Here is a 56,252-nt window from a genome sequence, read left to right on the forward strand (position 1 = left end):
GAATACAGAGGCATCGCCATGCGCTGCTGCAAGACTGATGAAAGTTTCAGCGCCTTCATTGCTCTCGCCGCAACCGTCATCCGACTCCGGTGAACGTCAGCACACCCTAAATTATGAAGAATTTTAATTTTTTTTCAAGCGCCATTTGGAAGGTTTGTTTGATTGTATAACCATTTGATTATCTTAAAATATTTTATAGCTTTGTGTCTTGGTGTCATTCTGGTATGTGTAATGCGGAGCAATCGTATTGTTCCCTTACTCCAACCACCCCACCACAATCGGCGCAATCACCGCCGTCAGCACCGCGTTCAACCCCATGCCGATGCCCGAGAACGCGCCCGCCGTCTCGTTCACCTGGAACGCCCTCGCGGTCCCGATCCCGTGCGCAGCGACACCAACGGCAAAGCCCCGCGCGCGCCAGTCCTTCACCCGCAGCACGTTCAGCAGCGGCGTCACCACGATCGCCCCGAAGATCCCCGTCAGCAGCACCAAGGCCGCCGTCAGCGTGGGCTGGCCGCCGATCCGTTCGGCGATGCCGATGGCGACCGGGGCTGTGGTGGACTTGGGCGCCAGGGAGGCCAGCACCGGGCCGGAGATCCCGAAGGCGCGAGCGATCAGCAGGGCGGACACCATCGCCACGCCGGACCCGACGCACAGCCCCGCCAGCATCGGCCAGGCGGCGCGTCGGACGCGGGGCAGGTTGTCGTACAAGGGCAGCGCCAGGCAGACCGTCGCGGGGCCGAGCATGAAGTGGACGAACTGCGCGCCCTCGAAATAGGTGGCATAGCCGGTGCCCGTGACCCCCAGCAGCGCCGCCAGCAGGATCACCGCGATCAGCACCGGGTTGGCCCAGCTTTGCCGCCCCGCCGCGCGGAACAGCGCGTCGCCGATCACATAGGCCGCCAACGTCGCGGTCAACCACAAAAGCGGCCCTTCGGCCAGATAGGACCAGATCAGCAGCGGATCAGCCATCGCCGTCCCCCTTCACCGCCGAGGGATCGACAGATCCGGTCCAGCGCGCCACCGCCTGAAAGGTCAGCGCCCCCGCAGCGATGGCCAGCACCGTCGATCCCAGGATCGCCAGCGCCAGCCCGATGCCGTGTTCGCGCAGCACCGGCAGATGCGCCACGACGCCGACGCCCGCCGGAACGAAGAACAGCGACAGATGCGACAGCAGTCCCTGCGCGGTGGGGCGCAGCCGGTCGGCCAGGGACGGGCGCAGCACGCAGGCCGCGACCAGCAGGCACAGGCCCACCACGGGGCCGGGCAGCGGCAGGTCCAGGGCGCGGGACAGGGCCTCTCCGGCAAGCTGGAAGGCCAGAATCAGGGACAGGGCGGCGATCATGCCCCGATCCTAGCGGAAATCGGCCCGCCAGCCATACGCATCTTGTGGAAACTGTATCGCGCCGCGCCAGATATAGTTGACTCGGGCGCCTGCAATAGGACAATCCCCGGTGGAACGAAAGGAACCCGCTTGCGCTTCGACCGGCTGCGACTGAACGGCTTCAAAAGCTTCGTGGACCCGACCGACCTGGTCATCCGCGAGGGGCTGACCGGCGTGGTCGGCCCGAACGGTTGCGGCAAGTCCAACCTGCTGGAGGCGCTTCGCTGGGTCATGGGCGAGAACCGCCCCACCGCCATGCGCGGCGAGGGGATGGAGGACGTGATCTTCGCCGGAACCTCGCGCCGGTCGGCCCGCGCCCATGCCGAGGTGGTGCTGACCGTCGACAACCGCGCCCGGCTGGCGCCCGCCGGGTTCAACGACGAGGACAGCTTCGACATCGTGCGTCGGATCACGCGGGACGCGGGGTCGGCCTACAAGATCGCGGGCAAGGACGTGCGGGCGCGCGACGTGCAGATGCTGTTCGCGGATGCCTCGACAGGGGCGCACAGCCCGGCCTTGGTGCGCCAGGGGCAGATCAGCGAATTGATCAGCGCCAAGCCGCGGTCGCGCCGCCGGATCCTGGAGGAAGCGGCAGGGATCAGCGGGCTTTACCAGCGGCGCCACGAGGCCGAACTGAAGCTGAACGGGGCCGAGGCCAACCTGACGCGGGTGGACGACACGCTGGACCAGTTGTCCACCCAGGCCGCCAGCCTGGCCCGGCAGGCCCGTGCCGCCGCGCGATACCGCGAGATCGGCGCGGCGCTGCGGGCGGCCGAGGGCGCGCTGCTGTACCGCCGCTGGTCCGAGGCCGAGGCCGCGCGGCTGGCCGCCGCCGAGGCGCTGGCAGCGGCGATCCGCGAGGCGGGCGCCGCCGAGGCCGCGTCGCGCGAGGCAGCGGCCCTGCGGGAAGCCACGGATGCCGCGTTGCCCGACCTGCGCGAGGAAGAACAGGTCGCCGCCGCCATCCTGTCGCGCCTCGTCGTCGAACGCGAGGCCCTGGACGAGGCTGACGCTCGTGCCGCCCAGGCCATCGCCGGGCTGCAAGCCCGTACTGCCCAGCTTGCCCGTGACATCGAGCGAGAGGAATCGCTGAATCGCGACGCGGGCGAGGTCGTGGAACGGCTGGCCTGGGAGCGGGCCGAACTGGACAAGGCCGGGCAGGGCCATGACGCGCGCCTGGACGCCGCCGCCCATGCCGCGGACGAGGCCGCCGAGGCGCTGCGAGAGATCGAGGCGCGGCTGGCGGAACTGACGGACGAGGCTGCGCGCCTTGCCGCGCGGCACCAGTCGGCGGAACGGTTGGTTGCGGATTTGCGCGCCATGCTGGACCGATCCGACCGCGCCGCCGCCGAGGCGCAGGCCCTTGCCGACCGCGCCGCCGAGGCCGGGGCGGCCGCCCAACAGGCGCTTGCCGGGGCCGAACAGGCGCAGGACGCCGCCGCCGCCCGCGCCGAGGCCGCCGAGGACGCGCTTGCCGGGGCCGAAGCCTCGCGGGCCGAGGCCGAAGCCGTGGAAGCCGCCGCCCGTATCGCGCGGGCCGAGGCCGAGGGCGAATCCAGCGCCTTGGCCGCCGAGATGGCCGCCTTGCGCAAGCTGGTGGAACGCGGCGGTTCCGGGGGCAGGGCGGTCCTGGATCAGGTGACGGTCGCCAAGGGCCATGAGGTCGCCTTCGGCGCGGCCTTTGGCGACGACCTGCGGGCGGGCCTTGCGGCGGATGGCGAAAGCGGCTGGCACATGCTGGCCGGTTGGGACGATCCGCAGCCCTTGCCGGATGGCGCGGCGCCGCTGTCTCCGCATGTCGCCGGGCCGGCCGCCCTGGCGCGCAGGCTGTCTCAGGTGGGGCTGGTCAGCGACGCAGCGACGGGCGCGGCGATGCAGCCCGGCTTGCGGCCCGGTCAGCGCCTGGTGACGCCTGCGGGCGATCTGTTCCGCTGGGACGGAATGCGGGTGATGGCGGGCGAGGCGTCCTCGGCCGCCGCGCTGCATCTGCAACAGGTGAACCGGCTGGCGGAACTGGCAGATCAGGCCGCGTGCGCCGAGGCTCGGGCCGCCCACGCCGTCGAACGGCACGAGGATGCCCGTGCGGCCCTGGCCGAGGCGACCGTCGTCGAGAAATCCGCCCGCGACGCCCGCCGCGATGCCGAACGGCAGTTGTCCGACGCCGCGCGCGCCCTGACGCGGGCGGAATCCAACCTTTCCATGGCCCGCAGCCGGGCCGAGGCTGCGGCGGCGGAGCTGGCGCGGCACCGCGCCGATGCGGGCGATGCGCGGGGGCGGCTGGCGCAGGCCGAGGCCGCCCTGGCCGACCTGCCCGACCGGGGCGATGCGGCCATGGCCCTGGAGCACGCTCGCACCGGGGTCGAGGCCGCGCGGATCGCCACCATGGCCCGCCGCGCCGCCCTGGACGAATTGAAGCGCGAGGCCAATGCGCGAACCAAGCGCCTGCAAGAGATCGCCAAGGAGGAATCCGGCTGGACCCTGCGGCTGCAACAGGCAGGCACCCGCGCGTCCGAACTGATCGCGCGGCGCGATGCCGCGATGGCCGAACTGGCCGATGCCGAGGCCCAGCCCGCACTGTTGGCCGAACGCCGCGCCAGCCTGCGGAGCCGCGAGGACGATGCGCAGGCCCGCCTGTCCGCCGCCCGCGACGCGTTGTCGGTGGCCGAGGACGCGGCCCGCGCCGCCGCCCATGCCGAGCGCGAGGCCGAGCGGCTGGCCTCCGAGGCGCGTGAGGCCCGCGCCATGCGCGAGGCCCGCACCGAGGCGGCCCGCGACGCCGAGGCCGCCGCCCGGATCCGCATCCTGGAAGAGGCGGAGACCACGCCGCAGATGCTGCTGGCTTCGTTGGGGCAGGCTGCGACCGAAACCCCCGCCGCCGTGCTGGAGGATCAGATCGCTCGGTTGCGCACACAGCGCGACGGTCTTGGCGCCGTCAACCTGCGCGCCGACGACGACAAGCGGGAGCTTGAGGCCGAACGCGACCGCCTGGCGGCCGAGAAGGCCGATCTGGAAGAAGCGATCCGCAAGCTGCGCGCGGGCATCGGCAGCCTGAACCGGGAAGGCCGCGAACGGCTGCTGGCGGCCTTCGACACGGTGAACGCGAATTTCACCACCCTGTTCACCACCCTGTTCGGCGGCGGCGAGGCGCGGCTGGTGCTGGTCGAATCCGACGATCCGCTGGACGCGGGGCTGGAGATCCTGTGCCAGCCGCCGGGCAAGAAGCTGTCCACCCTGTCGCTGCTGTCGGGGGGCGAACAGACCCTGACCGCCATGGCGCTGATCTTCGCCGTCTTCCTGGCCAATCCCGCGCCGATCTGCGTTCTGGACGAGGTTGACGCGCCCCTTGACGACGCCAATGTCAGCCGCTTCTGCGACCTGCTGGACGAGATGACGCGCCGCACCGACACGCGCTTCCTGATCATCACCCACCATGCCGTCACGATGTCGCGGATGGACCGGCTGTTCGGCGTCACCATGGTCGAACAGGGCGTCAGCCAGCTTGTCAGCGTGGATCTGAAACGCGCCGAGGCTCTGGTCGCGTGACCGGGGGCGGGTTAGGGTGCGCCGCGAATCCGCAAGCAACAAGCAAGGAGACCGCGATGAGCATCGAAGCCACCCTGGCCCAGAAGGGCATCACCCTTCCCGCAGCGCCCGCGCCCGCCGCGAACTATGTGCCCTTCGTGCAGTCGGGCAACCTGATCTTCGTCTCGGGCCAGATCAGCCAGGACGACAATGGGCTGATCAAGGGCCGTCTGGGCGACGGCATGTCGGTCGAGGACGGTGCCGCCGCCGCGCGCCGCTGCGGGCTGTCGCTGATCGCGCAGTTGAAGGCCGCCATAGGTGATCTGGACCGGGTGCGCCGGGTGGTGAAGCTGACCGGCTTCGTGAACTCGACCCCCGATTTCACCGACCAGCCCAAGGTCGTCAACGGCTGCTCGGACCTGATGGTCGAGGTGTTCGGCGATGCCGGCCGCCACGCCCGCGCCGCCGTATCCGCCCCCGCGCTGCCCCTGGGCGTCGCGGTCGAGATCGAAGCCATCTTCGAGATCGCCTGATGGCGTTGCCCGCCGCCTTCCTGACCCGGCCGATCGCCCATCGTGGCCTGCACGGCCCCGGCATTCCCGAAAACAGCCTGGCCGCCGCCCAGGCCGCTGTCGACGCGGGCTATGCGATCGAACTGGACATCCAGCCCGCCGGGGCAGAGGCGGTGGTGTTTCACGACTATGACCTGCGCCGCCTGACGGGGCGGGACGGGTTCATCGCGGCGCTCGATTCCGCATCGCTGGCCGGGCTGCGCCTGCTGGGCGGCGACCAGCCGGTCCCGACCCTGCGGCAGTTCCTGGATCTGGTCGCGGGCCGGGTGCCCCTGCTGATCGAGATCAAGGACCAGGACATGCGCCTGGGTCCGCAGATCGGCGACCTGCACCGCCGCGTGGCGCAGGAGGTGCAGGGCTATGACGGTCCCGTCGCGGTCATGTCCTTCAACCCGCATGTGGTCGAGGCCTTCCACCGGATCTCTCCCGACATTCCGGTCGGCCTGACCACCTGCGGCTTCGACCCGGACGACTGGCCGGGCATCGCCCCGGACACCCTGCGCCGCATGGCCGATATCGACGATTTCGACCGCAGCGGCGCCTGCTTCATTTCCCATGACAAGGCCGATCTTGCCAATCCGCGCGTCGATGCGCTGAAGGCGCAGGGCGTGCCGGTCCTGTCCTGGACCATCCGCAGTGCCGAGGAGGAGGCCTTGGCCCGCCAGGTGGCGCAGAATATTACTTTCGAAGGCTATCGCCCGACGGGTTGACCGGGGGACTTCACGTCCCCCGGACCCCCTGTGGGATATTTGGACAAAGGTGAAAAACCTGCGCGATTGTGAGGGGGCGGCGGCTGACAAACCTGACCCAAGCCCCTAGCTTGCGGGCATGAGCGCGCTGACCCTGTCCAACCATTCCTCGATCACCGCGATTCCGGCTGACACCTGGGACGGGCTGGGCGACGGCAACCCCTTCACCACGCATCGCTTCCTGCGGGCGTTGGAAGACTCCGGTTCGGTCGGGCGGGGAACGGGCTGGCAGCCCCTGCATGTGACGCTGGAGGAGGACGGCCAGGTGGTCGCCGCCGCGCCGCTTTACGCCAAGTCGCACAGCCAGGGCGAATACATCTTCGACCACGCCTGGGCCGAGGCCTATACGCGCGCGGGCGGCAGCTATTATCCGAAATTGCAGGCCGCCGTGCCATTTACCCCTGTGACCGGCGCCCGGCTGCTGACGCGCGCCCCCGCCATGCGGCAATCGCTGCTGGCCGGGATGACGCGGCTGGCCGAACGCGGCGGGGCGTCCGGCGTCCATGTCACCTTCTGCACCGAGGCCGAGGCGCAGGCCGGGGGCGAGATCGGCTTTCTGCCCCGTGTGACCCAGCAGTTCCACTGGCTGAACCGGGGCTATGGAAGCTATGACGACTTCCTGAGTGCGCTGTCGTCGCGCAAGCGCAAGGAGCTGCGCAAGGAACGCGCCCGCGCGCAGGCCTTCGGCGGCACCATCCGGCACCTGACCGGGGATGACCTGAAGCCGCATCACTGGGACGCCTTCTGGGCCTTCTATCAGGACACCGGCAGCCGCAAATGGGGACGACCCTATCTGACGCGGGCCTTTTTCGATTGCCTGCACCAGACCATGCGCGACGATATCCTGCTGGTTCTGGCCGAACGCGACGGACAGCCGGTCGCCGGGGCGCTGAACTTCCTGGGGCCGGACGCGATCTATGGCCGCTACTGGGGCTGTGTCGAGGACCACCCCTTCCTGCATTTCGAACTGTGCTATCACCAGGCCATCGACATGGCCATCGCGCGCGGCCTGTCGCGGGTCGAGGCCGGGGCGCAGGGCGAACACAAGCTGGCGCGGGGGTACGAGCCCGTCGCCACCCATTCGCTGCACTGGGTCGCCGACGAAGGGTTCCTACGCGCCTTGGCCGATTACCTGGACCGCGAACGCGGCGCGATGGGCGCCGAGATCGAGGCCCTGGCAGATTTCACGCCGTTCCGGAAGGGCTAACCGGCAGTCGCCCGCCGGTCGCCAGGCTCAGACTTTTTCCAGCAGCGCCTCGCCCGCGCTGACGCTGCACTGGCCGGGGCTGTCCTCGATCTCGATCACCTCGAAGACGCCGTCCTTCAGCAGGGCGGCGAACCGCTTACAGCGGCCGAAAAGCCCGGCCGGAGGCGCGTCGAAGTCCAGGCCCAGGGCCTTGGTCAGGCTGCCGTCGGCATCGGCCAGAACTTCGATCCCCGCCTTGTCCGCGCCGGTGGACTTGGCCCAGGCATCGGCCACGAAGGGGTCGTTCACAGTCAGGCAGACGATCCGGCCGACGCCCTTGTCGCGGAACGCGTCGGCGCTGCGCACGAAGCTGGGCATATGCGCGTTGGTGCAGGTTCCGGTGAAGGCGCCCGGCACGCCGAACAGCGCGACGCGGCCCTGGGACAGATCGGCGGTGTCCACTGCCTCGGGGCCATTGGCGCCGACGCGCAGCAGCTTGCCCGCAGGCAGCTTGTCTCTGACGGTGATGGTCATGTGGTCCTCCTGAATTGCAACGGATTCGCGGCGACTATAGGGTGCGGTCCCAGGACAGGCCAGCAGGCCGCAAGGGGCAGGGACGGCCATGAGGATCGTGATCGTGGGGGCAGGGCAGGCGGCGGCGTCCATGGCGGCGCGGCTGCGGGCCAAGGGGCATGACGGCGAGATCGTGGTGATCGGTGCCGAACCCGCCGCCCCCTATCAGCGCCCGCCGCTGTCCAAGGCCTATCTGCTGGGGCAGATGGGGCTGGATCGGCTGGTGCTTCGGGGGGACGACTGGTGGCGGGATCAGCGCATCGCCCTGCGGCTTGGCGAAACCGCGCGGGCCGTCGACGCCGCGCGGCGGGTGGTGGCGACCGACCGGGGCGAAGCGGCCTATGACGCCTTGGCCCTGACGACAGGCGCCCATGCCCGCCGCCTGCCCGCCGTCATGGGGGGCGATCTGCCCGGCGTCCATGTGATCCGCAGCCTGGCCGATGTGGACGCTCTGGCCCCGCAGATGCGGCCGGGCCGCCGCCTGATCGTCATCGGCGGCGGCTATATCGGGCTGGAGGCAGCGGCCGTCGCCCGCAAGCTGGATCTGTCCATCACGCTGATCGAGGCCGCGCCCCGCATCCTGGGCCGGGTCGCCGCGGCGGAAACGGCGGACATGATCCGCGCCCTGCATCTGGCGCATGGGGTGCGGATCCTGGAGGGCACCGGCATTTCCCGCATCACCGGCAGCGATCGGGCGACCGGCGTCGCGCTGACCGATGGGCGCGAATTGCCCGCCGACCTGATCGTCACCGGCATCGGCGTGCTGCCGGAAACGGATCTGGCGCAGACCGCCGGGCTGGCGTTGGACAACGGCATCGCCACCGATGCGCTTGGCCGAACCTCGGACCCGGCGATCTGGGCGGCGGGCGATTGCGCCAGCTTTCCCTGGCAGGGTGGCCGCCTGCGGCTGGAAAGCGTCGGCAATGCCATCGACATGGCCGAGGCGGTGGCCGACAACATCCTGGGCGCGGACACGCCCTATCAGCCCAAGCCCTGGTTCTGGTCCGACCAGTTCGACGCCAAGTTGCAGATCGCCGGTCTGGGCACCGGCCATGACCGGATCGTCACGCGGCCCGGCGACGGCCGGCATGGCGGTTCCGTCTGGTATTTCCGCGACGGCCGCCTGATCGCCGTCGATGCGCTGAACGACGCGCGCGCCTACATGATCGGCAAGCGCCTGATCGAGTCGGGTCGCAGCCCCGCCCCCGACGCCATCGCCACGGCGACCGACCTCAAGGCCCTGCTCGCATGAGCCATCTTCTGTGCCTAAATATCCTCGGGGGGTCAGGGGGGCGAAGCGCCCCCTGCCATCGCGGGACGCAAGCATGAGGATCGTCGGCGGCAGCCTGCGCGGCCTCAAGCTGGCCGAGATGGGCGCGGGCGACGCCGCCGCCCATCTGCGCCCCACCACCGACCGGGTGCGGGAATCGATCTTCAACCTGCTGGTCAACGGCACCCACGGCAACCCGGTCCCAGGCGCGCGGGCGTTGGATCTGTTCTCGGGTACCGGCGCCCTGGGGCTGGAGGCGCTGTCGCGCGGTGCCGCCCACGCCACCTTCGTCGACGACGGCGCCAAGGCGCAGGCGTTGATCCGCAGCAATGTCGCCAAGGCGCGCATGGAGGGCGCGGCCACGCTGCTGCGCCAGGACGCGGCGCGGCTGGGGGCCAACCGCGATGCCCCCTTCGATCTGGTCTTCCTGGATCCGCCCTATGCGCAGGGGCTTGGCGAACGCGCCATCGCCTCGGCCCTGGCCGGCGGCTGGCTGGCCCCCGGCGCCGTGGTGGTGTGGGAGGAAAGCCGCCCGCCCCTGATCCCTGCGCCGCTGGTTCAGATCGACCAGCGGCGCTATGGCGACACGCTGGTGACGCTGGCCCGCCTGGCAACGGCACAGGCTGGGACATAGGGTCGCGGTGCCGGGGAAGTGAAGGCCGCCCGCTTCCGTCCCGCCGCGATTTGCGCCAGCCTGCGCGGGCACATCGCGAAGGAGGTTTCGATGACCGCATCCATCCGCCGGGGCCTTGGCCTGTCCCCGATCCTGTTCGCTCTGGCCTGGGGCGCCTATGCCCAGGACGACCACGCGGGCCACGCCGCGCAGGACGGCGCCGCGGCCGCTTATCAATCAGCGATGGAAAAGATGCACAGCGACATGCCGATGGATTCGACCGGCGACGCCGATGTCGATTTCGTGCGCGGCATGATCCCGCATCACCAGGGCGCCATCGACATGGCCAAGGTGGTGCTGGAACACGGCGACGACCCCGAAATCCGCAAGCTGGCCGAAGAGGTCATCACCGCGCAGGAAGCCGAAATCCAGATGATGCAGGACTGGCTGAAGGAACACGGGCAGGCGGAATAGGGAACCGCCCCCTTACGCCGGTTCCGCAAGCACCCGCGCGGCGGCGTCGAGGCCGCCCGGACCGTGCGGGATGCCAAGCGCCGCCATGCCCGCCTGCATCGCGCCAAGCGCGGCCAGGATCATCCCGGCATTGGCGTGGCCCATATGCGCCACCCGCAAGGCGTTTTCCGGCTGCTCGGCGCCCAGGCCGATGCCCAGCGTCACCCCGCAATGCGCCGCCGTCCAGGCGCGCAGGGCATCCGCCCCCGGCACGACCATCGCCGTGACAGAGGACGCGCGCGCCATCGGATCCTCGACCGACAGCCGGATGCCCGTGCCGCCCTCGCCCCAGGCGTCCACGGCGGCCCAGACGGCGCGGGCCAGGGCCGCATGGCGCGCCCAGACGGCGAACAGCCCTTCCTCGTCCAGGATCATCCGCAGCGCCTCGTCCAGGGCGAAGATCTGCTGGACCGGGGGCGTTCCGCCCCAGAACCGCCACAGCGCCTCGGCCCCGGCGCGGGCGTGCCAGTCCCAATAGGGGGTCGTCAGGCCGGTGCGACCGCGCGCGGCGGCCTTGTCGGAATACCACACGAAGCAGGTGCCGGGCGGGCACATCAGGCCCTTCTGGCTGGCCGAGATCAGCACGTCCACGCCCCAGTCGTCCATCATCATCGGCGCGCAGCCCAGCGACGCGATGGCGTCCACCACCAGCAGGGCCGGGTGATCGCCCATGGCGTCGCGCAGCGCCGGAATGTCGGCCATCACGCCGGTCGCCGTGTCGATCTGGCAGACCATCACCGCCTTGATGGCGCCCGCCGTGTCCCGCGCCAGCCGGTCCGCCAGCCGGTCGGGATCGGCGGGCAGGCTGCCGAAGTCCAGCCGTTCCACCGCCACGCCCATCTGTTCCATCTGCTGGCCCCAGGACCGCCCGAAATGCCCCGAGCTCAGCACCAGGGCCTGGTCGCCGGGGTTGAACAGGTTGGCGCCCGCGGCCTCCCATGCGGCATGGCCGTTGCCGATATAGGGGGCCAGATGCCCCTGGGTGCCCGCCAGCCGCTTCAGCTGCGTCATCACGGCCAGGTTCAGATCCGCAAGGTCGTCGCCATAGATGTCGGGCGAGGCGCGATGGGCGGCGCGCAGCACCCGGTCCGGCACGGGTGAGGGGCCGGGAATGGCGATCACGGGGCGACCAGCGGCAAGGCTCATGGCGTTCATCTGTCCTTCACATCCTGCAAAATCGCTAGTCCCCGCGCGGGCGAAGGTCAACGCCTCTTGCCGCCTTCGCCTTGCCGCCATGGTCCGGGTCGCGCTAAGGCTGGCACCGTCCCCGGAACGAAAGGCGCCCCCGCCCGTGACAGCATCCCCGACCCCGCATCCCAGCGCCACCCGCCTGCTGCGCCGGTTTTGGGCCGACTACCTGCGCATCCATCGCGGCCCGATGATCGGGGCCTTCCTGCTGATGACGGCAGAGGGGTCTACGCTGGCGCTGATCTCGTGGATGCTGAAGCCGCTGTTCGACCGGGTTTTCGTGGGCCGCGAGGAGGGCGCGATCTGGTGGGTCGGCGGGGCGATCATGGCGATCTTCCTGCTGCGCGCGGTGACGCTGATCGCCAGCCGGTCGCTGCTGTCGCGCATCTCGCTGGGGATTTCGACCACCATGCAGGGCGACCTGCTGGCGCATATCATGACCCTGGACGGGCGGTTCTTCCAGGCCAACCCCCCCGGCGCCATGATCGAGCGGATCCAGGGCGACACCATCGCCGTCCAGGGCGTCTGGGCGACGCTGATCACAAGCGCCACACGGGACGCGATCTCTCTGGTGATGCTGTTCGCGGTGGCGGTCAGCATCGACCCGGCCTGGACGGTGGCCGCGCTGGTCGGGGCGCCGATCCTGATCCTGCCCGCCGCGATGGTGCAGCGCTATATCCGCCGCAAGGTGCGCCAGAACCGCGCCAATGCCAGCGCCCGCGCCACCCGCCTGGACGAGGTGATGCACGGCATCGCATCCATCAAGCTGAACCGGGCCGAGGCCGACCAGACCCGCCGCTTCGCCGAGATCGTGGCCCGCATCCGCCAGGCCGAGGTCAAGGTCGCCGCGATGGGCAGCCTGGTCCCCGCCCTGACCGACATCGTGACCGGCATCGGCTTCGTCGCCGTCCTCGCCCTGGGCGGGCGCGAGGTGATGGAGGGCCAGCGCAGCATCGGCGACTTCATGTCCTTCTTCACCGCGCTTGCCCTGGCTTTCCAGCCGATGCGCAGGCTGGGCGCGCTGGCGGGCACCTGGCAGACCGCCGCCGCCAGCCTGGAACGGATCTATCAGGTGCTGGACACCCGTCCGCGCATCCTGTCGGGACCGCGCGTCCAGCCGCCCGCCGATACCGGGATCCGGTTCCAGGACGTGTGGCTGTCCTATGACGACAAGCCGGTCCTTCGCGGCCTGGACTTCACCGCCGAGGCGGGCCGGACCACCGCGCTTGTCGGGCCGTCGGGGGCGGGCAAGTCCACGGTCTTCAACCTGCTGACCCGGATGGTCGATCCCGACCGGGGCGGCGTGACGCTGGGCGGCGTTCCGGTGCAGGATTTCGACCTGGGGGTGCTGCGCGACCAATTCTCGACCGTGGCGCAGGATTCGGCGCTGTTCGACGAAACGCTGCGCGACAATATCCTGATGGGGCGGCCCGGCGCGGACGATGCGGCGCTGCTGCGCGCAATGGAGGCGGCCCATGTCAGCGATTTCGTCGCCGCCCTGCCGGGCGGGCTGGACAGCCGCGCCGGGCCGCGCGGGTCGGCCTTGTCGGGCGGGCAGCGCCAGCGGATCGCCATAGCCCGCGCCATCCTGCGCGATGCCCCCGTGCTGCTGCTGGACGAGGCGACAAGCGCGCTGGACACCGCCAGCGAACGGCTGGTCCAGGACGCGCTGGAAACCCTGTCGCAGGGTCGGACCACGCTGGTCATCGCGCACCGGCTGTCGACCATCCGCAATGCCGACAAGATCGTCGTGATCGAACAGGGCAGGGTTGTCGAACAGGGCAGCCATGACCAGTTGATCGCCCAGGGCGGCGCCTATGCCCGCCTTGTCGCGCTGCAATTCGGAGAACGCCAATGACCCGCCAGATCATCCGCATCACCGGAGAGGACCGCGTCCCCTTCCTGCAAGGACTGGTCAGCAACGATGTGGCCCGCGCGCCCTGCTGGGCCGCGCTGCTGACGCCGCAGGGCAAGTACCTGGCCGATTTCCTGATCGTGCCGGATGGCGACGCGCTGCTGATCGACGTGGACGCCCGGCTGGCCGACGACCTGATGCGGCGGCTTTCGATGTACAAGCTGCGATCCCGCGTGACGCTGGAGGCGACCGGCATGGCTGTCGCGCGCGGCACCGGCCCGGTCCCGGACGGCGCGATCCCCGATCCCCGGCATCCGGCGCTCGGCTGGCGGCTGTATGGCGGGACGGGCGACGACGGCACCGATTTCGACGCCATCCGGGTCCAGCATGCGATCCCGGAAACCCTGGTCGAACTGATCCCGAACGAGACCTTCATCCTGGAAGCCGGGTTCGAGCGGCTGCACGGCGTCGATTTCCGCAAGGGCTGCTATGTCGGGCAAGAGGTGACGGCCCGCATGAAGCACAAGACCGAGCTGCGCAAGGGCCTGACACGCCTGCGGATCGAGGGTTCGGCGCCGGTCGGCACGCCCATCGCGGCGGACGGGCGCGAGGTGGGCACCCTGTTCACCCAGTCGGGCGGCCACGCCCTGGCGCATGTGCGGTTCGATCGCCTAGGGCCCGGCATGCAGGCGGGCGCGGCGCGGCTGTTCCCGGATTAACGCAGTTTGCGGATCGGGTCGCCCAGGGCGATCTCTCCGTCCCGTTCGATCGAACACAGGATGCCGCGCAGGCGCAGGTCGGGATGGCCGGGGGCCACGATCCAGTCCTTGGCGGGCTTGCCATAGCGGACCTTCCATTTCACGCAGCCGTCGTTGAACACGTCCGACACGCGCAGGACCGCCGTTCCCGCCTGCAACAGGCTGTCCACCGGCAGGTTTTCCAGCGACAGGTCAAGGTCGCAGACGATGGTGTCGCCGGGATGGGGCGTGTTCCGGCGGTCCAGCCAGACCGCGTCCATCACCCGGCGCGGCAGGATCGAGACCTGGATGCGCGGGTCAGGCGATCCGTCCGCCAGCTTCAGCCAGGGCATCGTCAGCCAGCGTTCGCCGGGAACGCCCTGGGCGCGGGTGAGGGTCAGGCGGTCGGGAAAGGTCCGTTGGTTGAAGCCGGGACGGAAGCACAGCCATTCCACCCGCGCGTCGTCCTTGGGAGCGGCCAGGACATGGGGCAGGGCGCGGGCCAGATCCTCGGCCGTGGCGTGGGCGGCAGTCGTCATCGGCGGTTCGTCCCGGACAGGAAAACGCCCCGGACAGGCCGGGGCGCCAAGGGCGGCAGGGCGCGTCAGGCCCGTTCGCTGTATTCGAAGACCTCGGTGTTGACGACGATCTTCTCGCCCTCGCCCACGAAGGGCGGGATCATGATGCGCACGCCGTTGTCCAGGATCGCGGGCTTGTAGCTGTTGGCGGCGGTCTGGCCCTTCACCACAGGCTCGGTTTCCGACACGGTGCAGGTGACCTTCTGCGGGATCGACACCGACAGCGCCTCGTCGCCGTAATATTCGATGGTGGCGGTCATGCCGTCCTGCAGGAAGGGGCGACGATCACCCAGCAGGTCGGCGTCCAGTTCGGTCTGCTCGAAGGTCTCGCTGTCCATGAAGACCAGCTTGCCGTCGGATTCATACAGGAATTGCTGGTCCTTCTGTTCCAGCCGGACCTGTTCCACCTTGTCCTCGGACCGGAAGCGTTCGTTCAGCTTGCGGCCGTCGCGCAGGTTCTTCAGTTCGACCTGGGCGAAGGCGCCGCCCTTGCCGGGCTTGACATGGCTGACCTTCACGGCGGCCCACAGGCCGCCGTCATGCTCCAGCACATTGCCGGGGCGGATTTCGTTGCCGTTGATCTTGGGCATGGAAAACTCTTTGAGGTTCGGGAAATTCCCACCGTTCATCGTTGAACGGCGCTGTGCGGCCCCTATATCGGTACCTTCGGAAGGAGGCAACCAAAAGGGTTTTGCGGTGTTGTCAAGGCACAGACCTGGGCGGAACGGTGCCAATCGCAAGCTGCAAAGCCAGATTTCACCTGATTTTTACACGACATGCATTATGTGCATGGGTGATATGCGGTCAGGGGAATATCGAATCGGCGTCGTTCCGCGCTAAGCAGCGGCACCGTCAGAGAAACGGAAACAAGAATGATGGGTCGGCATGATGCCCCCCACGCAGCTGCTTACTGTTGCAGCCTTGAATATGGACGAATGGTATGCGCGATTTTGTCGACGGATCGGCTTTCAATTTTGAGCAGGGCCAGCGGGCCCGCAAGCTTTTTGCCGCGGTTGTGTTGGCGGCGCTTGATGATGCTATTGCAGACGACAAGAAATATGGCAACGGACCGGAACAGATCGCCCGCTGGGCGCGGTCGCGCGACGGGCGCGAGGTTCTGTCCTGTGCTGGCATCGACCCGAACGAACGCGTCGTGAAGGGGCTGATGGAATTCGTGTCGAAGGGCGTGCGCACCTCGGTCGCGCTGTCGCGCGAGGAAAGCGAACGCCGCATGGCCGCCGAGGCCGAGGAAGCCGAAGCCGCCTGACGGTTCTTCCCATGCCGTGAAAAAGCCGCCCACCGGGCGGCTTTTCCGTTGTCGGAGGGGTCGTTCAGAAGCTTTTGGCCAGCGTCAGCTTGATGTTGCGGCCGGGCGCCTTCCGGGTCGCCAGCCAGGGCCGATAGTCCTTGTCGAACACGTTCTCGATCCCCACGCGCAATTCGGCGCCTTCCAGCACGCCGGTCTGGGGCCGATAGGTGGCGCGCAGGTTGTGGATCGTGTGGCCCGCCGCCTCTTCGGTGGGGGCGTTCACCCGGTCCATCCGGGCCGCGGCAACGGCTTCCCAGCTGAGATCCAGTTCATCGGTCACATGCTGACCCAGAGTCAGGCGCAGCCGGTCGGCGGGCGCATAGTCCCAGTATTCCGAGGCGCCGGCGGTTGCCCTTGCGTCGCCTTCGGTCCAGGTCGCGTTGAGATCGACATACAGGCCGCTGGCCATGCTGTAGGCGGTCTCGACCTCCAGCCCCTTCATTTCGACTTCGCCGATGCCGGAATACGAGGTCACGTCCCAGACATCGGTCTGAAACAGGTTGGCCTTCAGCGCCAGCCGGTCGCCGCCGCCCAGCAGATCCCGGCCGTCATAGGACGCGCCCAGTTCCCAGGTCCGCGCCTTCTGCGGCTGCTTCATGTACGGCGCATTGTTGAAATCGTCCAGGATCGGCAGGTTCTCGGTATAGGCCGCGCTGCCGAACACCGCGAAACCGTCGCCGAAGGCATAGCGCAGCGACAGCCCGCCCATCACCGCCTCGTTGTCGAAGTCGGTCTGGGGGTTGGACGCCGTGTTCGCCCCGCCGTCGCGCGTCAGATCCTGCGATTCATAGCGCAGCGCGGGCGAGACGGTCAGCCCGCCCGCCGTGATGTCGTCGACCGCGAAGACCGCCCAGCGGCGATCCGTGCCGCCGGGGGCCGACGACGCCTCGGCGCGGGTCTTGCGGACCACCTCGAACCCGGCGCGCAGGTCGTGGGAAAAGCCGCCGGTCCGGAAGGCGGCGGTGTTCTTGACGGTCAGCTTGGTCGTCTTGTAGCGGTGATCGGCATTGGCCAGCCCCAGCACGCTGCCCGCGAACATCGGCCAGGCGGGCGTCCCCTCCATCGACGAACTGCCGGGAATGTAGCTGCTGTCGATCTGCTGGTCGGCATGGCTGAGATTCGCCGTCACATGGATCAGCGGGTTGTCGGGATCGTATTCATATTCCAGGATCGCCGTCCGCGTGTCGATGTCGCGGTCCACCCGGCCGAAGGTGCTGTCGGACACCGCGAACTGGTCGTAGGGCACGTCCCGTTCGGCCATCTTCGTGTCGTTCCACGACAGGGTGACAGAATGGTCGCGCGCCGCGCCGAAGCTGTATTTGCCCTTGACCAGAACCGAGGGCAGGTCGAACGGCTCGGCCCCGATGGGATCGCCCGCGCCGTCGTCCTGCGCGTCCTGCTTGCGCCGCACATACTGGGCCAGGAATTCCAGATCCTCGGTCGGCTGCCAGGCCAGGATCGAGGACGAGGTGATGCCGTCGCCGTTCGTGGTGAATTCAAAGGTCTGGCGCCCTGCCCAGCCGATCCGGCGGCCGGTGAAATCGGACGCGTCCTTGGTGCGCAGCCGTACCAGGCCGCCGACCACGCCGGATCCGTATTCGAAGCTGCCGACGGTGCCGCGCTGCACCTCGACCTCTTTATACAGGGCGGGGTCGGTATAAAGCTGGGTGCCGATGCGATACAGTTCCTCGGACCCCTGGGTGGCGCCGTCGACCTGGATCAGCACCATCTGGTCGGTGCCATAGGTGCCGGTCGCGCCGAAGCCGCGGATGTTGATGCCCGACCCGCCGGGCGTGTTGCCGTTCATCAGCGTGACGCCGGGCACCGAATCGATCAGTTCGGCGATGGTTCCGGCCTGGCGGTCGTCGATTTCCCGCTGGTCGATGGCGGTGACGGGCGTGGCGGTGTCGGTCGCCACGTCGCGTTTGCTTTGCAAGGTGATGCTATCCAGCACCACCGGGGCGGCGGCATCCTGCGCCAGAACGGCGGTCGGAAACGCGAAGGCTGCGCCGCACATCAGCGCGGCGATTGGGGAAGGGCGTCGCAAGGCAAGCTCCTGTTCAGAAAGGGGTCAGGGGCTTGCGGAATGCTGGCACGAGCCATGGATCATAGGACCAAAGGCCGGGCTGCGAAAGCGCGGCAGGCCGATCCGGCGCCGCCTGTTGGCCGAAAAGCCACAGACAACCGGGCGTTGTCAAAGCCGCGTGATGATCCGTTCCGCATAGAAACGGTCCACATCGGCGGCGTGGCACAGTTCGGTGGCGGGCGTCATGACCGCCGCCGATGCGGCCGCCGCGCCCAGGGCCAGGGCCTCGGGGACCGGCCAGTCCCGCGCCATGGCCAGCACGAAGCCCGCCACGAAGCTGTCGCCCGCGCCGACCGCGCTGACCACCTTGACCCGCGCCGCCGCCGCGTGCCAGGCACCGTCCGGGCCGGCGATGACCGACCCGTCGGCCCCGCGCGCCACGATCACCGACCGCGCCGCGCCGTCCTTGACCAGCCCGGCCGCGAAGCCCGCGCTGTCCTCGCGCGAGGGGAGGGGGCGGCCCGCCAGATCCTCGGCCTCGTGGCTGTCCATGCGCAGCACGTCCACGGGGGTGGACGACCCCGCCAGCACCCGCAACGCCTCGCCCGAGGTGTCGACCAGCAGTTTCGCGCCGCTGTTCTTCAGCCGGACGGTCAGCATCTGTTCGAACCCCGCGGGCACGCCGGGCGGGTTGGACCCCGACACCACCACCCAGCCGCCCGCGCGCGCGGCCTCGGCGATCGCCTGGGTCATGTCGGCGACATGGGCCTTGTGCCATTCCGGGCCGGGCAGGACGAAGCGGTATTGCCCGCCGGTCGCGCGGTCGGTGACGGCCAGCGATTGCCGCGTCTCGCCCGGCGCGGTCAGGCGGACCAGCGACAGCCCGTCCGCTTTCAGCATGTCGGCGATGCGCGAGCCGGTCGCCCCGCCCAGGGCGACCATCGCCGTGGATTGCCCGCCCATATGCTTGATCGCGCGGCTGACATTGATGCCGCCGCCGCCCGGATCGACCACCGGCTTGTCGCAGCGCAGCTTCAGTTCGGGGCGCACCTCGTCCGCCGCCGTGGACAGATCCAGGGCCGGGTTCAGCGTGACCGTCAGGATCGGTGCCTGCGGCATCATTCCCACCACCGGTCGATGCTGGCGATGTCGTCGTCCGACCAGCCGAAGTGATGCGCCATCTCGTGCGTGACGACATGGCCGACCAGTTCGGCCAGGGTGACATTGCCGCGCGCCGCCCATTCGTCCAGCAGCGGGCGGCGGTACAGCCAGATGATATCGGGCTGGCCTGGCTGGTCGGACACCGACTTTTCCGTCACGGGAACGCCGTCATAGATGCCGGTCAGTTCGAACGGATCGTCGATCTGCAATTCGTCCAGCACATCCTCGGGCGCGAATTCGGCCACGCGGATGGCGATGTCCTGGGCATGGGTCGCGAATTCCGGGGGCAGGGCGGCCATGGCGTCGCGCGCCATCGCCTCGATCCGGGCCGCATCGGGGGCGGTCAGGTTGTTCCAGTCGGTCATCCGCGTCTCCTGCATGGTGGCCCTGATATGGACAAGAATCGCTGCGTGTGAAAGAGCAAGGCGAACAGGAGACCTGCCATGACCACCACCCGCTTCGCCCCGTCGCCCACCGGCCATATCCATGTCGGCAACCTGCGGACCGCGCTGTTCAACTTTCTGATCGCGCGAAAGGCGGGCGGCACCTTCATCCTGCGGCTGGACGATACCGATCAGGAACGGTCCAAGGAAGAATATGCCGACGGCATCAAGCGCGACCTGGAATGGCTGGGCCTGCACTGGGACCGCGTGGAACGCCAGTCGGCGCGCCTGGACCGCTATGCCGAGGCCGCCGGTCAGTTGCGCGCGTCCGGGCGCCTGTACGAAGTGTTCGAGACCCCGACCGAACTGGATCTGAAGCGCAAGAAGCAGCTGAACATGGGGCGCCCGCCGGTCTATGACCGGGCCGGGCTGGCGCTGTCGGATGCCGACCGCGACCGCCTGCGGGCCGAGGGGCGCGAGGGCTATTGGCGCTTCAAGCTGGATCAGGAGCGGATCGAATGGACCGACGGTATTCTGGGCGACATCTCGATCGACGCGGCCAGCGTGTCGGATCCGGTGCTGATCCGCGCGGATGGGCAGGTGCTGTATACCTTCGCATCCTCGGTCGATGACGTGGACATGGCGGTGACGCATATCGTGCGCGGCGCCGACCATGTGACCAATACCGCGACGCAGATCCAGATCATCCGCGCGCTTGGCGGCGTGCCGCCCGCCTTCGCCCATCACAGCCTGCTGACCGGCGCGCAGGGCGAGGAACTGTCCAAGCGCATCGGCGCCCTGTCGATCCGCGACCTGCGCGACGCGGGGGTCGCCCCCGAGGCGCTGCTGTCGATGATGGCGCGCCTCGGCTCCAGCCAGCCGGTCGAACTGAAGCTGACGCTGGACGATCTGGCCGAAGGGTTCGACCTGTCGCAATTCGGCGCCTCGCCCACGAAATTCGACGCCGAGGATCTGTGGCCGCTGACCCGCGAAAGGAACCAGGCGTTGCCCTTCGACGCGGTGCGCGACCGGATCGCGGCGCTTGGCGTGCCCGCCGATCTGGCGGAACGGTTCTGGTCGGTGGCGTCCCAGAACATCACGACGCTGGACGACCTGGGCCCCTGGTGGGCGATCTTCAGCCAGGGGGCCGAACCGCAGATCGACCCCGAGGATGCCGATTTCATCGCCCAGGCCATGCCGCTTCTTCCGCCGCCGCCCTATACGGACGCGACCTGGGGCGAATGGACGGCCGCCGTGAAAGAGGCCACCGGCCGCAAGGGCAAGGGCCTGTTCATGCCGCTGCGCAAGGCCGTCACCGGCCAGGCCCACGGACCGGACATGGCCCAGGTCATGCCGCTGTTGCAGGTGGTCAAGGCGCGCGGCTGATCCGCCGGGGCTTGCCTGATCCCCGCCCGCGATGCTTCCTGCGCGTGATCCACAGCGCAGGAGCCGATCATGCAGGACCAACACGCGACCGATGCCGTGAAACGCTGGCTGGGCCGCGACCTCGCCTCGCTGGCCGGGACCGAACGGCGGGTGCTGGACTATCTGGGCCAGCGCCGGACCATCAGCCGCGACACGACGGTGCCCTCTGACGACGGGCTGGGGGCGCGGCTTGCCGACCGGGTGGCCAGTTTCGGCGGTTCCTGGACCTTCATCCTGATCTTCGCGTCCTTTCTGGTCCTGTGGTGCCTGCTGAACCTGACCCTGGGCCGGGCGGGCTTCGATCCCTATCCGTTCATCTTCCTGAACCTGATCCTGTCGATGCTGGCCGCCTTCCAGGCCCCGATCATCATGATGAGCCAGAACCGCCAGGCTCAGAAGGACCGCCTGGCCGCCGTCCACGATTACGAGGTGAACCTGAAGGCCGAACTGGAAATCATGGCGCTGCACGAGAAGCTGGACCAGCTGCGCAGCGACCAGCTTGCCCATCTGATCGCCCAGCAGCAGGCCCAGCTTGACATGCTGTCCAAGGCCCTGCGCCGACTGGAGGGGGGCGACTGACGCCGCCCTTCGGATTGTCGCGAAAACCGCTTGACGCCCCCCGCGCCACCCCTTACATCGCCCCCACCCGTGGCGGAGTAGCTCAGCTGGTTAGAGCAGAGGAATCATAATCCTTGTGTCGGGGGTTCAAATCCCTCCTCCGCTACCACGGTTTTCCACAAGACGACCTTCCCGCCGCCAGGGCGCCTGTCACCGGGGTTCCGGCTGGATCCGGCGAAGGGTGATCTCGCAGCCCGAACCCTCAAGGGCGCGATAGTTTTCCAGGATCACGCGTTCGGACCTGCCGTCGATCGTCAGCCGGCCTTCAGGCGATCCGGCGATTCCGCTTTCGTCCAGGGTCGTGTCCGCCCTGAGACGCGCATAGTCGCCGCCGGTTTCGACGGTGCCGGTGATCTGTTCCAGGCCGTCCAAGGTCAGGGTGGCGTCGGTCATCTGCTTGTCCTCCATTCAAGCCATCCAGGCACAACGGCCGAACGGCGCAAAAGGGACCAATCGGACCTGCGGGACCGGCGGTGTCTTCAGTCGTCCACGACGCTGAGGATCTGCGGTAGCGCGGGGCAGGGCAGCAGCTGGTTCCTGGCGACATCGGCCAGCGAATGGTTGTGCAGGAACACATAGACATGCGCCGACAGGCTTTCCCACAGCCGGTTCGACAGGGTCTGCGCGCGCGATCCCGACACGCCCCCCGATGCGCCCGCGCCGATATGCATGGCGCTGACGGTCTCGTCCACGGCCTCCAGGATTTCCGAGATGCGGATCGTCTCGGGCGCGCGGGCCAGCCGGTAGCCGCCTCCGGGGCCGCGCACCGAAGCGACCAGGCCCGCCCGGCGCAGGCGCACGAACAATTGTTCCAGATACGGCAGCGAGATGTCCTGGCGGCCCGAAATCTCGGCCAGCGAGGTCAGGTCGTCGCCCCGTGCCGTCGCCAGATCGACAAGCGCGATGATCGCATAGCGACCCTTTGTGGACAGTTTCATCGGCTGGCTCCCCCTGTTGCGGCCGGGTCGGATTGACGACGCGCGCACTGCCGCGCTATGCCGCCGGGGCGCGTTTCTTGCGCAATCCCGACCGGCATCCCAGATAGCGGTCTAAGAGCGCCAGGCAGATGCGTCAAGAAACCACCGTCATGTCGAAGGAAGACGATGCCAGAGTTGATTTTTCCCGGTCCCGAAGGCCGGCTCGAAGGCCGCTACCACCCCCAGCCCGGCAAACCCGACGCCCCCCTTGCCATCGTCCTGCATCCGCACCCGCAATATGGCGGAACGATGAACAACCGCGTCGTCTATAACCTGCATTATGCGTTCCACAAGCTGGGCTTCACCGTGATGCGGTTCAATTTCCGCGGCGTGGGGCGCAGCCAGGGCGAATTCGACCAGGGCATCGGCGAATTGTCGGATGCCGCCTCGGCGCTGGATTACCTTCAGGCGATGAACCCCAACAGCAAGCATTGCTGGGTCGCGGGCTTTTCCTTCGGCGCCTGGATCGGGATGCAGCTGCTGATGCGGCGGCCGGAAATCACCGGCTTCATCAGCGTGGCCCCGCCCGCCAACATGTACGATTTCAGCTTCCTGGCGCCCTGCCCGTCGTCCGGGCTGATCGTGAACGGCACCGCCGACCGGGTGGCGCCGCCCAAGGACACCCATAGCCTGGTCAGCAAGCTGCGCGAACAGAAGGGCATCACCATCACCCATGAGGAAATCGAGGGGGCCGATCACTTCTTCCGCGACGACGAGGCGCATATGAAGCCGATGATCGATCTGGTGCAGTCCTATGTCCGCCGCCGGCTGACCGAAACCAGCCGCTGAGGCGGAATGTCCGGTCGCATCGCCCGCCAGTTCGCCTTCCTGGCCGAGGCCGACCGCCTGAAGACGGTCGACCGGGCGAATGTGCTGCTGGATCTGTCGCGCCCGGAAAACAGCGCCGAACACAGTTGGCACGTCGCCTTGCAGGCGATGGTGTTCGGCGCCTCGGATCGCGCGATCCAGATGCTGCTGGTCCATGACCTGGTCGAGATCGACACCGGCGACCAGCCCATTCATCTGGATCACGACGCGGCCCTTCTGGCGACTGCCGAGGCGCGGGCGGCGGACCGCATCTTCGGCCTGTCGCCCGACCGCGACCGGCTGCTGGATCTGTGGCTGGATTTCGAGTCCGCCGCGTCCCCGGATGCGGTCATGGCCAAGCGCATGGATCACAGCCAGCCGCTGTTCCAGGTGCTGCTGGCGCCGCAGCCGCTGGCCGATCACCTGGCCGTCGTCCGCGACAATATCGGGCGCGGGCGCGCCGCCCGGCTGCGGAGCGAATGGCCCGAGGCGATGGGCTGGGCCGATGCGGTGCTGACCGGGACGACGCCGCCCGACAGCGACCTGCACCGCCGCCTGCGCTTCCTGGCCGAGGCCGACGCGCTGAAATCCGTCCTGCGCGCCAGTCTGCTGATCGACGCCTCGCGCCGGGAAAACAGCGCCGAACACAGTTGGCACCTGGCGCTCTATGCGCTGGCTTTCGCCGATCTGGCGGGGCCGGGTGTCGATATCGGCCGGGTGATCCGCATGTTGCTGATCCACGATCTGGTGGAAATCGACGTGGGCGACGTGCCGCTGCATTCCGCCGGGGGGCTGGCGCATGGCTCGGCCGACATCCAGGCCGCCGAGGCCGAGGCCGCCCTGCGCATCTTCGGGCTTCTGCCCGACCGCCAGGCGGGGGATTTCCTGGCGCTGTGGCGGGAATTCGAAGCCGCCGCCACGCCGGACGCGGTTTTCGCCAAAGCCCTGGACCGCTGCCAGCCGGTGATCCAGAACCTGGGATCGGGCGGCATCGGCTGGGTGGATTACGGCGTCACCTTCGCCGATCTCGAATCGCGCGTCGGCGCCAGGATCAGCCTGGGCGCGCCCGCCTTGTGGGACTGGCTGCGTCCGCGGGTGCGGGACTTCCTGGGCTGACGTTCAGCCCGCCAGCAGGGGTGTGCGGTTGGCCGCGTGGCGCGCGGCGAGGTGCCTCGCCTTCCGGCCTGCGACAAAGGGCCGCGCGCCGGGAAAAGTCTCTGCGCCATCGCGAAGCCGCGGGAACAGGGTGAAAATTTCATTCGCGGCCTTGCCAAGCGCCAGCAGCGCCTGCGGCCCCGGATAAAGCGATTCGGTTTCGGTCCCGTTCGAGACCAGGATCTCGTGCGCCTGAAGCATCAGGTGGACATAGGTGACGCCGGGCGCATCGGTCAGGATGTCGATCCCGTCCAGTTCGGTCAGGTGCCGGGCGGCGACCAGCAGTTCCCGCGCCCCGAACATCCGCGCCGCGATGGCCGAGCGCACCAAGATGCGATGCTGCTGCGATACCAGCAGATCCTGCGCGGGCAGGTTCGGACCCAGGGCGCCCGCCGCGATGCGTACCGGGGCCAGGGCTGGGTTGGCGGCGATTTCGAAGGCGGTGACGGCGCGGGCGCCTGCCCAGCGGACGGGTTGCGGGCCGTTGTCGCGGGTCGTCACCAGGTCTCCGGCGCGGATGTCTTCGACCAGGCGGTCGCCGGCCGGGGTGCGGATCAGGGTTCCTGCGGCAAAGCAGGGTATCGGCAGGTCGAAGATCGTCGGGCTGAAGGAAATGGTCGCCACATAGGTATTCGAGGGGAACGGATCGGCCGACAGGATCCTGACGCTGCGCAGGGCGTCGATGCCGTCCCATTCGGGCAGCGCATCCCTGGACGGGCGGAAGAACATGTCGCCGTTCCGCATCAGGATCAGCACACCGTCCTGAATCGTCGATCCGCCATCGGGGAAGGTCAACTGATACCGGACCGACAGAAAGCCGGTGATGGTGCTGTCGACCGTCTGCCCGGTCTGGGGCGAGGCATACATCATCCGGGAATCCGCGACATCCCCGCCCCCGCCGTCGCTGTTATAGGTGGTCGCGAAAGCCTCGACCTGCTGGCCGTCGACGGTGACCGTGCGGCTGTCGCCCTGGATCGAGATGGCCTTGATCTGGGCGGTGCCGACGGCGCCGTACCCGGCCATGCCATCCGCCTCGGAATCGGTCGAGGGCGTGCCTGCGGTGGCGTTCACCTGCGCCTGGTTGCCGATCCACATCCATGTGACGACCGCCATGGCGAACCCCGATCACCGTGAAAAATCCTGGAACAGGGATAGCACCGGCCCGTCCGAAAATCCCGCGCGCTCTGCGGCGGATTTTCGTAAAAAGCGACGCGAAACAGCCGCCGTCCCGGATTTCGGCAAGGCCGGAAGGGGGCGCGAAGTATTGCATACCGCTGCATACATTCTTTCCTTTCCCCGCTTTCCCGGCTATAGCGGCAGCCGAATCCAACGCCAAAGGGAATGCCCATGTCGAAGATCAAGGTAGCCAACCCCGTCGTCGAGCTTGACGGCGACGAGATGACCCGGATCATCTGGGACTTCATCAAGCAGAAGCTGATCCTGCCCTATCTGGACGTGGATCTGAAATACTACGACCTGGGCATCGAGGAACGCGACCGGACCGAGGATCAGGTCACCATCGACGCCGCCAACGCCATCAAGCAATACGGCGTGGGCGTCAAATGCGCGACCATCACCCCGGATGAACAGCGGGTCGAGGAATTCGGCCTCAAGAAGATGTGGAAATCGCCCAACGGCACGATCCGCAACATCCTGGGCGGCGTGATCTTCCGCGAGCCGATCATCTGCCAGAACGTGCCGCGCCTGGTGCCGCACTGGACCAAGCCGGTGATCGTCGGCCGTCACGCCTTCGGCGACCAGTACAAGGCCACCGATTTCCGCTTCCCCGGCAAGGGCAAGCTGACCATCAAGTTCGTCGGCGAGGATGGCGAGACCATCGAGCACGAGGTGTTCCAGGCGCCGTCCTCCGGCGTGGCGATGGCCATGTACAACCTGGACGATTCGATCCGCGACTTCGCCCGCGCGTCCATGAACTATGGCCTGCAACGCGGCTTCCCGGTCTATCTGTCGACCAAGAACACCATCCTGAAAGCCTATGACGGCCGCTTCAAGGATCTGTTCCAGCAGGTCTTCGACGAGGAATTCGCCGACAAGTTCAAGAAGGCCGGGATCACCTATGAACACCGGCTGATCGACGACATGGTGGCATCCAACCTGAAATGGTCGGGCGGCTATGTCTGGGCCTGCAAGAACTATGACGGCGACGTGCAGTCTGATACCGTGGCCCAAGGCTTCGGCTCGCTGGGGCTGATGACCTCGGTCCTGATGACGCCCGATGGAAAGACCGTCGAGGCCGAGGCGGCGCACGGCACCGTGACGCGCCATTACCGCGAACATCAGAAGGGCAACCAGACCTCGACCAACTCGATCGCGTCGATCTTCGCCTGGACGGGCGGCCTGAAGCACCGCGCGAAGCTGGACGACAACGCGCAGCTGCTGAACTTCGCCGAGACGCTGGAGCGCGTGACCGTGCAGGCAGTCGAGGACGGCCACATGACCAAGGATCTGGCGCTGCTGGTCGGGCCGGACCAGAAATGGCTGACCACGATGGGCTATCTGGAAAAGGTCGACGAATACCTGAACAGGGCGCTGGCCTGATCAAGGGAAGCGGGCCGGGCATTCGCCCGGCCCTTTTCTTGCCTCCGGCGGGGATATTTGGGCGAAGATGAAAGGCAGTTTCACCTTTGCCCAAATATCCTGGGGGAGTCCCGCAGGGACGGGGGCAACGCCCCCTTTCTTCGGGGGCCGAGCTGCGTTATGTGGCAGGCGATCCCAGCAGGAGCAATCCCATGAAAGCCGCCGTCATCACCTTTCCCGGATCGAACTGCGACCGCGATCTGGCCGTGGCCCTGGAACAGGCGGGAGCGCAGGTGGCGCGCGTCTGGCACAAGGACGACGCGCTGCCCCAGGGCACCGATCTGGTCGCCGTGCCGGGCGGGTTTTCCTTTGGCGATTACCTGCGTTGCGGGGCCATCGCCGCGCAGTCGCCGATCGCGGGGGCCTTGCGGCGTCATGCGGAACGCGGAGGCTATGTGCTGGGGATCTGCAACGGCTTTCAGGTGCTGACCGAACTGGGGCTGCTTCCGGGCGCGCTGATGCGCAATACCGGGCTGACCTTCCTGTGCAGGACGGCGATGCTGGAGGTGGCGACCAGTGACAGCGACTTCACCGCCGGATACGAAAAGGGCCAGCGGATCGCCATCCCGGTCGCTCATCACGACGGCAACTATCAGGTCACGCCGGAAGGTCTCGCAGCCCTGCGCGACGGGGACCGCATCGCCTTTACCTATGGCCCGGCGATCAACGGATCGGTCGCCGACATCGCCGGGGTGCTGTCGGAAAACCGCCGCGTGCTGGGGATGATGCCGCATCCCGAGCGGGCCGCCGATCCGGCGCTTGGCGGGACCGATGGAGCGGCGCTGTTCCGCTCGCTTGTGAACGGCGCTGTCAACGCCTGACTTGAGCGTTCGTGCGTCTGCGCCTAGAGTGCGGCAGTTGTGCAACATGGCCGGACATCATCGGTGATCGAGGAAAGCGAGTCAGAGCGTTTGCGCCCCCGGCTGTCCCAACCGGGCAATCCGTGGTGGCTGCGCATCGCCGTCGCGCTGATCTTCGTCGTCGCGATCGCCTCGATCTGGACCACCAATGCCTGGCTGACCGCGCGGTTCTCGGAAAACACCCGCGTCCGGTCCGAATTGCGGCTGGCGCTGTATACCGGCAACCTGCTGTCGGAATTGCAGCGCACGGCGGTGGTGCCGCTGCTGCTGGCCCGCGATCCCGCCTTGATCGGGTCTCTGAACAGCAACGATTTCTCGTCCACCTCGGCCCGGCTGATGGCGGCGCAAAAGGAAATCGGCGCGGCGTCGATCCGGCTCCTGGATGCGTCGGGGCGCACGGTGGGGGCGACCGACCGATATCAGCTTGGCACCAACAACGTGTTGTCGCCTTTCTATGTCGAGGCGCTGCGGTCGCGTGACACGGTGTTCACCGTCGCCAACCAGGGCAGCGGCGCCTATGAATTCACCTATTCCCGCGCGGTGGTGGCCGACGGCAAGACCCTGGGGGTGATCGTCGTCGGCGCCGATCTGTCGCGGCTGGAACGGTCCTGGGCGGGAATTTCCGACGCGGTGGCCGTCACTGACAGCGAAGGCAACATCATCCTGGCGACCGAGCCCCGCTGGCGCGGCCTGACCATGCCCGAGGCGCTTGCGGTGCGCGACGCCCCTTCGGCCATCCAGCGGGCCTTCCAGGTGACGGCCGACTGGACCTCGACCCCCATCGACGCCTATGTCCAGGGCCGCGCCGTCATGCGGGCCGAAACGCGGATCCCGTTCCGCGGCTGGCGGATGATCAGCTTTACCACCTATGCGTCGGTGCGCGAGCAGGTGAACGCGGTTCTGGCGCTGGAAATCATGGGCTTCGCGATCCTGCTGGCCGGGACGTTCTATGCCCTTTCGCGCCGGGCGCGCAGCCAGTCGGTCGCCTATATGCGCGAATCGGCCGACCTGCGGGCGCTGAACATGCGCCTGACCCGAGAGATCGCGGAGCGCGAGCGGATGCAGAAGGAACTGCGCGTCGCCGAACAGACCGTCCAGCAAAGCTCCAAACTGGCGGCGTTGGGGGAAATGTCGGCGGGCGTCAGCCACGAGTTGAACCAGCCTCTGGCCGCGATGAAGACCTATCTGGCGGGCGCGCGGCTGTTGTTGCAGCGCGGCCGGGCCGAGGAGGCGCTGTCCAGCTTCCAGCGGATCGACGACCTGATCGAACGCATGGGCGCGATCACCCGGCAGCTGAAATCCTATGCCCGCAAGGGCGGCGAGGCGGTGGAGCCGGTGGATCTGCGCGCCGCCGTCAGCAGCGCCCTGACCATGATGGAGCCGCAGCTGCGCGGTCGCACGATCCGGGTGATCCGCAACCTGCCGCGCCGCCCCGTGATGGTGATGGCCGACCGCATCCGGCTGGAGCAGGTCATCATCAACCTGCTGCGCAACGCCGTCGATGCGGTGCGCGAGCGTCGCGACGCGCGGATCGAGATCACCGTGGAAACCGGCGCTCATGCCTATGTGCTGGTGCGCGACAACGGACCGGGCATTTCCGACCTGGAAAAGCTGTTCGAGCCGTTCTGGACCACCAAGAAGCCGGGCGAGGGGACGGGGCTGGGCCTTGCCATATCGTCCAGCATCATGGCCGATTTCGGCGGCCGCCTGACCGCCCATAACGAAGACGAAGGCGCCGTGTTCGCCGTCGAACTGCCGCTGTTGAAGCCAGGGCAGGACGCGCAACCCCTGGCCGCCGAATGAATGTTCGAGAGAGGAAGACCCAATGTCCCGCAAATTGAAGATTGCGATTGTCGATGACGAACCAGACATGCGGGAATCCATCAGCCAGTGGCTGGTCCTGTCCGGGTTCGAAACCGAAACCTATCCCAGTGCCGAGGATGCGCTGAAGACCATCGGTCCCGACTGGCCGGGCATCGTCGTCAGCGACATCCGAATGCCCGGCATGGACGGCATCGCCTTCCTGAAACGCCTGATGGGGCTGGATTCGGGCTTGCCGGTGATTCTGATCACCGGCCATGGCGACGTGCCCATGGCGGTCGAGGCGATGCGCCTGGGCGCCATGGACTTCATGGAAAAGCCCTTCAATCCCGACAAGATGACGGCGCTTGCCAAGAAGGCCACGCAGATGCGCCGCATGACGCTGGACAACCGCGCCCTGCGCCGCGACCTGTCCGAAGGCCAGCAGGTCATGTCCAAGCTGATCGGCGCCAGCCCGGTGATGGAACGCCTGCGCGAGGATATCCTGGATCTGGGCCAGGCCGACGGCCATGTGCTGATCGACGGCGAGACGGGGACCGGCAAGACCCTGGTGGCCCATGCGCTGCACGCCGTGGGACCGCGCGCGTCCAAGAAATTCGTGCCCGTGTCCTGCGCCGCCTATAACGACGAGGCGCTGTCGGCCCGCCTGTTCGGCCCGCTGGAGGACGGCATCCCGGCGGTCGAGGAGGCGCGCGGCGGCACCCTGTGCCTGGAAGACATCGAGGCGCTGTCCGAACCGTTGCAGGCCCGCCTTCTGGCCTTCATCAGCGACGGCGGCACTCCTGCGGAAACCCGGATCATCGCCATTTCCAACGCCCGCGGCGAGGGCCGCAAGGCCGAGGATTCGCTGCGCCCCGACCTGTTCTATCGCCTCTCCGCGCTCAAGATCACCCTGCCGCCGCTGCGCGCGCGGGGCGAGGACATCCTGTCGCTGTTCACCCGCATGACCGAGCAGTTTTCCGAGGAATACGGCTGCGAACCCCCGCAGGTCAGTGCGCAGGAGGCCGCCCAGCTGTTGCAGGCCCCCTGGCCCGGCAACATCCGCCAGCTGATCAATGTGGCCGAACGCGCGGTCTTGCAGAACCGGCGCGGGTCTGGGTCGATCGCGTCGCTGCTGATGGCCGACGGCGAGGACAACCAGCAAGCCACCACGACCGAGGGCAAGCCGCTGAAGGAATATGTCGAAAGCTTCGAAAAGATGCTGATCGACAACACCATGCGCCGCCACAAGGGCAGCATCGCCGGGGTGATGGACGAATTGTGCCTGCCGCGCCGGACGCTGAACGAAAAAATGGCGAAATACGGCCTGCAACGCGGCGATTATCTGTAAAAGCGACAGGGGGGCGGATTTCTCCGCCCCCACTGTATCGTGCCGGGCTGTCACAAAAACAAAAACCGAATACTCAGCCCAATTCAGACCGATCAGACGATGACCGGTCGGGACAGCAAGCGTCCTACACTACACGCGCTCGCAATCGTCCAGGGATACCGTCGCCGGATCCTGGAGGAAGGCCCCGCCACACACAAAATCTGGCTTGCCGTCCCGCTCTGTCAATGCCGCCCCCCGGACAAGGGGGCGATCGGAAGGGACAAGCCCGCCGGTCGGACGCGACAGGATGTCGGGATATTCGTTCGCATATTCCAACGTCATGATCGCTTCATCCTTGGCCGGGGGCCATCCATTCCCTGGCAGTCCAATCGTTGACTGCCCGATCAACTTACTTGCGCGTCACCCGCTGCTCAACCTATCCATTTGGTCAATTGGTATGAGAATAATCATAAATTTCTGTTTTAATTGGAAAATTTTAGATAGCGAAAATATGTCTGACCAAAAGGACAATTGCGCCTGCGCATCTGTGGCGGGTGGGCGGTCCGATCCTTTCGGGCTGGGCCCTTGCGCCGCAGGGGCCGGGGCGCTAACCCGCTGGCGACAGCACAGGGGCATCTCATGGACGACAGTTTCGCCAAGGCACCTCATCCGCGCACGCAGGCGGTTCATCACGGCATCCGCCGCAGCCAGTACGGAGAGATGGCCGAGGCGATCTTTCTGACCCAGGGCTTCGTCTATGACAGCGCCGAACAGGCCGAGGCGCGCTTCAAGAGCACCGGCCCGGACGAGTTCATCTATGCCCGCTATGGCAACCCCACCAGCCGCATGTTCGAGGATCGCATCGCCGCCCTGGAAGGGACCGAGGACGCCTTTGCCACCGCCAGCGGCATGGCCGCCGTGAACGGCGCGCTGTTTTCGATGTGCAAGCCCGGCGATCATGTCGTGGCGTCCCGCGCTTTGTTCGGATCCTGCCTGTATGTGCTGGACCTGCTGAAGAAATTCGGGGTCGAGGTCAGCTATGTCGACGGCACCGATCTGGATCAGTGGAAGGCGGCGCTGCGCCCCGGCACCCGCGCGGCGTTCTTCGAAACCATGTCGAACCCGACGCTGGAAGTGATCGATATCCAAGGTGTCGCCGACCTTGCCCATGCGGCCGGCGCCCTGGTCGTGGCGGACAATGTGTTCGCGACGCCGGTCTTTTCCCGCGCGGTCGAGTTGGGGGCGGATGTGGTCGTCTATTCCGCGACCAAGCATATCGACGGCGGCGGGCGGGCGCTTGCGGGCGTGATCTGCGGCACCCGTCAGTTCGTGCGCGAAGTCGCCGAACCGTATCTGAAGCATACCGGCGGCGCGATCAGCCCGTTTCACAGCTGGATCATGCTGAACGGCCTGACCACCATGGATCTGCGCGTGCGCGCCCAGGCCGACAGCGCGCAGAAGGTGGCTCAGGCGCTGCAAGGCCATCCCGCCCTGTCGCGGGTCATTTATCCCGGCCTGGCCGACCATCCCCAGCACGACCTGGCGATGCGCCAGATGGGCGCGGGCGGCACCATGATCGCCATCGAGGTGGCGGGTGGTAAGGAAGCCGCCTTCGCCGCGCTGAACCGGCTGGGAATCGTCAGCATCTCCAACAACCTGGGCGACGCCAAGTCCATTGTCACCCATCCCGCGACGACCACCCATCAGCGCCTGTCGGACGAGGACCGCGCCCATCTGGGCATCACGCCCGGCCTGCTGCGCCTGTCGGTGGGGCTGGAACATGCCGACGATCTGATCGCCGATCTGCGCCACGCCCTGGAAGGGTGACGGGAACGGGTCGCGAACGCGGCCCGTTCTGCCGGATTCACCCTTTGGATTTCCGACCCGCGCGCCCATATTGTCGGCGACCGTGCCGCGAGGATACCCGCATGTCTGATGCCCGCCCCCTGATCCCCGCCTATCCGGCCCTGGCGCGCAGCTATGACGCGGATTTTCGGGTCGATGACGCCTACAAGGCCGGGCTGCCCGATCTGCAAAACGGCCCCGCCAGCCTGATCGTGGGCGCCCGCGCGCCGATCCAGCATGTCGGCATTTCCAATTTCCGCCTGCCGATCCGCTATCAGACCCGCGATGGCGGCGAACTGACCTTGGAAACCAGCGTGACCGGCACCGTCAGCCTGGAGGCCGACCGCAAGGGAATCAACATGTCCCGGATCATGCGGTCCTTCTATGCCCATTCAGAACATGCCTTCAGCCTCAAGGTGCTGGAGGCCGCGCTGGACGATTACCAGGCCGACCTCGACGCCTATGACGCGCGCATTCAGATGCGGTTTTCCTATCCGATCCGGGTCGATTCGCTGCGCTCGGGCCTGTCCGGCTGGCAGTATTACGACATCGCGATGGAGGTTCTGGATTTCCACGGCCAGCGGCTGCGGATCATGCATTTCGATTACGTCTATTCCTCGACCTGCCCCTGTTCGCTGGAACTGTCCGAACATGCGCGCGAGACCCGGTCGCGGCTGGCGACGCCCCATTCGCAGCGGTCCATCGCCCGGATTTCTGTGGTCATGCTTGGTGCCGAAAAGATCTGGTTCGAGGATGTGGTGGATCTGTGCCGCCGCGCCGTGCCGACCGAGACGCAGGTGATGGTCAAGCGGGAAGACGAGCAGGCCTTCGCCGAACTCAACGCCGCGAATCCGATCTTCGTCGAGGATGCGGTCCGCGCCTTTGCCCAGCAGTTGCTGGCCGATCCACGCTTCGGCGATTTCCGCGTGGTCGCCAGCCATCAGGAATCGTTGCATTCGCATGACGCGGTCAGCCTGATGGTCAGCGGGCCAACCTTTGCCCAGTCCTCGCTGGATCCGATGACTTTTGCGGGGTTGCGGGCCTGACAGGCCGCAAGCCGGGGGCGCTTCGCCCCCCGGACCCCCCGAGGGTATTGGGACAAAGAAGAAGCGGCAGAGTTCTTCTTTGCTCATATACCCATTTGACGCCCTTTGGGCTGAGGATGCCGTTTCGGCTCAGTAGGCTGCGGACCCCGTGCCTTCGGGCAGGGCGCCATAGGGCAGCCAGATCGTCTTGGTCTGGGTGGCGTGGCGCAGGAAGATTTCGCCCTGCGCATGCGGGTCGCACCAGTCGCGGTGGGCGGGCGACCAGACGGGTTTCAGGTTGCCGCCTGCCGCCTTTTCCACCGCCGCCAGATCGCCCCCGACCATCCACATCGCCGCGACCTCGTCATGCGCGGCCAGGGTTTTCGCCAGGTCGTCCCGCGGGCCGGTCACGATATTGACCACGCCGCCCGGCAGGTCCGAAGTGTCGAAGATCTGATACAGATCCAGCACCGGCAACGGATCGTCCTGCGCGGCAATCGCGACCACGCGGTTGCCCATGGCGATGGCAGGCATGACCAGCGACATGAACGCGGCCAAGGGCTGGGCATTCGGGCAGGCGATGCCCAACACGCCGAAGGCTTCGTTGACCACGTTCAGAAGATGGCCGGGCTTAGCCTGGACATTGGCGCCGTCGAACTTGTCGGCCCAGGCGGCATAGTGGAAGGCGCGGGCGATGGCCGCATCGACCTCGGCCCGGCTGGTGCGGCGGGCGAATTCCTCGGCACGGGCGGAAAGATTTTCCGCGATGTAATACAACACTTGCGCGCGGGCATGGCCGCCCATCGCGGTCCATTTTCCGGCCTTGGCTGCCGCCTCGACCGCGTTGCGGATGTCCTTGCGGCTGCCCAGCGGCGCCAGCCCGCCCGGCACCGCATACATCGCCCCGCCATCCGGCCGCTTCTGTGCGCCGCCGATATACAGCTTGGCCGTGCGGTCCAGGCCCTTCGGCCCCGGCCGACCCGTTGTCGCGGCGACTGGCGCGGTTGGGGCGGGTTCCGGCGCGGCATCGACCTGCGGTTCGGCCAGATAGTCCAGCATCCCCGCGCGCCCGCCTTCGCGGCCGAAGCCGCTTTCGCGATAGCCGCCGAAGGGGGCGGTGGCGTCGAACAGGTTGGCGCAGTTGATCCAGACGACACCCGCCTTGATCCGGGCGGCCAGATCGGTCGCCACCGCCGCGCTTTCCGACCAGACCGAGGCGGCAAGCCCATAGCGCGTGTTGTTCGCCAGTTCCGCCGCCTCGTCCGCCGTGCGGAAGGTGGACAGCGTGGCGATCGGCCCGAAGATTTCCTGGTCGAAACCCGGATTGGCGGGGGCGATGTTGCGCAGATAGCCCGGCGCGACGAAGCAGCCGTCCTGCGCCGCGCCCCCGACCAGTTCCGCCCCCGCTGCGACCGAAGCCCGGCAGATCGACAGGATCCGGTCTTTCTGGATGGGATCGACGATGGCCCCCACATCGGTGGACTTGTCCAGGGGCGGGCCGACGCGCAGCCGCGCCATGCGGGCGGACAGGAGGGTTTCAAAGCGGTCCGCCACCGCCTCGGCCACCAGGATGCGCGACCCGGCGCAGCAGACCTGACCCTGGTTGAACCAGATCGAATCCACCACGCCCTCGACCGCCGCGTCCAGATCGGCGTCGGGCATGACCACGAAGGGCGACTTGCCGCCCAGTTCCAGGGTCAACCGCTTGCCCGTGCCGGCCAATTGCCCCGCAATGGCGCGCCCGACCTCGGTCGAGCCGGTTAAGGCGATCTTGTCCACCTGGGCGGCCGCAAGGGCCGCGCCGGTCTCTCCGTCGCCGGTGACGATGTTCACGACGCCTGCGGGCAGGCCGATCTCCTGGCAGATTTTGGCAAAGGCCAAGGCTGTCAGGGGAGTATATTCGGCGGGTTTCAGGACGACCGTGTTGCCCGCCGCAAGCGCGGGGGCGATCTTCCAGGCCAGCATCAGCAGCGGAAAGTTCCAGGGGATGATCTGGCCGCAGACGCCCAGCGGCGCGTGGCCTGGAAAAGCTGCGTCGCGCAGTTCCGCCCAACCTGCATGGTGATAGAAATGCCGCGCCACCAGCGGCACGTCGATGTCGCGCGATTCCCGGATCGGCTTGCCGTTGTCCAGTGTCTCAAGCACCGACAGGAAGCGTTCGCGTTTCTGCACATGCCGGGCCAGGGCATAGAGATACCGCGCCCGCCCGGTCCCGGTCAGCGCCGCCCATCCTGGCTGCGCGTCCCGCGCCGCCGCGACCGCCGCCGCCACGTCGTCGCCCGTGCCCTGCGTCACCCGCGCCAGAACCTGACCCGTCGCGGGATCGCGCGTGTCGAACAGCGCGCCGGGTTCGGTGAAGGCCCCGCCGATGAAATGCCCGAAGGCCCCCTGCCGCGCCAGCCAGTCGCGCACTGCCGCGCTGTCCTCGACCGAGGGGCCGTATTCCAGTGTTTCCATCAAGTCGCTCACGCTGGTCATGCGTCCCTCAGGCAATGGCTTGACGATGGGCGGCGGCATAGCGGCCCGTCACATGGTGGCTGATCTGCCGTTCTATATCGCCCAGCAGGCTGCTGGCGCCGATGCGGAACAGATCGGGGCGCAGCCAGTCGCGGCCCAGTTCCTCGGCCATCAGCACCTGCCAGTTCAGCGCGTCCTTCGCCGTGCGCAGGCCCCCGGCGGGCTTGAAGCCCACGACATGGCCGGTCTGGTCACGATAGTCACGGATCGCCCGGCACATCACCAGGCTGACCGGCAGGGTGGCGTTCACCCCTTCCTTCCCGGTCGAGGTCTTGATCCAGTCAGCCCCGGCCTGCATCGCCACATGGCTGGCACGGGCGACGTTTTCCAGCGATTTCAAATCGCCCGTCGCCAGGATCGCCTTCATCCTGGCATCGCCGCAGGCTTCGCGCATGGCCCGGATTTCGTCATACAGCGCCGCCCAGTCGCCGCGCAGGACATGGGCGCGGGTGATGACGATGTCGATCTCGTCCGCGCCCTGATCGACGGCATAGAGAATCTCGGCCAGCCGCAGGTTCAGGGGCATCAGCCCGGCCGGAAAGCCGGTCGCGACGCTGGCGACGGGGATACCGGAATTGCCAAGCGCGCGTTTCGCGGGCGCGACCATGGTGGGATAGACGCAGACCGCGCCGGTGGTCAGGTGGGATACCCCCATCGCGTCCAGCAGATCGGGCGCCACCGGCTGCATCGCCTTGGCGCAAAGCCGCGCCACGCGGTCGGGCGTGTCGTCGCCCGCAAGGGTGGTCAGGTCGATGCAGCGCACCGCGTTCAGAAGCCAGGCGGCCTGATGGTCCTTCTTCAGGCTGCGCCGCGCCGGCAGGGACGCGGCGCGGCGTTCGACGGCGGGGGCGTTGATGCGGATCCCCGCAAAACCGTCAACCCGCAGGTCGGTGCCCGGATTGCGGGTCATGGCCGTCTTCTCCACCCCGACAGCCCGCGTTCCTGGAACTGCGCCCACATCCGCCAGATCAGCGCCAGCAGCATCAGCAGCACCACGCAGATGATCGAGGCCGCCCAGTTGCGCGGGCGTTCGTCGGGTCCGGCCAGAGTGTCGATGCTGACCGCGTTGGGATAGGTGGACAGCCAGGCCATCCGCCAGCCATAGGCGGTGACGCTGACCCATTGCGGATTGTCGCGGCCCGATTGCAGGTTGGTCGCCTCGGCCTGGAGGTTGGCGCTGTCGTATTTGAAATAGGGCGGCCAGATCCAGCCGGTATCCTCGTTGCGATAGACGAAGACCTTTCCGTTCGGGCGCACCGTCTCGATGAAGCGCACGTCGCGCTGTCCGGCGGCGTTTTCCACCGTGCCGGTATTGTCGGACGCATAGAAGATCGCGTTCGAGGCTGTCACCGAAGTCAGGCGGTTATAGGTGTTGGTGATGCGCACCGTGTTCTTGGACGGCAGCGCATAGTCCAGGAACAGGAACACCGCGATGCCGAACAGCACGCCGACCGCGACCTTGAAATAGTGCATGGAAAAGCGGTCCTTATTGCCAGTTGACCCAGTAGATGATGCCCATGACCGCCAGATTGGGCAGAACGAAGACCAGAAGCAACAGCCGCGATTTCAGCGTCTTGTCGAAATGGGTCATGGACCTGCGGACGAACGCGCGCCGGGCTGCGCCGTTCCCCGCCATGGCGGGGTGGCGTTCGTCCCAGATCTGTTCCAGCCTTTCGCGGCGCAGCGAGCGGAGATAGACCCGCAGCAGCAGATAGAACACCGTCTCGGCGATCAGCAGGAACAGGATCAGGCGGAAGAAGGCGGCCAAGGGCAGGTCCGGGTTGAGGTTTCTGCCCGACGCTAGCACCCTGGGCCGTGGCCCACCAGCGCAAGGACAGACCATGAGCACCGAACAGGACATCCTGCGGCAATCCATCGCCGCGACCTTCGCCGTGGCGGCGATCGGCGTGGGCTTCGGTGTGCTGACCGGGTCGTCCTCGATCATCTTCGACGGGATCTATTCGCTGACAGATGCCAGCATGACGCTGCTGGCGCTGCTGGTTTCGCGGCTGATCACGCAGCAGATGTCGGAACGCCGCCAGGCGCGGCTGGTCCAGCACTTCACCATGGGCTTCTGGCATCTGGAACCGATGGTGCTGGGCCTCAGCGGGGTGATGCTGACCGGGGCGGCGGTCTATGCGCTGTTCAACGCGGTGCAAAGCCTGCTGTCGGGCGGCCGAGAGCTGCAATTCGGTCAGGCCATCGTCTATGCCGTGCTGGTGGTCGTGGTGGCGGCGGGCATGGCGCTGCGCAACCACCGGGCCAACCGGCGCATCCGTTCGGGCTTCGTCGAACTGGACGCCAGGGGTTGGGCCATGTCGGCGGCGCTGACCGGGGCTCTGCTGGCGGCTTTCGTCTTCGGCTGGCTGATCCAGGGAACGCGATGGGACTGGATGTCGCCCTATGTCGATCCGGCGGCGCTGGCCCTGGTCTGTCTGGTGGTGATCCCCTTGCCGATCCCGACGATCCGCCGGGCGCTGGCCGATATCCTGCTGGTGACGCCCGCCGACCTGAAGCAGCATGTCGATGCGGTCGCCCGGCAGGCCGTCGACCGGCACGGCTTCCTGGACTATCGCGCCTATGTCGCGCGGGTCGGGCGGGGCCGGCAGATCGAACTGTTCTTCATCGTACCCCCGGGAGAGCCGCCGCGCCGGCTGGAGCAGTGGGATGCGATCCGCGACCGGATCGGAGAGGAGATCGGCGGCGAAAGTCCCGACCGCTGGCTGACGATCGCCTTCACCACCGACCTCGGCTGGGCCGAATAGGCGTCAGAAGGGCACGTCGTCCGCACCTACGGGCTGGACATAGGCCGCCTTGATGTTCTTGAAGCCCGCCGCGAACTGCACGGTCAGCGTATCCTCGGCAATGCCCATGATCGTGCCTTCGCCGAACTTGGCATGGCTGACCCGGTCGCCCACGGCGAAGCGCGCCGCAGGTTCCGCGTCGATCACGACCGGGGTGCGGTGGACCGGCGCCTTGCGTTCGCTGGCCCGCTGCTGCATCCGCTTCCAGCCGGGCGAGTTGTAGACATCCGCCTTGGCCGCGCGTTCGTGCAGCGCGTTGACCGGCCCGCCCCCGGCGAAAGCCATCGCCGCGCCATAGCCGCCGCCGTAAAGGCCGGGCGGGGTCAGAACCTCGACATGCTCGGGCGGCAATTCGTCCACGAAGCGCGACGGCAGCGACGATTGCCATTGCCCGTAAAGCCGCCGGTTGCCCGCGAAGCTGATCGTCGCCAGCCGTTCGGCCCGCGTGATGCCGACATAGGCCAGGCGGCGTTCCTCCTCCAACCCCTTGGTCCCGTTTTCGTCCATGGCCCGCTGGCTGGGGAACAGCCCGTCCTCCCATCCCGGCAGGAAGACGATGGGGAATTCCAGCCCCTTGGCGGCATGCAGCGTCATGATGCTGACCTGCTCGGCCGCCTCGCCCTCATCCCGGTCCATGACCAGAGCGACATGTTCAAGGAAGCCTTGCAGGTTCTCGAATTCCTCAAGCGCTTTGACCAGTTCCTTGAGGTTGTCCAGCCGCCCCGGCGCGTCGGGCGACTTGTCGTTCTGCCACATCGCGGTATAGCCGGATTCGTCCAGGATCCGTTCGGCCAGTTCGACGTGGTTGACGCGGTCGTCCAGGGCGTCGGCGTGCCAGCGGCCCATGCTTTCGGTGAACTGGCGCATGTTGGCGGCGGCCTTGCCGGACAGATCGCCCGCCGTCAGTGCCGCGACCGTCCCTTCCAGCAGCGACAGCCCGCGCGCCCGCGCCATCGCCTGGATCGCCTGCAAGCCCTTCTCGCCCAGGCCGCGCTTCGGCGTATTGGCGATGCGTTCGAAAGCCAAGTCGTCGGCCGGGCTGACCGCCAGCCGGAAATAGGCCATGGCGTCGCGGATTTCCGCGCGTTCATAGAAGCGCGGCCCGCCGATCACGCGATAGGGCAGGCCGATCGACATGAAGCGATCCTCGAAGGCGCGCATCTGGTGCGAGGCGCGAACAAGGATGGCGATGTCGTTCAGGCTGGTGCGGCCGACGCTGGCGCGGTGGCCGCCATGGAAGGCCTCGATCTCCTCGCCGATCCAGCGGGCCTCGGCCTCGCTGTCCCAATGGCCGATCAGGCGGACGGGTTCGCCCGGTTCCGCATCGGTCCACAGCGTCTTGCCCAGACGGCCCTGGTTCGTCGCGATCAGCCCCGACGCAGCCGCAAGGATCTGCGGGGTGGAACGATAGTTCTGTTCCAGCCGGATCACCTGCGCGCCGGGAAAGTCCTTTTCGAAGCGCAGGATGTTCCCGACCTCGGCGCCGCGCCAGCCATAGATCGACTGGTCGTCGTCGCCCACGCAGCAGATGTTGCGATGCCCCTGCGCCAGCAGCCGCAGCCACATGTACTGGGCCACGTTGGTATCCTGGTATTCGTCCACCAGGATATAGCGGAAGCGGTCCTGCCAGCCGCGCAACACGTCCGGGTGGGCCTGGAACAGGGTCACGCAATGCATCAGCAGGTCGCCGAAATCGACCGCGTTCAGCGTCAGCAGCCGGTCCTGATAGGCGGCATACAGCTTGCCGCCCCAGCCGTCGAAGGCCGCACTCTCGCCGCGCGGCAGATTGGCGGGCGTCAGGCAGCGGTTCTTCCAGCCGTCGATCAGGCCCGCCAACTGCCGGGCTGGCCAGCGTTTCTCGTCCAGGTTCTCGGCCTGGATCAGCTGCTTCATCAGCCGGATCTGATCGTCGGTGTCCAGGATCGTGAAGCTGGGTTTCAGGTGCAGGTCGCCATTGCCGATCAGTTCGGCATGGCGGCGCAGGATCTTGACGCTGATCGAATGGAAGGTGCCCAGCCAGGGCATCCCCTCGACCGTTTCGCCCAGCAGGCGGGCGATGCGGTCCTTCATTTCGCGCGCGGCCTTGTTGGTGAAGGTCACGGCCAGGATCTGTCCGGGCCGGGCCTTGCCCTGCATCAGCAGATGCGCGATCCGCGTGGTCAGCGCCCGCGTCTTGCCGGTGCCCGCGCCCGCCAGCAGCAGGACCGGCCCCTCCAATGCCTCGACCGCCGCGCGCTGCGCGGGGTTCAGCCCCTCCAGATAGGGCAGGGGCCGCGCGGCCATCGCGCGCTGCGACAGCGGCACGCCGCCCATGTCGTCGGAATCGTCCAGAAGCTCCATCCCGTCAACATAGGCGCAACGGCGGATCATGGAAAGTCCATGTTCCGCCTTTGTTCGCGATTGTGGTGAATTACCGTCCCCGGATGCGCGGATCCATCGCGTCGCGCAACCCGTCGCCGATATAGTTCACGCACAGCACCGTCAGAGAGATGAACAGCCCCGGCAGGATCACCCGCCATGGATACATCACCATCTGATCCACCGCGTCATAGAGCAGCCGCCCCCAGGTCGGGAAATCCGGCGGGAAGCCCAGGCCCAGGAAGGACAGGGCGCTTTCGGTGATGATCGCCGTCGCGATGCCCAGGGTGGCCGCCACCATGATCGGGGACAGCACGTTCGGCAGGACATGGCGCAGGATCATCCGATGTGCGGGCGTGCCGATGGACCGGGCGGCCAGGATGAACTCGCGTTCCTTCAGGCCCAGCACGTCGCCGCGCACGATCCGCGCGGCCTGCATCCAGCTTGTCGCGCCGATGGCGGACACGATCAGGATGAAGGTGCCCATGGCGGGACCGAAGTTCTGCGACAGCGGTTCGCGGAACAGCGTCACCATCAACAGCAGCAGCGGCAGCAGCGGCAGGGCCAGGAACAGCTCTGTCAGCCGCATCAAGGGCGCGTCCAGCCGCCGGAAATAGCCAGAGACGACGCCGATCAGGCTGCCCAGCGTGATGGCGATGATCATCGCGGTCAGGCCCACGGCGATGGACACGCGCCCCCCCGCCATCAGCCGGGCCAGCATGTCGCGGCCCAACTGGTCGGTGCCCAGGGGATGCGCGGCGGAAAAGCCCGAATTGCGGGCGCGGATGTCCACATAGGTCGGGTCGATGGTCCAGAGATAGGGTCCGACGACCACGAACAGGATCGTCGCCACGAACAGCACCAGGGCCACCATAGCGCCGCGATGACTGCGGAACTGCCGCCAGATGTCGCGCCACTGGCTGCGCGTTTCGCCTGCGTGGTGGGGCTCGTCCGGGGGCAGCCCTGGAACCGCCCCGGCCTGGGCCGCCGTGGCGTCCACCGTCTCGGCGGTATCAAGGGCGTGCTGGCGGTCGGGGTCAGTCATAGCGGATCCTCGGGTCCAGGACGCCGTAGAGGATGTCGGCAATCAGGGTGAACAGCACGATCAGGATCGCGAAGATGAAGGTCAGCGTCAGCACCATGGGAATGTCGTTGCCGTGGATCGCGGTGATCAGCAACTGGCCCAACCCGTTCACCTTGAACACCTGTTCGGTGATGATGGCGCCGCCGAAGACGGCGGGCAGGCCAAGCGCGATCACGGTGATGACCGGGATCAGGCTGTTGCGCAGCACATGCTTCAGCACCACGGTCCTTTCCGACAGGCCCTTGGCGCGGGCCGTGCGGACGTAATCCTGGCCCAGGTTGTCCAGCATGGAGGCGCGCATGAAGCGGCTGATCTGCGCGGCGTTATACAGCGCCAGCACCGTCACCGGCATCGCCATCTGCCGGACCTGCGCCCAGAAGCTGTCCCAGTCGCGGACCTGCAAGGTCGTGTCATAGACCGAGGGGAACCATTGCAGCTTCACCCCGAAGATGATGATCAGCACCACGCCGGTGAAGAAGGTGGGCATGGAAAAGCCGATCATCGACACGAAGGTGCCCAGCTGGTCGAACCAGGAATACTGCTTGTAGGCCGACAGGATGCCGATCGGCAGAGCGATCAGGATGCCCACCAGATAGCTGAACCCCACCACCGTCAGCGTCTGCGGCACGCGCTGCGCGATGATGTCGAAGACCGGGCTGCGCGACTGGAAGCTGATGATCCGCTGCATCCCGGCGCTGAACTGCGTGCCGAAGACGCTGTCGAACCAATGCAGCGGCTCGACCCAGAAGAACTGCTTCAGCCACAGGACATAGCGGATATACCAGGCCTGGCCCAGGCCAAGCGCCTCGCGCATCCGTTCCTTGACCTCGGGCGGGACGGTCAGGGGCACGTCGCCCAGGGGATCGCCGGGGGACGCTTCCAGCAGCAGGAAGATCACCAGCGAGATGAACAGCAGCGTCGGGATGGCCAGCAGCAGGCGGCGGATGGTGAATGTCAGCATCGGTTGCCTCGGGTGGGGGTCATTCGGCGCGGCTCCAGTCGGCGATGTTCCACAGGCTGCCCTCCCACCCGTTCGGGGTCACGCCCGCCAGCGAATTGGCATGGGCCGAGATCATGCCGCGATGGATCAGCGGCAGGACGACATGGCCGTCGGCGGTCAGCATGTCGGTCATGTCCTTGGCGATCCTCTGCCGGTCGCGGGGCAGTCCGGTCTGGTTCAGCTGCGCCATCATGGCGTCGAAGGCGGGGTCGCAGAAGCGGACCGAGTTGTTGCCCTGCCACTGGTTCCCCTGATCCGGGACGCGGTTGCAGACGAATTCGTCCAGGAAGGACGCGGGATCGGGCAGATAGAAGGCGTCGGTGAACATCTGCGCATCCGCCAGAAAGCGCGCCCGCGAATCCGGGTTGCCGGCGTCGCCGCCGAAGAACACCGTGCCGTCGATGGTCTTGAGGTCGGTTTCCACGCCGATTTCGGACCACCATTGCTTGACCAGGGACTGCACGTCCTGGCGCACCGGATTGACCGTGGTCTGAAACACCAGGTGCAGCCGCACGCCGTCCTTTTCGCGGATGCCGTCGGCGCCGGGCAGCCAGCCCGCCTGGTCCAGCAGCGCCCGCGCGCCGGCGATATCCTGGGTCAGGCATTCGTCGCGGCCGGAATTGAAGGTCTCGGGCACGGGGACGATGGTGCAGGTGGGCTTGCCCGCCGGGCCATAGGCCAGTTCCGCCAGGATCGGGCGGTCGATGGCCATGGACAGCGCCCGCCGCACCGCCGGATCGGTCAGGAACGGATGGGGATGGGCCAGGGTGGACCGTTCGGCGCCAAGCGCGGGGGACGGGTCGGTCTGGTTCAGCTCGATCCGCTCGACCATGCTGCCGAAGGATCCGACCAGCTTGCCCTTGCCCGCGGCCTCCATCGGCGCCACCACGTCGGGGGCCAGTTGCAGGTTCCAGGCGAAATCGAACTCTCCGGTTTCCAGGACCGCGCGCGCCGCCGCCATCGCATCGCCGCCGCCCTTGATCGTCACGCGCGCGAAGGCGGGCTTGGCGGGGTCGCGGTAATGGGGGTTGGCCTCGTATGTGGCGACGTTGCCGGGTTCGAAGCTGGTGACGCGGAACGGGCCGGTGCCGATGGGGCCGAAGTTCTGGTCGGTGCAGCTTGCCCCCGCAGAGCCGAGGCAGGATTCGAACTGGGCCTTTTGCAGGATCGGCGTGCGCCCGCCCACGAAGGCTTGCAGCGGCGGGTATTTCGGCGCGGCATAGCGGATGCGCACGGTCAGGTCGTCGACGGCCTCGACCGTTTCGATCCCGTCGAATTCCGCCAGCACGGCGCAGCCGAAATCGGGGGCCATGCAATACTGCGCGGTGAAGGCCACGTCCGCCGCCGTGACGGGCGTGCCGTCGGACCAGGTCAGGCCGGGCTTCAGCCGCCAGGTGACCGAGGCGAAATCCTCGGCGATGCCGCCGTTCTCGATCGTGGGAATCTCGGCCGCCAGGACCGGGATCAGCGATCCGTCATCGGCCACCAGGGCCAGCGGTTCCAGGATCATGGACGCCGGGTCCACGTCCTTGGCGCCGGTCGAGAGATAGGGATTCAGCACGGAGGCCGCCTGCCAGTACAGCACGCGCAAGTCTCCGTCGCTGCCGCGTTCCGCTAGGGCGGGGGTGGCCATCATCAGCGCCAGGGCCGGAACCAGAGCTTTCTTCACGTTCAACCTTTGTCTTGTCGGAAGCCGGCCCCGCGACGGATCGCGGGGCCGAAGGGGATCATTGCTGGATGCGGGTCCAGTCGGCCACGTTCCACAGTTCCGAATCCCAGGCGTTCAGGTCGACGCCGCCCAGGGTGTTGGAATGGGCCGACGCCGTGCCGCGATAGACCAGCGGGATGATCGCGTTGCTGTCCTTGGTCAGCATCTCGTTCAGCTTCTGGCCGATCTTGCCGCGTTCCGCCGGATCGACGGTCTTGGACAGTTCCACCATCAGCGCGTCATAGGCTTCGTCGCAGAAGCGGCTGATATTTTCGCCCTGCCACTGGTTGTCGGGACCGGGCGCCTTGTCGCAGGTCCATTTCGCCAGATAGGGCGCGGGGTTGCCGCCTTCGAAGTTGTCGGCATACATCTCGACATCGGCATAGAACTTCTGCAACGTGTCGGGAGAGCCGGGGTCGGAGCCGAAGAACACCGAGGCATCGACAGTCTTCAGCTCGGTCTCGATGCCGATTTCCGACCACCACTGCTTGATCAGCGCCTGGAAGTCCTGGCGCACCGCGTTGACCGAGGTCTGGAAGACCATCCGCAGTTGCACCCCGTCCTTTTCGCGCACGCCGCTGCCGCCCACGGTCCAGCCCGCCTGGTCCAGCAGCGCCTTGGCCCCTTCGATATCCTGGGTCAGGCATTCCTCGTTGGGCGATGCCCAGGCCTCGGGCGCGGGGACATAGTTGCAGGTGGGCTTGCCTGCGGCGCCATAGCCGATTTCCGACAGAAGCTGGCGGTCGATGGCCATGGACAGCGCCTTGCGCACGGCCGGATCGGACAGGAACGGGTGGGGGTGGGCCGTGGTCGAACGCTCGCCTTCCGGCAGGGACGGGGACGGGTCGGTCAGGTTCACGTGGATCCGTTCGACCAGGCTGCCGAAGGCCGCGCTGACCTTGCCCTTGCCCATCTGCTCCATTCCCGCGATCACGTCGGGGGCAAGCTGGGTGTTCCAGGCGTAATCGTATTCGCCGGTTTCCAGGACGGCCCGCGCAGCCGCCGCCGCGTCGCCGCCGCCCTTGATGGTCGCGGTCGCGAAGGCGGGCTTGGCCGGGTCGCGGTATTCGGGATTGGCCTCGAAGGTGATCACGTCGTTGGTCAGGAACCGGGTGACGCGGAACGGGCCGGTGCCGATGGGACTGAAGTTCTGGTCGGTGCAGGTCGGCGCATTGGCGCCCAGGCAGTTTTCGAACTGCGCCTTTTGCAGAATGGGCGATTGCGCCCCGGTGAAGGCCGAGAAGGGGTCGGGCATCGGTTCGCTGAAGTTGATGCGGACCGTCAGGTCATCGACCGCTTCGACGCTTTCGACGCCCTCGAACTTGGCAAGCTGCGAACAGCCGCCCTCGGGGTGCATGCAGTATTCGGCGGAAAAGACCACGTCGGCAGCGGTCAGCGGCGAGCCGTCGGACCACTTGACCCCTTCTTTCAGCTTCCAGGTCACCGACTTCAGATCCTCGGCGATGCCGCCGTTTTCGATGGACGGAATCTCGGTCGCCAGCCGCGGGACCAGGGTGCCGTCGGGGGCGGCGCTGGCCAGCGGCTCCAGCACCATGCTCGAGGCGATCACCTCCTTGGTGCCGCCGGTCAGATAGATGTTCATCGTGGACGGCGCCTGCCACATGATGATGTTGAGCGCGCCGTCGCTGCCCCGTTCGGCCATGGCGGCCGGGGCCAGCACCAGGGTCGCGGCTGCGCCCATCAGCAGTGTTTTCAGCTTCATCAATCTCTCCTGTCGGAAGTTTCGGCCCGCAGCGCGGTCCAGGACGCCGTGCAGCCCATCTTTCGCCTATGACGCTGATTTTTATGTATCATCCGGGCCATGTCCTGATCCCGCGCAGGTGCGGAATAGGATCAGTTTCATTCGAAGCCCCCTTGGAAAGCAAGCCCTATCGCGTGGCGTCACGGCGGTTCTTTCGACTTTGACTTTCTGTCGCGGACGATTAGCCTTGGCCGATGACCATTCCGGGGGCGCACTGATGCTGGATGAAAAGCCGCTTGTTTCCATTGAGAAACTTCGGGTCGAGTTCGAGACCGGCGATGGCGTCGTGGTGGGCGTCAAGGATGTCAGCTTTTCCATCAATCCCGGCGAATGCGTCTGTGTGGTGGGCGAATCCGGGTCGGGCAAGTCGGTCAGTTCGCTGTCGCTGATGCGGCTGGTCGAATTCGGCGGCGGCACCATCGCGGGCGGGCGGCTGATGTTCGATCCCGGCGACGGGCGGGTCATCGACCTGGCGCAGCAATCGACGCCCGCGATGCGCGACATCCGCGGCAACCAGATCGGCATGATCTTCCAGGAACCGATGACGGCGCTGAACCCGGTCTTCACCGTGGGCGACCAGTTGACCGAGGGGCTGATCGTCCATCGCGGCATGACCAAGGCCCAGGCCCGCGCCCGCGCGCTGGAGATCCTGCGCCAGGTCCGCATTCCCGAACCCGAACGCCGCCTGGACCAGTATCCGCACGAACTGTCCGGCGGGATGCGCCAGCGCGTCGTGATCGCCATCGCCATGGCCTGCGAACCGCGCCTGCTGATCTGCGACGAACCCACGACCGCGCTGGACGTGACCATCCAGGCCGAGATCCTGGCGCTGATCGATCGTCTGAAGCGCGAAAAGCGGATCGCCGTGCTGTTCATCACCCATGACATGGCGGTCGTGGCGCAGATGGCCGACCGCGTGGTCGTCATGTATCGCGGCAACAAGGTCGAGGAAGGCCCGGTCGAGCAGATCTTCGAGGCCCCGCAGCAGGACTATACCAAGATGCTGCTGGCCGCCGTCCCTCGCCTGGGCGAGATGACCGGCAAGCCCGCGCCCGAGAGGATGCGGCTGATGCGCGACGGCACCGTCGCCGCGCCGGAACCGATCATCGTGGCGGATCCGAAGCCCTTGCTGACGGTGGAAAACCTGACCACCCGCTTTGCCGTCAAGGGCGGGCTGCTGCGCCGCACCGTGGCCCGCGTCCACGCGGTCGAGGATGTCAGTTTCACCATCAATGCGGGCGAAACCCTGTCTTTGGTCGGCGAATCCGGCTGCGGCAAATCCACCTGCGGCCGCTCGATCCTGCGGCTGGTGGAACCGGAGTCCGGCCGCGTCGATCTGGGCGGCACCGACATCCTGGCGCTGTCGCCCGGCGATCTGCGCCGGGCGCGCAGGGACATGCAGATGATCTTCCAGGATCCCTTCGCCAGCCTGGATCCGCATATGAAGCTGTATGACCAGGTGGCCGAACCGATGGAGAATTTCGGCATCGGCAGCCGGTCGGAACGCCGCGACCGCATCGCGGCGCTGTTCGATCGGGTGGAACTGCCCCGCAGCTTCATGCGCCGTTACCCGCACGAGATGTCGGGCGGTCAACGCCAACGCATCGCCATCGCCCGCGCCCTGGCGCTGAACCCCAAGCTGATCATCGCCGACGAGGCCGTGTCGGCGCTTGACGTGTCGGTCCAGGCGCAGGTTCTGAACCTGCTGATGGAATTGCAGCAGGACTTGGGCATTTCCATGCTGTTCATCAGCCATGACATGGCCGTGGTCGAACGCGTCAGCCATCATGTCGGGGTGATGTATCTGGGCCGCATCGTCGAAATCGGCACCCGCCAGCAGGTGTTCGAGAACCCGCAGCACAACTATACCCGGCAGTTGATGGCCGCCGTGCCGGTCGCGGACCCTCGGCAAAAGAAGATCAGCGAGGATCTGAACTTCAAGCCGATCCCCTCGCCCATCCATCCGGTCGATTACCAGGCGGTGCCCTCGGTCTATCGCGAGGTCGCGCCGGGCCACAAGGTGCTGGTCGAACCCGCGACGCATCACTAGACGGGCGATCCTTGCGTCCGAGGCTTGCACAGTCTGCATAAAGGGTCCACCCTGTCGCCGCTGAAGGAGACCGATCATGCCCGTCAAGAACCGCTTTGCCGAACTGCTGCCCGAGATCACCGCCTGGCGCCGCGATTTCCACGAACATCCCGAACTGCTTTACGATGTCCACCGCACGGCGGGCCGGGTGGCGGAACTGTTGCGCGAATTCGGCTGCGACGAGGTGGTGGAAGGCATCGGCAGGACCGGAGTGGTCGGCGTCATCAAGGGCAAGACCGACAGCAAGGGCCGCGTCATCGGGTTGCGCGCCGACATGGACGCGCTGCCGATCATCGAACAGACCGGGTTGGACTATGCGTCCAAGACGCCGGGCAAGATGCACGCCTGCGGCCATGACGGCCATACCGCGATGCTGCTGGGCGCCGCGAAATACCTGGCCGAGACGCGCAATTTCGACGGCACCGCCGTGGTGATCTTCCAGCCCGCCGAGGAAGGCGGGGCAGGGGGCGAGGCGATGGTCCGGGACGGGCTTGTCAGCCGCTGGAACATCCAGGAATTCTACGGGATGCACAACATGCCGGGCATTCCCGTCGGCACCTTCGCCATCAAGCCCGGCGCGATGATGGCCGCGACCGACCAGTTCGACATCACCATCACCGGCAAGGGCGGCCATGCCGCCAAGCCGCATGAATGCATCGACACCACCCTGACCGCAGCGCAGATCATCGTCGCGATGCAGTCGGTCGTGTCGCGCAACGTCGACCCGCTGAAGAACGCCGTGGTATCGGTCTGCGTGGTGTCCACCGATTCGACCGCGCATAACGTGATCCCGCAGGTGGTGACGCTGAAGGGCACCGCCCGCAGCCTGAATCCCGCCGTCCGCGAACAGCTGGAAGAAGGCATCCGCCGAATCTCGACCAACATCGCCGCCGCCATGGGCGCCGTGGCCGAGGTCGATTACCAGCGCGGCTATCCCGTCACCATGAACGACGACCAGGCGACCGAATGGGCCGCCGAGGTCGCGCGAGAGATCGCGGGCGACGTGAACCTGTCCATGCAGCCGATGATGGGCGGCGAGGATTTCAGCTATATGCTGAACGAACGTCCCGGCGCCTATATCTTCGTCGGCAACGGCGACACGGCGATGGTCCACCACCCGGCCTACAACTTCAACGACGACGCGATCCCGGCCGGCTCCAGCTGGTATGCCGGCATGGTCGAATCGCGGATGCCTGCCGCCTGATCCCGCCTTGCCGCCGGGGAATGTCGCGGCTACCCCCGGCGGTGTCGGAAATGCGATTGTCATCGCGCCGCATTCGTCCGAAATGCCGTCAGACCCGGACAGCCAAGGAAGCGGACCCCCTCTCATGAAAAGCTATACGCTGCGCGTCACCTGTGCCTCGACCCGCGGGATCGTGGCCGCCATCTCCGGCTATCTGGCCGGACACGACTGCAACATCACCGACAGCGCGCAGTTCGACGACGCCGAGACCGGCCGCTTCTTCATGCGCGTCAGCTTCCGGTCCGAGGGCGAGGCGACGCTGGAGCAGTTGCAGCAAGGCATCGCCCCCATAGCCGAGCGTTTCGGGATGGAGGCCGTCTTCAGCGACGACGCGGTGAAGGCCAAGGTCATCATCATGGTGTCGCGCTTCGGTCATTGCCTGAACGACCTGCTGTATCGCTGGCGGATCGGCGCGCTGCCGATCGACATCGTGGCGGTGATTTCCAACCACATGGATTACCAGAAGGTCGTGGTGAACCATGACCTGCCTTACTACTGCATCAAGGTCACCAAGGAGAACAAGGCCCAGGCCGAGGCCGAACAGATGCGCATCGTGCGCGACACCGGGGCCGAGCTGATCGTGCTGGCGCGCTATATGCAGGTGCTGTCGGACCAGATGTGCCAGGCCATGTCCGGGCGGATCATCAACATCCACCATTCGTTCCTGCCCAGCTTCAAGGGCGCCAACCCCTACAAGCAGGCCTATGAGCGCGGCGTGAAGCTGATCGGCGCGACCAGCCATTACGTGACCGCCGACCTGGACGAAGGTCCGATCATCGAGCAGGACACGGTGCGCGTGACCCATGCGCAGTCGCCGGGCGACTATGTGTCCTTGGGCCGCGATGTCGAGGCGCAGGTGCTGGCCCGCGCGATCCACGCGCATATCCACCACCGGGTGTTCCTGAACGGCGAAAAGACCGTGGTCTTCCCGCCCTCGCCCGGCAGCTATGCCAGCGAGCGGATGGGGTAAAGAAAAAGGGGGGGGCTTTGCGCCCCCCGACGCGCTGCGCGCGTCTCCCCCCGCAGGATATTTTCGCCAAGGCAAAGCGGCGAAACGATTTCTTAACCTTGAGCCGTTATGACGGGGTTACGGGACAGGCGGGGACGCCGATGACCGTCCAAGGCAAAGCGCCCCGTTTCCTTTCGGAAGCGGGGCGGCATTGTTTTGCCTTGGTTGAAATATCCCGGGGGGAGTCCCCTTGGGGACGGGGGGCAGCGCCCCCCTTTTCTTATTGCGGGAGTTCCGCCGTGATGCCTTCGACATAGAAGTTCATGCCGGACAGGTCTTCATCCGTGGCCGTCTGCCCCTCGGCAAGCCAGACGCTGCCGTCGGCCTTGTTCAGCGGACCCGTGAAGGGATGGTATTCGCCCGCCGCGATCTTGTCGCGCAGCGCCTCGGCCTCGGCCTTGACCTCGGCGGGGACGGCCTCGGTGATCTCGCCGATGGCGACGATGCCGTCGCCGATGCCGCCCCAGATCGCCTCGGGCTTCCAGGTGCCGTCCAGGATCCGGCCCACGCTTTTCACGTAATGCGCCCCCCAGTTGTTGTAGACCGAGGAGACGCGCGGCGTCGGCGCGAACGACGCCATGTCGCTGGCCTGGCCGAAGCCGATCTTGCCCGCCTTCTGCAACTGCGCCAGCGGCGCGGTCGAGTTGGTGTGTTGCAGGATCACGTCCACGCCCTCGGCCATCAGGGCGTTCGCGGCATCGGCTTCTTTCGCGGGATCGAACCAGCTATAGGCCCAGACCACGCGCATCTCGACATCCGGGTTCACCTTCCTGGCGTGGATATAGGCCGAGTTGATGCCTTGGATCACCTCGGGGATCGGGAAGGTGGCGATATAGCCGATCTTGTTCGACTTGGTCATCCGGCCCGCGATGGTGCCGGTGACGGCGCGGCCTTCGTAGAAGCGGCCGTCATAGGTGCCCACGTTGTCGGCGCGCTTGTAGCCGGTGTTGTGTTCGAACTTCACGTCGGGAAACTTGGCCGCGACGTTGATGACCGCGTCCATGTACCCGAAGCTGGTCGCATAGATCACGTCGTTGCCCGCCAGGGCCAGTTGCGTCAGCGCGCGTTCGGCATCGACGCCCTCGGGGACGTTTTCCAGATAGGTGGTCTCCACCCGGTCGCCGAATTCCTGTTCCACGGCCAGGCGGCCCTGGTCGTGCTGATAGGTCCAGCCGCCGTCGCTGACCGGGCCGACATAGATGAAGCCGACCTTGAGCGGTTCGTCCTGCGCCCAGCTTGGCAGGGCGAGGCTGATGGTCGTCATGGCGGCGACGCTGGCGATAAGGTTTCTGCGGTTCATGCTTGCCTCTCTGTTGGTCCCCGCGCGCCTAGCGCAGGGCATGAAAATCCTGTCCCAGCGATCCCGGCGCGGTGCTGCCCGCGCGGCGGCTGAATTTCTGCCGGGCCGAGATCGCGACCAGTACGACGATGGTCGCCAGATAGGGCGCCATCGACAAAAGCTGCACGGGCACCCGCACGCCCGCCGCCTGAAGGCGCAGTTGCAGCACCGTCACGCCGCCGAACAGCCAGGCCCCCGCCAGCACCCCCGGCGCGGTCCAGTTGGAAAACACCACGATGGCCAGCGCGATCCAGCCCGCGCCCGCCGTCATGCCTTCAGTCCATTGCAGCACCGTCGCGACCGAGATGAAGGCCCCGCCGATCCCCGCCATGGCGCCGCCGAAGGCGATGGCGGCGATGCGCACGCGGCGCACGTCATAGCCCAGGGCGTGGGCGGCGTCGTGATTCTCGCCCACGCCGCGCAGGATCAGGCCCGCGCGCGAGCGGTTGAGGAACCACCAGATCAGCGGCACCATCAGCAGGCCCAGCCAGACGATCCAGTGCAGGCCCAGCGGGCCGGGCGCCATGGTCGGGGCCTTGACCCCCTCCATCGGCTTGCCGAACAGCGCGGCAAGCCCCAGGCCGAACAGCGTCAGCGCCAAGCCCGATGCGACCTGGTTCGACAGCAGGAACTGGGTCAGCACCGCGAAGGGCAGGGCGATCAGCGCGCCCGCCAGGGCGGCGGCGGCAAAGCCCAGGACCGGGTTGCCGCTGTGATAGGCGGCGGCGAACCCGGCCAAGGCGCCGGTGATCATCATCCCCTCGACCCCCAGGTTCAGCACGCCCGCGCGTTCCGCGACAAGCTCTCCCAAGGCGGCGAACAGGATCGGGGTCGATGCGGTCAGCAGCATCAGGAACAGCGCGACGGGGTCGATCATGCCGCGATCCTTCTGGTGATGCGATAGCGGGTCAGCAGGTCGAAACCCAGCAGGAAGAACAGCAGCATCCCCTGGAACACCTGCACGGTCGCGCCGGGCAGGTTCAGCGTCAGCTGGGCCAGTTCGCCGCCGATATAGGTCAGCGCCAGCAGCAGCCCCGCCAGCAGGATGCCCAGCGGGTGCAGCCGCCCTAGAAAGGCCACGATGATCGCGGTGAAGCCGTAACCCACGCCGATCTTGTCGGTGATCTGGCCCGCCGGTCCTGCAACCTCGAACAGGCCCGCCATCCCGGCCAGCGCCCCCGACAGGCCCAGGCAGAAGGCCACCAGCGTTTCCGGTTTCACCCCCGCGAAGCGGGCGGCGCGCGGCGCGGTCCCGGCGGCGCGGATGTGAAAGCCGCGGATATGGCGGCTCATCAGGAACCAGGTCGCCAGCACCGCCAGGACGGCGGCGACCACGCCCCAATGCGCGCCGGTCCCGACGATCAGTTCGGGGTTCGCGGCGGCGGGATATTGTTGCAGGTTGCGCGATCCGGGCATCCCGAAGCCCTCGGGGTTCTTCATCGGCCCGAAGGCCATCCAGGCGGCGATGCGCTGCGCGACATAGACCAGCATCAGCGACACCAGGATTTCGGACGCGCCGAACCAGTTGCGCAGCAGCGCCGGGATCATCCCCCAGGCCCAGCCGCCCGCCGCGCCCGCGATCACCATGGCGGGAAAGATCCACATTTCCGGCGCAGGATAAGCGGCAAGCGCGACCGCCGCGCCGCAGATCGCGCCGATGATGTATTGCCCCTCGGCGCCGATGTTCCAGATGCCCGCGCGGAAGCCCACGGCAAGTCCCGAGGCGATCAGGATCAGCGGCGCGGCCTTGACCAGCAATTGCGGGCGGGAATAGCTGGCGGCGGGGCCGAACAGCGGATCCCAGAAGATCGTCCTGATCGCCGTCACCGGGTCATAGCCCATGATGGCGAACAGAAGGCCGCCCGCCAGCATCGTCGCCAGCACCGCCAGGACGGGCGTGGAACCCTGCAACAGCGCGGGCGTGTCGGTGCGGGGAACCAGGCGGATCATAGATGCGCGACCTCCATCCCATGCGCGCCGCCCAGCATCAGGCCGATCTGGTCCAGCGTCAGCCCCTGGGTCGGCAGGGGAGCGGACAGGCGGCCTTCGTTCAGGGCGCAGAAGCGGTCGGACAGTTCCAGAAGCTCGTCCAGATCCTGAGAGATCACGATCACCCCCGCGCCTGCCCGGGCCAGATCCAGCAAGGACTGGCGCACGGCGGCGGCGGCGCCCGCATCGACGCCCCAGGTCGGCTGGTTCACGACCAGCACGCGGGGGGCCTGCATCACCTCGCGCCCGATGACGAACTTTTGCAGGTTGCCGCCCGACAGCGCCTTGGCGGCGGTTTCGGGACCGGGGGTGCGAACGTCGAAGGCGCGGATCACGTCCTGCGCAAAGGCGCGGGCGGCGGGGCGGTCGATCAGGCCCTTGCGGACCAGCCCCTTGCGCGCGCCTGCGGTCAGAAGGGTGTTGTCGGTCAGGCTGAAATCGGGAACGGCGGCATGGCCCAGCCGATCCTCGGGCGCGGCCAGCAGGCCAGCGGCGCGCCGCGCTTCGGGTCCAAGGCGGGACAGATCCGCGCCTTCCAGTAGGATCGTGCCCGGCGCGTTGCGTATCTCGCCCGACAGCGCGGCCAGCAATTCGTCCTGGCCGTTGCCCGCGACGCCGCCGATGCCCAGGATCTCGCCCGCGCGCAGGGTCAGGGCGACGGATTTCAGCGCCGTGGCGTCCGCCGTGGGGGCGGGCTGGGACAGGCCCTTGACCTGCAACAGAACCTCGCCCGCCTGCCGTCCGCTGCGGTCGATGGGGCGCATGTCGCCGCCCACCATCATCGCGGCCAGATCGCGGGCGGAATGGGCGCGCGGGTCGCAGCTGTCCACCACCCGGCCATGGCGCAGGATCGTGGCGCGGTCGCAATGGCTGCGGATCTCCTCAAGCTTGTGGCTGATATAGAGGATCGCGGTCCGCTGCGCCGCCAGTTTGCGCAGCGTCGCGAACAGCAGTTCCGCTTCCTGAGGGGTCAGGACGCTGGTCGGTTCGTCCATGATCAGCAGGCGCGGGTTCTGCAACAGGCAGCGGATGATTTCCACCCGCTGGCGTTCCCCCGCCGACAGGGTGACGACCCGGCGGTCGGGGTTCAACGGCAGGCCGAAATCCTGGCTGACCTGCGCGATCCGGGCCGACAGCGCGCGCCGGGGCGGCGGGTTTTCCATGCCCAAAGCGATGTTTTCCGCAACCGTCAGCGCGTCGAACAGCGAAAAATGCTGGAACACCATCGCCACGCCTGCGGCCCGCGCGGCACGGGGGTCGGCCGGCTGGTGCGGCCGGCCGTTCAGCAGCA

The 56,252-nt window shown here is 67.3% G+C and carries 48 protein-coding genes, 1 tRNA gene and 1 pseudogene (1 of these 50 running past the window's edge); 25 read left to right on the forward strand and 25 right to left on the reverse strand.

Features of this window, described 5'->3' with window-relative positions; genetic code table 11:
• Positions 1 to 255: 255 nt before the first annotated feature.
• Positions 256 to 972: an LrgB family protein gene (locus PARHAE_RS03940; RefSeq protein ID WP_126153308.1), complete on the reverse strand. Its 717-nt coding sequence runs from the start codon at positions 970 to 972 to the stop codon at positions 256 to 258.
• Positions 965 to 1,345: a CidA/LrgA family protein gene (locus PARHAE_RS03945; RefSeq protein ID WP_126153309.1), complete on the reverse strand. Its 381-nt coding sequence runs from the start codon at positions 1,343 to 1,345 to the stop codon at positions 965 to 967. The genes PARHAE_RS03940 and PARHAE_RS03945 overlap by 8 nt, the downstream gene beginning before the upstream one ends.
• A gap of 129 nt (positions 1,346 to 1,474) precedes the next feature.
• On the opposite strand from PARHAE_RS03945, the gene PARHAE_RS03950 reads away from it, so the two are divergent.
• From PARHAE_RS03950 to PARHAE_RS03965, 4 genes are all read left to right on the forward strand, one after another.
• Positions 1,475 to 4,927 carry a chromosome segregation SMC family protein gene (locus tag PARHAE_RS03950; protein WP_126153310.1) on the forward strand — a complete coding sequence of 1,151 codons (3,453 nt, stop codon included), beginning with the start codon at positions 1,475 to 1,477 and terminating at the stop codon, positions 4,925 to 4,927.
• 56 nt (positions 4,928 to 4,983) lie between these two features.
• Complete coding sequence (locus PARHAE_RS03955; RefSeq protein ID WP_126153311.1) at positions 4,984 to 5,439, forward strand: RidA family protein; 456 nt, start codon at positions 4,984 to 4,986, stop codon at positions 5,437 to 5,439.
• A complete protein-coding gene (locus PARHAE_RS03960) occupies positions 5,439 to 6,188 on the forward strand; it encodes a glycerophosphodiester phosphodiesterase family protein (protein ID WP_126153312.1) in 750 nt (249 codons plus the stop codon). Before PARHAE_RS03955 ends, PARHAE_RS03960 begins: the two co-directional genes overlap by 1 nt.
• 118 nt (positions 6,189 to 6,306) lie before the next feature.
• Positions 6,307 to 7,434 carry a GNAT family N-acetyltransferase gene (locus PARHAE_RS03965; RefSeq protein WP_126153313.1) on the forward strand — a complete coding sequence of 376 codons (1,128 nt, stop codon included), beginning with the start codon at positions 6,307 to 6,309 and terminating at the stop codon, positions 7,432 to 7,434.
• Positions 7,435 to 7,461: 27 nt separating this feature from the next.
• Here PARHAE_RS03965 and PARHAE_RS03970 read toward each other — a convergent pair whose 3' ends face one another.
• Entirely contained in the window at positions 7,462 to 7,947 is a 486-nt protein-coding gene (locus PARHAE_RS03970; protein WP_126153314.1) for a peroxiredoxin, read from the reverse strand.
• Between the two features lie 88 nt (positions 7,948 to 8,035).
• Here PARHAE_RS03970 and PARHAE_RS03975 point away from each other — a divergent pair, with 88 nt between their 5' ends.
• From PARHAE_RS03975 to copM, 3 genes are all read left to right on the forward strand, one after another.
• Positions 8,036 to 9,238 carry an NAD(P)/FAD-dependent oxidoreductase gene (locus tag PARHAE_RS03975; protein WP_126153315.1) on the forward strand — a complete coding sequence of 401 codons (1,203 nt, stop codon included), beginning with the start codon at positions 8,036 to 8,038 and terminating at the stop codon, positions 9,236 to 9,238.
• A gap of 52 nt (positions 9,239 to 9,290) precedes the next feature.
• Positions 9,291 to 9,890 (forward strand): 16S rRNA (guanine(966)-N(2))-methyltransferase RsmD, encoded by a 600-nt coding sequence (gene rsmD / locus PARHAE_RS03980; RefSeq protein WP_277600642.1) that lies wholly within the window; start codon positions 9,291 to 9,293, stop codon positions 9,888 to 9,890.
• 90 nt (positions 9,891 to 9,980) lie between these two features.
• A complete protein-coding gene (gene copM, locus PARHAE_RS03985) occupies positions 9,981 to 10,343 on the forward strand; it encodes a CopM family metallochaperone (protein ID WP_126153317.1) in 363 nt (120 codons plus the stop codon).
• Between the two features lie 12 nt (positions 10,344 to 10,355).
• Here the strand turns inward: copM and PARHAE_RS03990 are convergent, their stop codons facing one another.
• Positions 10,356 to 11,528 (reverse strand): pyridoxal-phosphate-dependent aminotransferase family protein, encoded by a 1,173-nt coding sequence (locus tag PARHAE_RS03990; protein WP_126153405.1) that lies wholly within the window; start codon positions 11,526 to 11,528, stop codon positions 10,356 to 10,358.
• Positions 11,529 to 11,760: 232 nt separating this feature from the next.
• Between PARHAE_RS03990 and PARHAE_RS03995 the strand changes: the two genes are divergently transcribed.
• Both PARHAE_RS03995 and ygfZ read left to right on the forward strand, forming a co-directional pair.
• Positions 11,761 to 13,428: an ABC transporter ATP-binding protein gene (locus PARHAE_RS03995; protein ID WP_126153406.1), complete on the forward strand. Its 1,668-nt coding sequence runs from the start codon at positions 11,761 to 11,763 to the stop codon at positions 13,426 to 13,428.
• Entirely contained in the window at positions 13,425 to 14,144 is a 720-nt protein-coding gene (gene ygfZ, locus PARHAE_RS04000; protein ID WP_126153318.1) for a CAF17-like 4Fe-4S cluster assembly/insertion protein YgfZ, read from the forward strand. Before PARHAE_RS03995 ends, ygfZ begins: the two co-directional genes overlap by 4 nt.
• Here the strand turns inward: ygfZ and PARHAE_RS04005 are convergent.
• Complete coding sequence (locus tag PARHAE_RS04005) at positions 14,141 to 14,701, reverse strand: MOSC domain-containing protein (protein ID WP_126153319.1); 561 nt, start codon at positions 14,699 to 14,701, stop codon at positions 14,141 to 14,143. The two genes, ygfZ and PARHAE_RS04005, sit on opposite strands and share 4 nt — an antisense overlap.
• A gap of 65 nt (positions 14,702 to 14,766) precedes the next feature.
• Entirely contained in the window at positions 14,767 to 15,330 is a 564-nt protein-coding gene (gene efp / locus PARHAE_RS04010; protein WP_126153320.1) for an elongation factor P, read from the reverse strand.
• Between the two features lie 350 nt (positions 15,331 to 15,680).
• Here efp and PARHAE_RS04015 point away from each other — a divergent pair, with 350 nt between their 5' ends.
• On the forward strand, positions 15,681 to 16,007 hold the full coding sequence (locus tag PARHAE_RS04015; RefSeq protein WP_042251710.1) for a DUF6280 family protein: 327 nt from the start codon (positions 15,681 to 15,683) through the stop codon (positions 16,005 to 16,007).
• 64 nt (positions 16,008 to 16,071) lie between these two features.
• On the opposite strand, the gene PARHAE_RS04020 is transcribed toward PARHAE_RS04015, so the two are convergent.
• The 3 genes from PARHAE_RS04020 to PARHAE_RS04030 form a co-directional block, all read right to left on the reverse strand.
• Positions 16,072 to 18,096, reverse strand: a complete 2,025-nt coding sequence (locus PARHAE_RS04020; RefSeq protein WP_241232660.1) for a TonB-dependent receptor domain-containing protein — start codon at positions 18,094 to 18,096, stop codon at positions 16,072 to 16,074.
• A gap of 147 nt (positions 18,097 to 18,243) precedes the next feature.
• Positions 18,244 to 19,194, reverse strand: a complete 951-nt coding sequence (locus tag PARHAE_RS04025; RefSeq protein ID WP_126153408.1) for a 1-phosphofructokinase family hexose kinase — start codon at positions 19,192 to 19,194, stop codon at positions 18,244 to 18,246.
• The gene (locus PARHAE_RS04030) at positions 19,194 to 19,601 is read right to left on the reverse strand and encodes a metallopeptidase family protein (RefSeq protein ID WP_126153321.1); all 408 of its coding nucleotides are present in this window, start codon (positions 19,599 to 19,601) and stop codon (positions 19,194 to 19,196) included. Before PARHAE_RS04030 ends, PARHAE_RS04025 begins: the two co-directional genes overlap by 1 nt.
• 78 nt (positions 19,602 to 19,679) lie before the next feature.
• On the opposite strand from PARHAE_RS04030, the gene gltX reads away from it, so the two are divergent.
• The 3 genes from gltX to PARHAE_RS04045 all read left to right on the forward strand — a co-directional run bounded on the left by gltX (position 19,680) and on the right by PARHAE_RS04045 (position 21,771).
• Complete coding sequence (gltX, locus tag PARHAE_RS04035) at positions 19,680 to 21,005, forward strand: glutamate--tRNA ligase (protein WP_126153322.1); 1,326 nt, start codon at positions 19,680 to 19,682, stop codon at positions 21,003 to 21,005.
• Positions 21,006 to 21,074: 69 nt separating this feature from the next.
• A complete protein-coding gene (locus tag PARHAE_RS04040; RefSeq protein WP_126153323.1) occupies positions 21,075 to 21,623 on the forward strand; it encodes a DUF1003 domain-containing protein in 549 nt (182 codons plus the stop codon).
• Between the two features lie 71 nt (positions 21,624 to 21,694).
• Positions 21,695 to 21,771, forward strand: a tRNA-Met gene (locus PARHAE_RS04045).
• A gap of 41 nt (positions 21,772 to 21,812) precedes the next feature.
• Here the strand turns inward: PARHAE_RS04045 and PARHAE_RS04050 are convergent.
• The gene (locus PARHAE_RS04050; RefSeq protein ID WP_126153324.1) at positions 21,813 to 22,055 is read right to left on the reverse strand and encodes a hypothetical protein; all 243 of its coding nucleotides are present in this window, start codon (positions 22,053 to 22,055) and stop codon (positions 21,813 to 21,815) included.
• Between the two features lie 86 nt (positions 22,056 to 22,141).
• The gene (gene iscR, locus PARHAE_RS04055) at positions 22,142 to 22,600 is read right to left on the reverse strand and encodes a Fe-S cluster assembly transcriptional regulator IscR (protein WP_126153325.1); all 459 of its coding nucleotides are present in this window, start codon (positions 22,598 to 22,600) and stop codon (positions 22,142 to 22,144) included.
• 165 nt (positions 22,601 to 22,765) lie between these two features.
• On the opposite strand from iscR, the gene PARHAE_RS04060 reads away from it, so the two are divergent.
• Together PARHAE_RS04060 and PARHAE_RS04065 are read left to right on the forward strand one after the other, a co-directional pair.
• Positions 22,766 to 23,428, forward strand: coding sequence for an alpha/beta hydrolase (locus PARHAE_RS04060; RefSeq protein WP_126153326.1), 663 nt, complete (start codon positions 22,766 to 22,768; stop codon positions 23,426 to 23,428).
• 6 nt (positions 23,429 to 23,434) lie between these two features.
• The gene (locus PARHAE_RS04065; protein ID WP_126153327.1) at positions 23,435 to 24,562 is read left to right on the forward strand and encodes an HD domain-containing protein; all 1,128 of its coding nucleotides are present in this window, start codon (positions 23,435 to 23,437) and stop codon (positions 24,560 to 24,562) included.
• A 3-nt stretch (positions 24,563 to 24,565) separates the two neighbouring features.
• Here PARHAE_RS04065 and PARHAE_RS04070 read toward each other — a convergent pair whose 3' ends face one another.
• Positions 24,566 to 25,714, reverse strand: a complete 1,149-nt coding sequence (locus tag PARHAE_RS04070; RefSeq protein WP_241232661.1) for a Hint domain-containing protein — start codon at positions 25,712 to 25,714, stop codon at positions 24,566 to 24,568.
• Positions 25,715 to 25,948: 234 nt separating this feature from the next.
• Between PARHAE_RS04070 and PARHAE_RS04075 the strand changes: the two genes are divergently transcribed.
• From PARHAE_RS04075 to folE2, 6 genes and pseudogenes are all read left to right on the forward strand, one after another.
• Positions 25,949 to 27,160 (forward strand): NADP-dependent isocitrate dehydrogenase, encoded by a 1,212-nt coding sequence (locus PARHAE_RS04075; protein WP_126153328.1) that lies wholly within the window; start codon positions 25,949 to 25,951, stop codon positions 27,158 to 27,160.
• Between the two features lie 191 nt (positions 27,161 to 27,351).
• Positions 27,352 to 28,020 (forward strand): phosphoribosylformylglycinamidine synthase subunit PurQ, encoded by a 669-nt coding sequence (gene purQ / locus PARHAE_RS04080; protein WP_126153329.1) that lies wholly within the window; start codon positions 27,352 to 27,354, stop codon positions 28,018 to 28,020.
• A 63-nt stretch (positions 28,021 to 28,083) separates the two neighbouring features.
• Complete coding sequence (locus tag PARHAE_RS04085; protein ID WP_206436865.1) at positions 28,084 to 29,862, forward strand: sensor histidine kinase; 1,779 nt, start codon at positions 28,084 to 28,086, stop codon at positions 29,860 to 29,862.
• Between the two features lie 22 nt (positions 29,863 to 29,884).
• Positions 29,885 to 31,210 (forward strand): sigma-54-dependent transcriptional regulator, encoded by a 1,326-nt coding sequence (locus PARHAE_RS04090; protein ID WP_126153330.1) that lies wholly within the window; start codon positions 29,885 to 29,887, stop codon positions 31,208 to 31,210.
• Positions 31,211 to 31,828: 618 nt separating this feature from the next.
• Entirely contained in the window at positions 31,829 to 33,016 is a 1,188-nt protein-coding gene (metZ, locus tag PARHAE_RS04095; RefSeq protein WP_126153331.1) for an O-succinylhomoserine sulfhydrylase, read from the forward strand.
• 95 nt (positions 33,017 to 33,111) lie between these two features.
• Positions 33,112 to 34,080 (forward strand): annotated as a pseudogene (folE2, locus tag PARHAE_RS04100) (GTP cyclohydrolase FolE2); the annotation flags it as partial.
• Positions 34,081 to 34,209: 129 nt separating this feature from the next.
• Here folE2 and PARHAE_RS04105 read toward each other — a convergent pair.
• Genes PARHAE_RS04105 through PARHAE_RS04120 form a run of 4 tightly spaced genes read right to left on the reverse strand, consistent with a single transcriptional unit; the run spans position 34,210 to position 38,344 of the window.
• Positions 34,210 to 36,537, reverse strand: a complete 2,328-nt coding sequence (locus PARHAE_RS04105) for an aldehyde dehydrogenase family protein (protein WP_126153333.1) — start codon at positions 36,535 to 36,537, stop codon at positions 34,210 to 34,212.
• A 7-nt stretch (positions 36,538 to 36,544) separates the two neighbouring features.
• Complete coding sequence (deoC, locus tag PARHAE_RS04110; protein WP_126153334.1) at positions 36,545 to 37,486, reverse strand: deoxyribose-phosphate aldolase; 942 nt, start codon at positions 37,484 to 37,486, stop codon at positions 36,545 to 36,547.
• A complete protein-coding gene (locus tag PARHAE_RS04115; protein ID WP_126153335.1) occupies positions 37,483 to 38,049 on the reverse strand; it encodes a DUF1523 family protein in 567 nt (188 codons plus the stop codon). The genes deoC and PARHAE_RS04115 overlap by 4 nt, the downstream gene beginning before the upstream one ends.
• A 13-nt stretch (positions 38,050 to 38,062) precedes the next feature.
• A complete protein-coding gene (locus PARHAE_RS04120) occupies positions 38,063 to 38,344 on the reverse strand; it encodes a hypothetical protein (protein WP_126153336.1) in 282 nt (93 codons plus the stop codon).
• A 73-nt stretch (positions 38,345 to 38,417) separates the two neighbouring features.
• Here PARHAE_RS04120 and PARHAE_RS04125 point away from each other — a divergent pair, with 73 nt between their 5' ends.
• Entirely contained in the window at positions 38,418 to 39,341 is a 924-nt protein-coding gene (locus PARHAE_RS04125) for a cation diffusion facilitator family transporter (RefSeq protein WP_126153337.1), read from the forward strand.
• Between the two features lie 3 nt (positions 39,342 to 39,344).
• On the opposite strand, the gene PARHAE_RS04130 is transcribed toward PARHAE_RS04125, so the two are convergent.
• The 5 genes from PARHAE_RS04130 to PARHAE_RS04150 all read right to left on the reverse strand — a co-directional run bounded on the left by PARHAE_RS04130 (position 39,345) and on the right by PARHAE_RS04150 (position 47,253).
• Complete coding sequence (locus PARHAE_RS04130; protein WP_126153411.1) at positions 39,345 to 41,720, reverse strand: ATP-dependent helicase; 2,376 nt, start codon at positions 41,718 to 41,720, stop codon at positions 39,345 to 39,347.
• 70 nt (positions 41,721 to 41,790) lie between these two features.
• Positions 41,791 to 42,783 (reverse strand): ABC transporter permease, encoded by a 993-nt coding sequence (locus PARHAE_RS04135; protein ID WP_126153338.1) that lies wholly within the window; start codon positions 42,781 to 42,783, stop codon positions 41,791 to 41,793.
• Positions 42,776 to 43,783: an ABC transporter permease gene (locus PARHAE_RS04140; protein WP_126153339.1), complete on the reverse strand. Its 1,008-nt coding sequence runs from the start codon at positions 43,781 to 43,783 to the stop codon at positions 42,776 to 42,778. Before PARHAE_RS04140 ends, PARHAE_RS04135 begins: the two co-directional genes overlap by 8 nt.
• Before the next feature lie 19 nt (positions 43,784 to 43,802).
• Positions 43,803 to 45,497: a peptide ABC transporter substrate-binding protein gene (locus PARHAE_RS04145; RefSeq protein WP_420899383.1), complete on the reverse strand. Its 1,695-nt coding sequence runs from the start codon at positions 45,495 to 45,497 to the stop codon at positions 43,803 to 43,805.
• A gap of 52 nt (positions 45,498 to 45,549) precedes the next feature.
• Positions 45,550 to 47,253, reverse strand: coding sequence for a peptide ABC transporter substrate-binding protein (locus PARHAE_RS04150; RefSeq protein ID WP_126153340.1), 1,704 nt, complete (start codon positions 47,251 to 47,253; stop codon positions 45,550 to 45,552).
• 256 nt (positions 47,254 to 47,509) lie between these two features.
• On the opposite strand from PARHAE_RS04150, the gene PARHAE_RS04155 reads away from it, so the two are divergent.
• The 3 genes from PARHAE_RS04155 (at position 47,510) to purU (ending at position 51,594) form a co-directional block, all read left to right on the forward strand.
• Entirely contained in the window at positions 47,510 to 49,342 is a 1,833-nt protein-coding gene (locus tag PARHAE_RS04155) for an ABC transporter ATP-binding protein (RefSeq protein WP_126153341.1), read from the forward strand.
• A 76-nt stretch (positions 49,343 to 49,418) separates the two neighbouring features.
• Entirely contained in the window at positions 49,419 to 50,585 is a 1,167-nt protein-coding gene (locus PARHAE_RS04160) for a M20 aminoacylase family protein (RefSeq protein ID WP_126153342.1), read from the forward strand.
• A gap of 124 nt (positions 50,586 to 50,709) precedes the next feature.
• Positions 50,710 to 51,594 (forward strand): formyltetrahydrofolate deformylase, encoded by an 885-nt coding sequence (purU, locus tag PARHAE_RS04165; RefSeq protein WP_126153343.1) that lies wholly within the window; start codon positions 50,710 to 50,712, stop codon positions 51,592 to 51,594.
• Between the two features lie 259 nt (positions 51,595 to 51,853).
• Here the strand turns inward: purU and PARHAE_RS04170 are convergent, their stop codons facing one another.
• The 4 genes in view from PARHAE_RS04170 to PARHAE_RS04185 are tightly spaced (at most 28 nt apart) and all read right to left on the reverse strand, a layout consistent with a single transcriptional unit that may run on beyond the window.
• Positions 51,854 to 52,933 (reverse strand): BMP family ABC transporter substrate-binding protein, encoded by a 1,080-nt coding sequence (locus PARHAE_RS04170; protein WP_126153344.1) that lies wholly within the window; start codon positions 52,931 to 52,933, stop codon positions 51,854 to 51,856.
• A 28-nt stretch (positions 52,934 to 52,961) separates the two neighbouring features.
• Positions 52,962 to 53,849, reverse strand: a complete 888-nt coding sequence (locus PARHAE_RS04175) for an ABC transporter permease (protein ID WP_126153345.1) — start codon at positions 53,847 to 53,849, stop codon at positions 52,962 to 52,964.
• Positions 53,846 to 54,922 (reverse strand): ABC transporter permease, encoded by a 1,077-nt coding sequence (locus PARHAE_RS04180; protein ID WP_126153346.1) that lies wholly within the window; start codon positions 54,920 to 54,922, stop codon positions 53,846 to 53,848. Before PARHAE_RS04180 ends, PARHAE_RS04175 begins: the two co-directional genes overlap by 4 nt.
• Positions 54,919 to 56,252: the 3' portion of an ABC transporter ATP-binding protein gene (locus PARHAE_RS04185; RefSeq protein WP_126153347.1), read on the reverse strand. It continues 187 nt past the right edge of the window; the window shows 1,334 of its 1,521 coding nt (coding positions 188-1,521); its start codon lies beyond the right edge, outside the window; it ends in the stop codon at positions 54,919 to 54,921. Before PARHAE_RS04185 ends, PARHAE_RS04180 begins: the two co-directional genes overlap by 4 nt.

This window comes from Paracoccus haematequi, from assembly GCF_900631945.1.
Taxonomy (GTDB): Bacteria; Pseudomonadota; Alphaproteobacteria; order Rhodobacterales; family Rhodobacteraceae; genus Paracoccus; species Paracoccus haematequi_A.

What these genes read in the sequence shown, in the direction of transcription:
- PARHAE_RS04075 (WP_126153328.1), top strand. Translation starts at nt 25,949, where the DNA reads ATGTCGAAGATCAAGGTAGCCAACCCCGTCGTCGAGCTTGACGGCGAC.
- PARHAE_RS03995 (WP_126153406.1), top strand. Translation starts at nt 11,761, where the DNA reads ATGATCGGGGCCTTCCTGCTGATGACGGCAGAGGGGTCTACGCTGGCG.
- PARHAE_RS04175 (WP_126153345.1), bottom strand. Translation starts at nt 53,849, where the DNA reads ATGATCGACCCCGTCGCGCTGTTCCTGATGCTGCTGACCGCATCGACC.
- PARHAE_RS04015 (WP_042251710.1), top strand. Translation starts at nt 15,681, where the DNA reads ATGCGCGATTTTGTCGACGGATCGGCTTTCAATTTTGAGCAGGGCCAG.
- copM (WP_126153317.1), top strand. Translation starts at nt 9,981, where the DNA reads ATGACCGCATCCATCCGCCGGGGCCTTGGCCTGTCCCCGATCCTGTTC.
- PARHAE_RS04130 (WP_126153411.1), bottom strand. Translation starts at nt 41,720, where the DNA reads ATGGAGCTTCTGGACGATTCCGACGACATGGGCGGCGTGCCGCTGTCG.
- PARHAE_RS04065 (WP_126153327.1), top strand. Translation starts at nt 23,435, where the DNA reads ATGTCCGGTCGCATCGCCCGCCAGTTCGCCTTCCTGGCCGAGGCCGAC.
- PARHAE_RS04070 (WP_241232661.1), bottom strand. Translation starts at nt 25,714, where the DNA reads ATGGCGGTCGTCACATGGATGTGGATCGGCAACCAGGCGCAGGTGAAC.
- gltX (WP_126153322.1), top strand. Translation starts at nt 19,680, where the DNA reads ATGACCACCACCCGCTTCGCCCCGTCGCCCACCGGCCATATCCATGTC.
- PARHAE_RS04060 (WP_126153326.1), top strand. Translation starts at nt 22,766, where the DNA reads ATGCCAGAGTTGATTTTTCCCGGTCCCGAAGGCCGGCTCGAAGGCCGC.
- PARHAE_RS04030 (WP_126153321.1), bottom strand. Translation starts at nt 19,601, where the DNA reads ATGACCGACTGGAACAACCTGACCGCCCCCGATGCGGCCCGGATCGAG.
- PARHAE_RS04160 (WP_126153342.1), top strand. Translation starts at nt 49,419, where the DNA reads ATGCCCGTCAAGAACCGCTTTGCCGAACTGCTGCCCGAGATCACCGCC.
- PARHAE_RS04025 (WP_126153408.1), bottom strand. Translation starts at nt 19,194, where the DNA reads ATGCCGCAGGCACCGATCCTGACGGTCACGCTGAACCCGGCCCTGGAT.
- PARHAE_RS04040 (WP_126153323.1), top strand. Translation starts at nt 21,075, where the DNA reads ATGCAGGACCAACACGCGACCGATGCCGTGAAACGCTGGCTGGGCCGC.
- PARHAE_RS03970 (WP_126153314.1), bottom strand. Translation starts at nt 7,947, where the DNA reads ATGACCATCACCGTCAGAGACAAGCTGCCTGCGGGCAAGCTGCTGCGC.
- PARHAE_RS04180 (WP_126153346.1), bottom strand. Translation starts at nt 54,922, where the DNA reads ATGATCCGCCTGGTTCCCCGCACCGACACGCCCGCGCTGTTGCAGGGT.
- PARHAE_RS04005 (WP_126153319.1), bottom strand. Translation starts at nt 14,701, where the DNA reads ATGACGACTGCCGCCCACGCCACGGCCGAGGATCTGGCCCGCGCCCTG.
- PARHAE_RS03965 (WP_126153313.1), top strand. Translation starts at nt 6,307, where the DNA reads ATGAGCGCGCTGACCCTGTCCAACCATTCCTCGATCACCGCGATTCCG.
- PARHAE_RS03990 (WP_126153405.1), bottom strand. Translation starts at nt 11,528, where the DNA reads ATGAGCCTTGCCGCTGGTCGCCCCGTGATCGCCATTCCCGGCCCCTCA.
- PARHAE_RS04050 (WP_126153324.1), bottom strand. Translation starts at nt 22,055, where the DNA reads ATGACCGACGCCACCCTGACCTTGGACGGCCTGGAACAGATCACCGGC.
- PARHAE_RS04155 (WP_126153341.1), top strand. Translation starts at nt 47,510, where the DNA reads ATGCTGGATGAAAAGCCGCTTGTTTCCATTGAGAAACTTCGGGTCGAG.
- iscR (WP_126153325.1), bottom strand. Translation starts at nt 22,600, where the DNA reads ATGAAACTGTCCACAAAGGGTCGCTATGCGATCATCGCGCTTGTCGAT.
- PARHAE_RS03960 (WP_126153312.1), top strand. Translation starts at nt 5,439, where the DNA reads ATGGCGTTGCCCGCCGCCTTCCTGACCCGGCCGATCGCCCATCGTGGC.
- PARHAE_RS03945 (WP_126153309.1), bottom strand. Translation starts at nt 1,345, where the DNA reads ATGATCGCCGCCCTGTCCCTGATTCTGGCCTTCCAGCTTGCCGGAGAG.
- PARHAE_RS04125 (WP_126153337.1), top strand. Translation starts at nt 38,418, where the DNA reads ATGAGCACCGAACAGGACATCCTGCGGCAATCCATCGCCGCGACCTTC.
- metZ (WP_126153331.1), top strand. Translation starts at nt 31,829, where the DNA reads ATGGACGACAGTTTCGCCAAGGCACCTCATCCGCGCACGCAGGCGGTT.
- PARHAE_RS03975 (WP_126153315.1), top strand. Translation starts at nt 8,036, where the DNA reads ATGAGGATCGTGATCGTGGGGGCAGGGCAGGCGGCGGCGTCCATGGCG.
- purU (WP_126153343.1), top strand. Translation starts at nt 50,710, where the DNA reads ATGAAAAGCTATACGCTGCGCGTCACCTGTGCCTCGACCCGCGGGATC.
- PARHAE_RS04105 (WP_126153333.1), bottom strand. Translation starts at nt 36,537, where the DNA reads ATGACCAGCGTGAGCGACTTGATGGAAACACTGGAATACGGCCCCTCG.
- efp (WP_126153320.1), bottom strand. Translation starts at nt 15,330, where the DNA reads ATGCCCAAGATCAACGGCAACGAAATCCGCCCCGGCAATGTGCTGGAG.
- PARHAE_RS04090 (WP_126153330.1), top strand. Translation starts at nt 29,885, where the DNA reads ATGTCCCGCAAATTGAAGATTGCGATTGTCGATGACGAACCAGACATG.
- ygfZ (WP_126153318.1), top strand. Translation starts at nt 13,425, where the DNA reads ATGACCCGCCAGATCATCCGCATCACCGGAGAGGACCGCGTCCCCTTC.
- PARHAE_RS03955 (WP_126153311.1), top strand. Translation starts at nt 4,984, where the DNA reads ATGAGCATCGAAGCCACCCTGGCCCAGAAGGGCATCACCCTTCCCGCA.
- PARHAE_RS04150 (WP_126153340.1), bottom strand. Translation starts at nt 47,253, where the DNA reads ATGAAGCTGAAAACACTGCTGATGGGCGCAGCCGCGACCCTGGTGCTG.
- PARHAE_RS04135 (WP_126153338.1), bottom strand. Translation starts at nt 42,783, where the DNA reads ATGACTGACCCCGACCGCCAGCACGCCCTTGATACCGCCGAGACGGTG.
- purQ (WP_126153329.1), top strand. Translation starts at nt 27,352, where the DNA reads ATGAAAGCCGCCGTCATCACCTTTCCCGGATCGAACTGCGACCGCGAT.
- deoC (WP_126153334.1), bottom strand. Translation starts at nt 37,486, where the DNA reads ATGACCCGCAATCCGGGCACCGACCTGCGGGTTGACGGTTTTGCGGGG.
- PARHAE_RS03940 (WP_126153308.1), bottom strand. Translation starts at nt 972, where the DNA reads ATGGCTGATCCGCTGCTGATCTGGTCCTATCTGGCCGAAGGGCCGCTT.
- PARHAE_RS04170 (WP_126153344.1), bottom strand. Translation starts at nt 52,933, where the DNA reads ATGAACCGCAGAAACCTTATCGCCAGCGTCGCCGCCATGACGACCATC.
- PARHAE_RS04115 (WP_126153335.1), bottom strand. Translation starts at nt 38,049, where the DNA reads ATGCACTATTTCAAGGTCGCGGTCGGCGTGCTGTTCGGCATCGCGGTG.
- PARHAE_RS04140 (WP_126153339.1), bottom strand. Translation starts at nt 43,783, where the DNA reads ATGCTGACATTCACCATCCGCCGCCTGCTGCTGGCCATCCCGACGCTG.